The following is a 56,090-nucleotide window of genomic DNA, read 5'->3' on the forward strand; positions in this document are numbered from 1 at the left end:
GCATCATAATCATTCTGCGTGGCCATTTTCAGGCCCGTAGCACCATCACGTGCATCATCCAACACATAACCTTGCGGCTCAAAAAAGGCATACAGGTTGGCGACTAAATCAGGATTGTCTTCAATGATAAGGAGACGTGTCATAAACGATGAGTACCTTGAAAAATAGACCGACAAACTTAACAACATCCTGACATAGTTTTTTAGATACTGCGCTCGTTTTTGATTCATCAGGAATTGCGCATGTTTAACTATTCGTCATTTGTGCAGCTCAAGCCACGACACCGGACCTCGGCTGCGGCCCTGGGTTCCGCCAAAACCACACACATAGCACATCGGGTAGCGCTCACCTCGCACCTGTCCCTTCCTCTGCTGTTGACGTTGTTTGTTCCTGGCGTTGCGCCTGCCGCCGTGAGCGTCAATTTTACCGCAAGTGTTCATAACTTAATGGAGGAATAATGAACAAGTTTAATGCACTCTTAAAATACTCTGAGTATCAGATTAAAAAATTACGCTCTTATATTATAAGCGACAGGCGTTTTCATGCCGGACGACTTCAGAGAATTTACGGATCCCGTCCCGACTTGAAGCATCCGGTTACCCTGAATGAAAAAATATGTCACCGTATGATTTACGACCACAACCCACTTTATACCCTGTTAGCGGATAAATTAGCGGTTCGCGAGTACATTGATGCTCGTAGCCAACATATAAAAACCGTTCCGCTGCTTGGTATTTACAGAAACGTGAATGAAATAGACTTCAGTCAATTACCAGACAAATTCGTTCTGAAATGCAACCATGACAGCGGTAGTACTATCATCTGTCTGGATAAATATACATTTAACGTCCCCAGAGCCTTGCGCCAGTTAAATTCTGCGCTGAAGAAAAATATGTATTACCGCACCAGGGAGTGGCAGTACAAGCACATTCCCCCGGTGATACTCTGCGAAAGCTACATTGATTTATTTTCGCACGGAAAAAGAGAGATAACCCCGGAGATGCTAAGATTACATTGCTTCCATGGTTCCGTTGGTTTTATTGAAGCTGACTTCATGGACACCGATGGCAAAGAGTATATTAATGTTTTTGATCGTTACTGGCAGTTGCTGCCTTTCCAAATGGAGTACCCAAGTACACCCTATGAGGTCCCCGAACCCCAGGCGTTACATCAGGCAATAGCCTCCGCGCAGGAGCTGGCAAACGATGTTGATTACTGTCGGGTAGATCTCATGCTGCTGCGCGATACCATTTATTTTAGCGAAATTACGCTTAGTCCACGCAGGGGGAAACTGATTATTAATCCTGCTCAGTGGGATACTATCCTGGGTGAGATGTGGCGACTCCCCAGAGCCAACACGGAATTAAGTTAATATTTTGATGTGTGGAGCCTATGGGGTTCGCCGCGAAACGGGAAATATCATACGTTATGCCTGTTTGCCCGGCAGACAGGCAGTTTTGAGCGAGAGCAGATAAAAATGCCGAACAGTTATTACTGAACAACGGGTCGGTATCGTGGTTCAAAGAGTTATTAGCGGCATTCCGGGGACCGAATGAAGGGCCTAAACACGTCTGTGGCAAATCTACGAACCATGGTGAGTGGCAGCCTTGCGATATCCAGACTGATCTTATCGTGCCTGCTCTTTGCCACTGGCTTCTGATAACGCGCCCAGAGATGTATGCGGTGCCACGCCCTTAGCACATTTGCCAGTCGCCCCCAGCCGCAAACACCACAAAAAAGGTCCTCGATCGCGTTTCAGGACGCATCAACCGGGCCTTCGTGACCACAATGCATCTCTGTTTACTTACCGGAGATCGTTATGTTACGGCCCCTTTGTTGCTTTCTTTTTTCTCTTCTCTTTAGCGTCGCATCGTATGCCAACACGGCTTTTCGCCAGTTGAATATCCACGAGGCTAGCTCCCGCCCTCTCAATATCGCTATCTGGTATCCCACCGCAGCAACCGGCTCGCCGGAAAAGGTGGGTGACAATATTGCCTTTTACGGCACCTCTGCGCTGCGCGATGCGGCGCCGGAAGTGGGCGAGCATCCGCTGCTTCTGCTTTCTCACGGCTATGGCGGCAACTGGCGCAACCTGAACTGGCTGGCGACGGAAATGGCGGCTCAGGGCTATATTGTGGCGGCGGTCGATCATCCCGGCACGACAACATTTAACAAGCGGCCGCAGGATGCGAAGGAACTCTGGCGCCGCCCGCAGGATCTCCTACGGGCAATGATGAAAATTATCACTACCCCCTCCCTTGCCGGAAAAGTCGATACGCAGCGCATAGCCGCAGCCGGACACTCTCTCGGCGGCTGGACGGTACTTGAACTGGCGGGGGCGCGCTTTGACGCCGCTCGCTTTCAGCATGATTGCCGGACACATGCCAGGCTGTCCGCCTGCAAGTTAATTCAGACGCTGGGTATTGATGACGCTGGCGGGCGACTGGCAGCAAACGAAGGCGATCCGGCAATCAAAGCCGTTGTCTCACTCGATCTGGGCCTGGCCCGCGGATTCACGCCAGAATCACTTTCTCAGATTGCAGTGCCGGTGCTGATTATGGCGGCTCAGGCGGACAGCGATGAGCTACCCGCCAGGCTGGAGTCGGGCTACCTGGCGGAATATCTCCCTGCCGCGGTAAGACGGGTAGTGAATGTCGAAGGGGCCACACACTTTAGTTTTATGCAGCAGTGCAAACCGGGTGCGATGGCATTAATCGCGGAAAAAGAGCCGGGCGAAGAGATTGTCTGCCAGGATGGCGGCACCCGGAGCCGCGCCGCGATTCACCGTCAGCTCGCCCGGGATATCAGCGCCTTCCTCAATCAGGCCCTCGACTTTCAACCGCTGTCCGGCGGTAATCCGTCGGGGTCATACCGCTGATACGAAGAAACTCGCGATGAAAGTTTGATTTGGTGGCAAAACCCGCCTCCAGCATCACTTCCGTTACCGGCAGGGTGGTGTTGCGTAGAAGCTGCTGCGCATAGTCGATGCGCAAGCCGTTGATCCATTGTGAGACATTGCAGCCGCGCGTCAGGTTCACCGCTTTTGAAATCTGGCGCGCGGGGACCCCAGTTTTTCTCGCCAGCGCATTCAGCGTCAGGTCGGGATTCAGATACAAATTCTGCTTGTTTATCAACGTGTTGACCTGCTGATAAGTCGCGAGAAACGCGTCACTATTGTTCTCTGTACTCGCTTCGGCGGGCAAAACCGGCTCCGCGGCCGGGAGCAACGGACGGCTACTACCGACAATGGCAAAACAGACAAATGGCAGCAGAATAGCCTGCGAGATTGCGACCAGTTGCGGCGCCTGCCGGCCCTGATAAAAATGGAAATTGAGCGCGATGGCCAGATCGGTCAGTCCGGAAAAACAGAGGAAGACCCCCGCGATAAAAGCGAGCGATGACGTTGCAGCACTGTCGCTAAGTCGCCTGAAAATAAACGTATCGCTTCCCTGCAGCGCCGTTCGAATCAGGGCGCAACCGTAGCCGATATAGAGCAGCATCAGCACCACATCCGTGGTTTGCGGAGCAATAAGGTTCAGCGCCAGAGCCAGCGTCGGCGGTCCCACAAAAGCGGCAATTTTTTGCTGCAAGCGCTGTTCTGTAAAGCAGGCAAAGCAGTGCCAGGCCAACGGTGGCAGAGTGATCGCTATGACAGACTGCAACTGGCGCAGTTGAATAAGGTCAAACTGCCAGCGCAAGGCTGACATCAAGACCAGCAGCGAACAGCCCGCAATAAAAATCGCGCTGTTGCGATAGCCTGCGGGACGCTGCCGGCAAACCTTCAACAGTAAAATAAGCAAAATAGACAGGGTGTACCAGGGAAAGGGAATGGCCGGCATGGAATACCTGTACGCAAAGCATTTATCTCAGGGGAATGTTGTGCCATAAAAAGGCGTAAAAAGCATCACCAGGCAGAGAAATCTTTTAACGATTCAACACGTTCCCCCTTTTTTACCCCGTCCTGACTTATGCTGTCGTCATGGCTGCTCAACCTGAGAATCTGCGCGTTATCTCCCTCGGTGAACTCACCGCGCCAGGCAGACATCTGCCACTATTATCGGGTCGTTTAACAACACGCTCTGCAATGGCTCCTGATATTTCATCCGTCGCCTGAAGAATGGAGATTACCCGTATCCACGCTGGCGATAATGTTGAGCGCATACAGGGGCGCCGTTTCAGGCCCCCCTTGTTTATCCTGTGGCTAATCCTCATAAGCTGCGCTATGGAAGTCAATTTCCCACTGCAGCACCTCGCCGTAAAGCGCCGACAGCGCCTGCTTCTCACTGTCACTCATTACGCTGGCGCACCGATCCAGTTCACCCTTCAGCCAACTCGCCTGCTGGAAAAACGCCTCTTCAGCATGCATTTCCACCCAGCGGCGAATATCAGCATCGCTCTGGCGCTGTTCGCTCGCCCGTCGGCACCAGCAGTAGTACATCCATTCCGCCGCGAACATCATAGTCATTATCTGCTCATAGCTGCCCTGTCGGGCCATCCGCAGCATGCCGTCGCGAAAGCGCTGCACGCCGGGCAAATCGTCGGGATAATCCGCAGGATTGATCTGCCGTGCTGTCAACACCTGTTCAAACCATGCCATCTGCGTGTCGACCAGGGCATTCAGTACGCCGATTAGCCAGCGCTGCTGCTGAATATGCGGCGCCTTGCTGACCCCGAGGGCAAAAATGGCGATGGCCGTGGCGACAAAGTTGCCCTCAAACACCAGATAGCGGTCGAATACGGTTGTCGGCAGACGATCCTGTTCAATATCCACCACAAAACGGTGCCGCTGCATCACCTGCCAGACCTGCTGATGTTCGCGCAGCAGGCGATCGCTAAACGCTTCCATTATGCCTCCTCCAGCGCAGCCTGAGCGACCGACATAAAATGCTGTACTCGGGCCAGTTCAACATCGTTCCACCAGACGCCGTCAACCTTCATGGTGCTGGCCACAATGACCCCCTGAGTCCGTCCGAGGATCTGGCGGACGTTGGCCGGCGTCACCCCCGAGCCCACCAGCAACGGTAACGCTGTCGCCACGCGAATCTCATCAATTTCCGCCATCGTGGCGCTATCGCCGGTGCGCTGGCCGGTGGCAATCACCGCGTCGGCCTCGAAAAAGTCCACGTCGCGAGTCAGTTCCTGAATCGAACGATCGGCAACGATGGCATGGCTACCGTGCTTAACGTGGCTATCGGCGAAGACGCGAATATGTTCAGCACGCAGCATACTGCGATAGCGCAGCGCCTTAGCCGCCGCCCCTTCAATAAATCCTTCGTTGGCGATATAAGCATTGGCCCACTGATTGACGCGGACGAAATCGGCCCCGCCCGCCAGGGCGATAGCCATCGCCGGAATCGCAGCGTTAGCCAGGACGTTAATCCCCAGCGGTACACCAAAACGCTCGCGGACTTTCTCGGTAATCACCGCCATCAGCGCTGAGGTTTCATGACCGATATCTTCAGGTTTGGAAAAGGGAATATCGCCGTGGTTTTCAATAATCAGACCGTGAACGCCGCCAGAAACATAATTATCCGCATCGCGAAGCGCACGTTCAACAATATCAGAAACTGATTTCCCTCGGTATTTAGGCGCGCCGGGAAACGGATCGCAATGAATAACACCGATAACGGCTTTACTACGTGAAAAAATAGCTTGTATTGCATTCGTTTTTTCTGCTGAGATAGCAACCATCTTATCCATCCTGTTAAGGGAACACTATGCGTGTTTACGTTACCGGTAATATTACCGTAGATGAAACCTGGTCCATTCCGGATATACCGAAAAAAGGCTCGTCAATTCACGGCATTAAAGTTTCGCAGGATATCGGCGGTAAAGGCGCGAATCAGGCGATTATATTATCTCGCTGTGGAATAGAAACGCGTTTAATTGCCGCCACGGGAAATGACAGCAACGGAACCTGGATCCGCCAACGGATAAAAAATGAAGCGCTGACGCTACTACCCGACAGCCATTTTAACCAACATAGCGATACCTCGATTATTTTAAATAGCGCCGATGGCGACAATGCCATCATTACCACCACCGCCGCTGCCGATACATTCGGCCTTGATGATATTATGCCGCACCTGGCGAAGGCCGCCGCAGGCGATATTCTGCTACAGCAGGGCAATTTCTCCCTGGAGAAAACGCGGGCGCTATTCCAGTACGGCAAAACCCGCGGTATGACAACGGTCTTCAATCCCTCACCCGTTAATCCTGACTTTTGCCATCTGTGGCCGCTTATCGATATCGCGGTAGTCAATGAATCAGAGGCCGAGCTGCTGCAACCTTACGGCGTCAAAACCTTAGTCATTACCGAGGGCGCGGCAGGCGCCTGGCTTATCCGCGAGGGGCAGCGCCAGTTTTGCCCCGCCGTCCCCGCCGCAGCGCTGGATACCACCGGCGCGGGCGACACGTTCCTCGCCGTGATGCTGGCATCCGCTATCCTGCGCGGCGTGGCGCCCGATGGTCTGGCGTTGACGCATGCCAGTCGGGCTGCCGCCATTACCGTTAGCCGCCGGGGTACGCTCAGCGCGTTTCCCGACGCCCAGGAACTCGCCGCCCTGTTAGCCACGGGCGGCGCCCACTGACCTACTTGAACAGCGAACGGTAGCTATCCACGTTCGCTTTGGTCACCACCGTAGCCGGAACCAGAATGGTTTTCGGTACGGTTTTGCCGGAGGTGATGCTGTTCAGCGCCTTCAGGGCTTCAGCCCCCATCTTTTCCGGGTCCTGCTGCAGAACGGCGGTGACGTAGCCGCCGTCAATACCGGAAATCGCCTTCGCCGTCAGATCCCAGCCAAAGACTTTAATATCTTTCTGCCGCCCCTGGTTTTCCACGGCGGCGATAGCGCCCAGCAGAGCGGGTTCGCCAGTGGCATAGATCGCTGTCAGATCGGGGTTGCCGGTAATCAGGTTCTCCGCCGCGGTCATTGCTTTATCCTGTACGTTCTGCCCGTCGACGACATTGGCGATGGTAATTTTCGGATTGCTTTTCAGCGTCTCTTCAAACCCTTTCTGCCGCTGGTTCTGAATGGCCGAGTTCAGCGCGCCGACAATCCCCAGTCGCGCCTGGCCGCCCATCTCTTTCTGCACGTAATCAACAAAGTATTTTCCAATAATTCTGCCGCCCTCGATATTATCCACGCCAACCTGAGCCGCCTGAGGCCCGGCCGGTAATACGGCATCAATCGCAATCACGGGAATGTGAGCGGCGGCGGCTTCTTTTACCGCCGGCATAATTCCGTTAACGTCAATAGCGGCAACCAGAATGCCTTTAACACCTTGCTGAATATAGTTTTCAATCGCGTCGTTTTGTGCAACGGGATTATCGTTAGAGTTAAAAATCACTAAATCCTTACCACTGGCTTTTGCGGCATCCTGCGCGCCTTTATTCATCAGATTAAAAAACAGCGCCTGCTGATTGATTTGTACCAGCGCATAGGTTGGAGCCGCAGCGCTGGCGGCAGAAATAAAGCTCACAGATGCCAGCATTGTTGTTGCGACAGCAATAAAACGCAGTTTTCCGGTGTTAAATAACATCATCATTATCCTCGTCGGGAATCGTTGATAGCCAGCAGAGTTCCGCGCCGCATGCGAACGCAGAAGGATTATTTTTTTGGCGGGCAAATATCGTCTATATGGCCAGAACAATCATCGACCGTTCGGCGGATACCTGCTTAATTTCATTCCGGCAACCGGTCCGTGTCGGTGCGCGACTGGAATGAGTTAAACGGGGTTGGGAATGACTTCCCGGATGATGCGGTAAACTGCCTATACAATTCTCCGCCATTTAAAATTTGTCAAGCATTTATTTCGGGCCTCTGTGTGCAGAGAAATTGCTGTATCCACCGCGCTTAACTATGTTACAGATAGCCAATTCTGGCAGAAATGGCGCAGGAAATGAGTATAAAACGCGTATTACTATCCGACGTGGCAAAGCTGGCCGGCCTGTCGAAGGCTACCCTGTCGCGCTATATGAACAACAGTATCGTGCTGCCGCAGGACACCATCGACCGCATCGAAACGGCGATCCACGAACTGGACTATCGCGGTAATAGCCTCGCGCGCCGTCTGAGCAAAGGCGGCAGCGAAACCCTTGGCCTGGTGCTACCCGATATTACCAACCCCTTCTTTGCCGAACTGGCCGATGCCGCCGAAGAGGCCGCCTCGGCCAACGGCTACAGCCTCGTTCTGTGTATTACCCGCAATAACCCGGAAAAAGAGTGTCAGTTTATTCGCTGGCTGGATACCTGCCAGGTCGATGGGCTGTTGTTCACGACTAACCGCCCCGATAACGGCCTGCTGCGCAAAGAGATCCAGCGTCACGAGCGTATTGTGCTGCTGGATGAGGATATTCCCGGCAGCAAGGTGCCTAAAGTGTTTGCCGATAACGTCCAGGGTGGACGCATCGCCACCGAAAAACTGATCGCCGCCGGGCATCGCCATATCGCTTTCGTCGGCGGGCCGGACAAGCTGATGAGCGTCCGCGAACGCTACCAGGGCTTCTGCACCGCCATGGAGCAGGCCGGTCTGATCTGGCCCCCTGAATGGGTGATGTACGGCGACTATCAGCGCGAGTTCGGTCAACAGGCGCTGCAGTACCTGTTTAGCCAGTCGCAGCGCCCTACCGCCGTCTTTGCCGCCAGCGACTATCTGGTACTTGGCCTGCTTGACGGACTGCGCGCCCGCGGACTACAGGCGCCGGAGGCGCTGTCGTTAGTCGGATTTGATGACGCCAACTATGCCGATTTCACCCAACCGCGGATTTCCACTATCCGCCAGCCCGCCCGGGAACTGGGCCGCACCGCGGTAAACATCATGATGCGCCTGCTGAACAACGACAAAGATATCCCGGCAGAAACCCGCCTGCCGGTCGAATGGATTGGCCGCGACTCGATCAAGATTTGTTAAGCACGTCCCAAAATGGCGCAAAAGCGCCCGTTTTTGGCGCAAAAAACGTTCGACTTGCCAGCGCTTCACTATAATCAGTAAACCGGTTTACCGGGATGGAATCAAGAAACGTTATTTATTCCATAAGGTTAAGTAACAGGGCAGCGATGTGATTCCTGCCCTGGCACGGATGCTGCAATGTTCTTACTGGCGAACAAATATCTTACGTAGCGTTTGGTCAGACTGGATTGGTGAGTGCTCCGCTCCGCAGGTAAACCGGTTTACTAGAATGTGAACCGTGTCGGAGGGAGTATCTCCCGCAGGATGACGAACATTTTCCCGGCAATAGCGATGGGAGTTATCAGATGCAGCAGCCACAAACCCCCCCGCCAAGGGTGGAGATGATCAATATCACCAAGACCTACGGGTCGATACGTTCATTGCGCGGAGTCAACCTGGAGCTGGCCCCGGGCGAAGTGCTGGGCCTGGTCGGCGATAACGGCGCGGGGAAATCAACCCTGACCAAAGTGCTCTCCGGCGCGGTGATCCCCTCCAGCGGCACGATTCGTATCGATGGTGAACAGCAGCAGTTTGCTAATCCGGCCGATTCGCGCCGCTGTCATATCGAGATGGTGTATCAGGATCTGTCGCTGTGCGACACGGTTGACGTCGCCGGCAATCTGTTTATGGGCCGCGAGCCAATGAAATCGGTCCTTGGTATCCCCTTTCTCGATGAGGCCAGAATGCACGCCGATGCCCGGGAGATGCTAAAAGGGCTGGGAATTTCCATTCCCGATACCCGCCTGCTGGTGCGAAATCTTTCCGGCGGTCAGCGCCAGGCCATTGCCATCGCCCGCGCGGCGGCTTTTGACCCGAAAGTGCTGATCATGGACGAGCCCACCGCCGCGCTGGCCGTTGCGGAAGTCGAAGCGGTTCTGGAACTGATTCGTCGCGTTTCCGCACGCGGCGTGAGCGTGATTCTGATTACCCACCGCCTGCAGGACCTGTTCCTGGTCTGTGACCGGATCATGGTGATGTATGAAGGTACCAACGTCGCCGACCGGCGGGTGGCCGACACCAGCCTGAGCGATATCGTTAACCTGATTGTGGGCGAAAAATTCACCGCCCGCTCTGCGGCTGCACACTGAGGTAACAGGATGAGTATCATGAACTTAAGTAGCTCCCGCATGATCCAGCATTCGCTGCCCCGCCGCCTGCTGCATAACCACTCGGGCGTGGTGAGCATCGCGCTGTTTTTTGTCTTCTGCTGCGTGGTATTTTCACTGATCACCAGCAATTTTCTCACCGGTACCAACTGGCTGAATATCATCCGTCAGAGCGCCCCGCTGCTGATCGTCGCGACCGCCATGACTCTGGTGATTACCACCGGCGGCATCGATCTGTCGGTGGGCTCGACCCTCGCGCTGGTCGGCGCGTTGTCCGCTATCGCCCTGAACAACTGGGGGCTGTCGTGGCCGGTGGTCCTGCTCGGGGGGCTGCTGCTCGGCGGATTGGTGGGCGCCATCAACGGCTTCTTCATTGCCTATGAAGGCATACCGGCGTTTATCGTTACCCTCGCCACCCTGGCCGTTGTTCGCGGTATCGCGCTGCTGGTCACCCAGGGCTACTCGATTCCGGTTCCGGCTGACAGCCTGTTTACCTTTATCGGCCGCGCCTGGGTTGTCGGTATCCCCATGCCCGCGCTGATCGGCGTGATGATTCTGGTTATCGGGCATATCGTTCTCAACCATATGCGCTTTGGCCGCTACGTGACGGCTATCGGGGCGAATGCCGAAGGCGCGCGACGCAGCGGGATCAACACCAAAGCGGTCACCATGAAGGTCTATATCATCAGCGGAATGGCCGCCGCCCTGGCCGGTATGATCATCACCGCGCGCCTCGGCAGCGGTTCCTCTAACCAGGGCGAAGGCTTTGAGCTACAGGTTATCGCCGCGGTTGTGCTCGGCAGTACCAGCCTGTTTGGCGGCTTCGGCACCATTATCGGCACACTGCTCGGCGCGCTGTCGATTGCGGTGATTCAGAACGGGCTGATCCTGTCGCATATTTCGCCGTTCTACACCCAGATAGCCACCGGCACCATTATCCTGCTGGCTATCTGGCTGAACACCCGCATTCTCAACCCCGCTCGCGCGGCGGCAAAAGGATAGATAGCTGATGAAAGGATCAATTTTTCGCCATCCTACCCCGCTGCCGCTTGGCGTCAGCAGCGGTTATGTCATGACGGTGCTTGGCCCGCTGCCGGTTAGCGAAATGGGCGTGACCCTGATGCACGAGCATATTCTGCTGGATGCCTCCGGCAAATGGGTGCCGCCCTGCTGCTGTAGCGATCGTCATCTTGCCGAAATGCCGGTGAAGATGGAAAACCTCGGCGAACTGTCGCTGAACCCACTGATGAGCCGCGATAACTGCCAACTGTTTGACGTCGACGTGGCGATTGAAGAGCTGACCAAATATCGCGCCCTTGGCGGGGAGACGGTGGTCGATCCGACCAATATCGGCATTGGCCGCGATCCCAAAGCGCTGGCGCGCATCGCGCGTCTGACCGGCCTGAACATTATTATGGGTACCGGTCTGTATCTGGAACCGTCGCACCCCGAGTGGGTAAAAACCAGCAGCGTCGAACAGCTGGCCGAACGGCTGATTTACGATCTGGGCGGCGCAGAGGAGAAACCGGAAGTGCTCGCCGGGCTTATCGGCGAAATTGGTATCTCAAGCCGCTTTACGCCGGATGAAGAGAAGTCCCTGCGCGCCGCGGGGCGGGCCAGCGCCGCGACCGGCGTGCCGATCGAGGTCCATCTGCCGGGCTGGGAGCGGCTCGGTCACCGGGTGCTGGATATTCTCGAACAGGAAGGCGCCGATCTACGCCATACCGTGCTGTGCCATATGAATCCCAGCTTTGCCGATAAGCGCTACCAGCGTGAACTGGCGCAGCGCGGGGCATTTCTCGAATACGACATGATCGGCATGAGCTATTACTACGCCGACGAATCGGCGCAGTCGCCCTCCGACGAGGAGAACGCCCGCGCCATTCGCGAGCTGATTGACGACGGCTATATCCAGCAGATTTTGCTGTCGCAGGACATCTTCCTGAAAACCATGCTCACCCGCTACGGCGGCCACGGTTACGGCTACATACTCAAGCATTTTGTTCCTCGTCTGCGGCGCCACGGCGTCAGCGGAGAACAGCTTGAAACCTTGATGATTGGCAATCCCCAACGGGTCTTTGGCGGATAAAAAGGAAAGACATCATGCAGAAAAAAATCTTACTGGTCGGTGAATCCTGGACCAGCACATCAACACATGTTAAAGGCTTCGATCAGTTTGCCACCGCCACCTGGCATACCGGCGCAACGGATTTCCTCGCCGCGCTTGCGGACAGTCAGTACGCCATTACCTACATGCCCGCCCACGCGGCGGCGACGGACTTCCCGCTGACCCAGGACGCGCTGCGGCAGTGGGACGCAATTATTCTCTCGGATATCGGCGCCAATACGCTGCTGCTGCATCCGGATACCTGGCTGAAAAGCCGTCGTACCGCCAACCGTCTGACGCTTATCCATGACTACGTTGCCGCTGGCGGCGCGCTGATGATGATTGGCGGCTATTACAGCTTCCAGGGAATTAACGGCGGCGCGCGCTATCGCCATACCGCCGTCGAGAAGGTTCTGCCGGTCCGCTGCCTGGCATGGGACGATCGTATTGAAACCCCGGAAGGTTGCTATGCCGAAGTGACGGAATCTCACGCCCTGTTTAACGATATTCCCGGCGAATGGCCGTGGCTGCTGGGCTACAACGAAGTGGAAATGCATCCGCAAGGCAAACTGCTGGCGACGATCGCCGGTACCGGCCATCCGCTGCTGGCCATTCGCGAATATCAACAGGGGCGCTCGCTGGTATGGACCAGCGATATGTCGGCGCACTGGCTGCCGGAAGAGTTTAGCAACTGGCCCGGCTATCGCCAGCTGTGGATTAACTGCCTTGACTGGCTGACGGAACGTCGCTGATGACCACCACCCTTGAACTGGCCCGGCAACTGCTGGGCTTTAACACCATCAATCCGCCGGGTAGCGAAGCTGATTGCATGCGCTTCTTTGCCGGCTGGCTTGCAGATAGCGGCTTTGAGGTTTCGCTGTCCTCGTTCGGCGAGGGGCGCAGTAATCTGATAGCCAGGCTGCGCGGGGCGACGGCCGGTAAACCGCTGGTCTTTACCGGCCATCTGGATACCGTGCCGCTCGGTAATGCGCAGTGGCAATACGATCCTTTCGGCTCGCAGATAGAGGACGGGCGTCTTTACGGCCGCGGATCCAGCGATATGAAAGCGGCGGTGGCGGCATTTGCCGTTGCCTGCGTTGAGCACCGGGAAGCCATTATGGCCGGGCGCGGCGCGGTATTGCTGATTACCGGCGGGGAAGAGACCGGCTGCGACGGCGCACGGGCGTTGATTGAATCCGCTTCCCTGCCGGAAACGGGCGCGCTGATCGTCGGCGAGCCTACCGCCAATTACCCGGTTATCGGCCATAAAGGCGCGCTGTGGTTACGCTGCGAAACCCGCGGGAAAACCGCCCATGGCGCGATGCCTGAACTGGGGATAAATGCTATCTATCTGGCGGCGGATGCGCTGGGTAAGATTCAACATTTTTCACCGGGCGCGCCGCATCCGCTGATGAAGCAGCCCACCCTTAACGTCGGTCGGATCGAAGGCGGGTTAAATATTAATTCCGTGCCGGACCGCACGCGTTTTGATGTCGATATCCGTAGCGCGCCCAATTTACAGCACGCCACCATCCGCCAGCGCCTGACCACGCTGCTTGGCGAGAACGTCACGATATCGACGCTGGTCGATCTGCCCGCGGTATTGAGCGAAGCGGATCACGCATGGATAAAGCAGGTTTATCAGCGCTGCCAGCCGCTGCACGATCGGCCGCTCGAACCGCGCGTGGTGCCCTACTTTACCGATGCCTCGCTGCTGCTACCGGCGCTGGGTAATCCGCCCTGTATTATTCTCGGCCCCGGCGAGCCCTCTATGGCTCATCAAACCGACGAATACTGCCTGCTCAGCCGACTGCAGGAGGCTGAACAGCTATACGGAGACCTTATCCGCGACTGGATGGCGTAAATGACCTGCTGAGAATGCGAAGAAATAGTGACAACGTCACTTATAACTGACGCCCTGCGGCCAAAGCTCTGCGGGGTTGTCAGCGATTAGCGTTTGAATATAATCGCGAAATATCAGAGGATAACGGCCTCGCACCCGGAATGTACCCTCACCAGCAAGGAGGCATGACTATGCCCTTAAGACTCAGCCCCGTACGCGTTTGTCTCCTCTCTTTACTCCTTTCCGCCTGCTCGGCCCCCCCCTTCTGCGCCGGATAGCGCTGAAAACGCTAAATTATCGGCAGAAGTGGATAAGATGTTTCGCGATTATCCGATAGGTTCAGATACTTCACCGCAGGCCAACGTCGCACGCTATCTGACGCAGGTTCAGAAGGCTATCTCCGCTAAAATAGACCAGCCGCAGTCGTATCAGGGACAACGATGCTCCGTACGCTTAGCGCTACAGCGTGACGGGACGGTGGATAACGCCACCGTCGAGAACGGCGACCCGGCGTTGTGTGCGCAGATAGTGTCCGCGCTGAAAGGAGCCAAAATCCCGCCAGCGCCGGATGAAAAAACCTATCAGACATTCAGCAATGCCGTTATCGACTTCAAACTATAACCGGTCTTTTCTGCCGGCTATCGCAGGGGCCATTCGGCCCCTGTATGATTTCAGAACTCCACGTGTCCGCCGAAATGATAGCGTCGTCCTTCCAGCATCGCCTTCTGCCTGTAAGCGGTGGTGTAAAGCGGATTAACATCAAACAGATGGCGAGCGATCGTTGCGATGGGTCACGTAGATTTCATCGCGTGCGGCGTTATAGCGCACGGCGACCGAATTAATCAAATACACCTTTAGAGAAAAGCCACTTACTCCCATCAATATTTATATGTAGCCTGTAGGCATAGCAGAAACGCTATTGTGTAATAAAAAATTGCGCAATAAAAAAGAGTGCCCATGCGTATTACACGTTTAACAGTCGCGGAGAAAGAATGATTTTAATTTTTACGATGTTTATATTTTCCCTCACCCTGTCATTTTCCCCAGGCCCGGTAAATATGCTGATTATATCGTCGGGGGCGATTCATGGATTCAGAAAAACGTTGCCGTTGATCTCAGGCGCGACCACCGGTTTTACTTTACTGCTGATCGTCGTTTGTTTTGGCTTGTACGCCGCAATTGAACAATATCCTCTGTTCTTCAAATATCTCAACGCTGCCGGCGCACTGTTTATACTGTATCTGGGGTATAAGATAGCGTCATCTCAACCTGATTTAGCATTGCAAAAAACCGAAACGCCGGGTTTTATTCAGGGATTTTTAATGCAATGGTTTAACCCGAAGGCCTGGACGGCCTGCGCATCAGGCGCGGCGTTATTTTCCGACCCGACCACCAACACGACGGTCGCCGTCTTTATCATGATTTATTTTGTCGTCTGCTATCTCTCACTGGCTTCATGGGCGGTTATCGGCGACAAAGTTTCAATACTGCTCAGAAGCAGACAACGCATCCGTACTTTTAACCTGTTGATGGGCGGATCGCTGATCGTTACGGCGGGCTACCTGCTCTGTTTGCCACTTCTCAATCATTCATAATTGATGAGACGCAAAAGCATTATAAATGTCATTAATCAATTTATAGGCAATGCTGCTGGTCGATATATTCGCAGGCCATATTGCGTATACCTTCAGCGGTTCTAATGACCAGTCGGGGAGCACTTCCTGCATTTCTCCACGCCTGACATCCCCCTCACTGAGATAGCGAGGGGGAGCCGCCAGCCCAGCTTGTTGCTTCGCAAGCGCATAGGCGGCTTCAACATTATCAACCCACACCGCTGGCGTATACTTGACTAGCACCACCTCGCCATTTTTATGCCTGAACTCCCGGCTATTCTGCCTCATCGTCAGGCCAATCCAGGGCAGATGTGATAAGTCATCAGGATGGTTGATGGGTTTATAATGACTGAGCAACCCCTTTGATGCGACCAGTTGCCGGGGCAGGACAAACAGATGCCGGGCTTTGAGAGAACTATCCGGCAGTTCCCCAATCCGAAATGCGACATCAATACTCTCGCCAATAATATCTTTACGCGTGTCGCTATAAGAAATGTTCAGGCGCACATCCGGATATTGTTGTATGAAAACCGCGAGGTGGCGCGTAAAGGCGCTATTAATAAAAACGGCGGGGACAGAAATATGCAGCTTATTAGCCGTAGATATAGAACGCTGCTTAAATTCAATCACCCCCTTCTCATAAAGTTCCAGCATAGATTTGGCCGTCTCCAGCAAACCGACGCCATCGTGAGTCAGAGAGAGTTTTCGCGTATTTCTATATAGCAGAGCGCTACCCAGATTTTTTTCCAGTTTCGCCAGATGGCTGCTCGCCGTGGCGGTCGTCAGCCCTAAAGCGTCTGCGCCACCGGAGATTGAGCCCGCCTCGACAATTTTTGCGAACACAATCAGGTAGCGGATGTCATCAATCATTTACATTCCTTTGGTCACTCATAGACGTTGAGCCAGAGAGCCAAGCGCTGAAGGCCAGGCCGGCAAACATCGCGCCCGGCGGCAAAAAAACAGGCCGCTAAGGGCTTTGCTTATCTCGGTACCGCGCCCGTGCGCCACACCCGCAGGCCGAAAACGTTGATATACAGCCCGGCCATAATCAGCACGGCGCCCAGCAGCTGCAGGCCGTTCAGCGTTTCGCCGAGCAACAGCGCGGCGCTGGCCATACCAACGACCGGCACCAGCAACGACAGCGGCGCCACTCGCCAGGTTTCATAGCGCCCGAGCAGCGATCCCCAGATGCCATAGCCGACAATCGTGGCAACGAACGCCAGATACAGCAGCGAAAATACGGTCAGCATATCAATATGAATCAGGCTCGCCGCCATCGCCTGCGGGCCATCGATAGCCCATGACGCCAGCATAAACGGCAGCACGGGAATCAACGCGCTCCACACCACCAGCGACATAATCTGCGGCTTCTCGGCGCGGGACATGATCTTCTTATTAAAGATATTCCCGCAGGCCCAGCTCAGCGCCGCCGCCAGGGTCAGCATAAATCCGACCACCGGGACATGCTGGCCGCCGAGGCTGGCTTCCACCAGCACCAGAATGCCAAAAATAGCCAGCGCAATCCCGGCCAGCTGTTTTCCCTGCAGGCGTTCACCGAAGGCAAAGGCGCCAAGAATAATGGTGAAGAATGCCTGAGCCTGAAGCACCAAAGAGGCCAGGCCGGCGGGCATCCCAAGATTAATTGCGCAGAATAAAAAGGCAAACTGACCAAAGCTGATGGTCAGGCCATAGCCGAGCAGCAGACGCAGCGGGATTTCAGGACGGGCAACAAACAGCAGCGCCGGGAAAGCCACCAGTAAGAAGCGCAGCCCCGCCAGCATCAGCGGCGGCATATTGTGAAGCCCGACCTTAATCACCACAAAATTCAGTCCCCACACTACCACCACCAGCAGCGCCAGCAGCCCGTCTTTACGTGTCATACCCTGCCTCTGTTGTTATAAGAATTTTTGTGAACAAAATCAAAGTACCCAAAAAAGCGCCCGGCGGATAGATCATTATTTTTGGCAGGGTGTGAAAGCACGCGATAGCACGGGGTTGCGCTATACAAGCTCCTGATAGAATGATATTTCTGAGCAGAACACGCTAAAAAACATTTCATCAGGCAAAGAATATGACACCGACCATCAGACGCTCGACCATCGCGTTGCTGGCGTCCTCGCTGCTGTTGACTATCGGCCGTGGCGCAACGCTGCCCTTTATGACAATCTTCCTCACCCGTCAGTACCAGCTTGAGGTGGATAACATTGGCTATGCGCTCTCCATCGCCCTCACCGTCGGCGTCGTCTTTAGCATGGGGTTTGGCATTCTGGCCGATAAGTTTGATAAAAAACGCTATATGATTATCGCCGTGCTGGCCTTTATCTGCGGCTTCATCGCCATTCCGCTGGTCAATAGCGTGACGCTGGTGGTGGTGTTCTTTGCCCTGATCAACTGCGCCTATTCCGTCTTCTCTACCGTGCTGAAAGCCTGGTTTGCCGAGGTTCTGGCGCCGGAAAAGAAGGCGCGGATCTTCTCCCTCAACTATACCTTTCTGAATATCGGCTGGACCGTCGGCCCGCCCATCGGCACACTGCTGGTGATGCACAGCATCAACCTGCCTTTCTGGCTGGCGGCGGCCTGCGCCGCGCTGCCGCTGGTGGCTATTCAGCTCTTCGTTCAGCGTTCCCCGGCGGCGGTTGCCCAGGAGAACGCCACCCGCTGGTCGCCTTCAGTGCTGCTGCGTGACCGGGCGCTGATGTGGTTTACGCTTTCCGCCCTGCTGGCCTCGTTCGTCGGCGGTTCATTCGCCTCCTGTATTGCGCAGTATGTGCTGGTGGTCGGCGATAGCGATTTCGCCGAAAAGGTGGTGGCGGTGGTGCTTCCGGTTAACGCCGCCGTGGTGGTGGCGCTACAGTACGCCGTCGGCCGTCGGTTGAGCGCCAGCAATATTCGTCCGCTGATGACTTTTGGGACGGTCTGTTTCGTCCTCGGGCTGGGGGGATTTATTCTTTCCGGCAACAGCCTGCTGCTATGGGGGATATCTGCCGCCGTGTTTACCCTTGGCGAGGTTATCTACGCGCCGGGCGAGTATATGCTGATTGATAACATCGCCCCCGCCGGCATGAAGGCGAGCTACTTTTCCGCCCAGTCGCTGGGCTGGCTGGGCGCCGCCTTCAACCCGATGATTAGCGGATCTATCCTGACCCATATGCCGCACTGGTCGCTGTTTGTGGTGCTGATGCTCGCGATTATCGTTGCCTGGCTGATGATCTTGCGTGGAATGAAAGTTCGCCCGTGGCGCAATGGCTGTTCGTTCGTCAGCGCCTGAACCCAGGCGTCATGCGGCTGTCGGGTTAATGTCGTGTAACTGTCGGCTGCGGATCGTGGTGCCCGACAGTGCCCGGAACCACACTCCATCTCAGGTTTTCACCCGGAGATAAATATGATGAACAGCAGTAATCAGGTTAAACAATTACGTCTGCAGCGCGCCTGGTCCCAGGAGCAGTTGGCCGAACTTGCCGGCCTCAGCGTGCGGACCATTCAGCGCATTGAGAACGGCGATCGCCCGGGGCTGGAAACCCTGAGCGCCCTTGCCGCAGTTTTTGAAGTGAACGTGGGCGAAATAACCGGTGACGCCCCGGCAGGCCACGAGCAGTCTCTCGATTTACGTATCGAAGAGGCAAAAGCGCGCGTGCATCAGGAGAGTCGCTTTTTCCGCTCCTTGTCGACCGCCGTGGTGGTGTGCGTGTTGCTGGTTTTACTCAACCGGTTTACCTCTCCGGGCCACTACTGGTCTGCGTGGGTCGCCGGGATCTGGGGGGCATTGCTGCTGGTGAGAGGCTTGCGCTTGTTTGTTTTCGGCGAATGGATCCGCAACTGGCGTCAGACACGGTTGCAGCGGCTGCTGCGCAAATAGATTTGCCCCCGCCGTCGTCCCCCGCTTGCGCTGACGCTAAGCGGGGCTACGGATGGCTACGGATGGCTACGCAGGCAGACTCCGGCTAGTCACCCCGCAGAGCTTTCACGCCTCGGGGCGATGATGCGCCGGCTATCTGAGATAGCTTCGCGCCGGGCGACGTTGGCCGGTTTTCTTTTGCGCTGGGGACTTTCGCCGTTGGGCGAGATTGACCGTCGGGAATCACCGCAATAGGGACCGCGCCGCCTGCCGTAAGCGTCGGCTTTACCGCCATGATCCGCTCAACGTAGCTGGTCTGCGCCTGGCCTTCAGGGAGAAAGCCGCGGCGGAAGTTGCCGCTGTAGTAGCAGGAAAACGCCGCCAGCTGCGCCTGTTGCGGGGAAAACTTGACCGACGCGCGGCGCAGGCATTCATTAAAAATACCGGCAGCGGCGCGGGCGTTATGACAAGGATCGAAGACGGTTTCATAATCCAGTCCGTATTTGTCGAGATTGTGCCGGTTCACCTGACCCAGCCCTAGCGAAAAATTCCAGCCTGCCTGTGCCAGATACTGCGCGGTAGCGACAGCTTCTTCCTTATGGCGCGGCTGACGCGCCAGCCGCCCGCCCACCACGCCAATGGCATAAGGATTAAACGACGATTCCACTTTCATTAAACGTTCCAGCACCTGGGGAGCGACGTCTGGCGCGCACTGATTAGCCAAAACAGCCAAATCCAACACTCTGACCTCCTGTCTCGCGGGGGTTATTCCGGCTCATTTTTATTGATAAATTTCACCGAGGATTTTTTAGCAATCCCCGTCAGGACGTTAATAATGTCCTGATAGTTGGTGGCAAGGAACACGTTGTCACCGGCGCAATAATTGCGCCACAAATTAAGGGCATTGGTAGTTTCAGAATTATTAACCGTAAAAATAAAAAAGATATCGGCCACCTGAGTCGGGGTTCCCTGCGGGTAACGGAGTAGTCCCTCCCTGACTCGCCGGCAAAGATCGTACGTTTTAAATAGCCGCTCGGTCATCGCATAGGGTCCACTGGTCGTGCTGCCGGAATCAATACCATCGGATATCACGATAATTGCTTTTCTGGGATTGGTGCCTTTGGCAACTACCGGTAGGGATCGTAGCAGGCCAGAGGTCACATGAGTGGGTGAGCCATTAACAATCCTCATGTTATTAAACTCATCAATAACACTAATATCGTTTGTTAGCTCTATAAGATAGGACTTAGGTTTTGCTGTCTTATCCTTCAGGAGATTGACCATCTCGAAACTAAAATCCATTGCGTCAAATGCAGAATAACAATCCAGATCAAAAGGCCGCATCGACCGCGATCCAATCATATGTTTAAAGGTGATAACCGCCTGTTCTGAAAACATATATCCATCGGCAAACATCCCATCATAATCCAGGGTTTCATTATTCGTGATTGCATAATTCGCGCCGTCTCTCAGCATTAAATCATGAGCCGCTACACGCGATTCAAGAAACTCATCATAGTTATCAAACAACCTTGAACGCGGATCGGCATCACAGCTGTACACATCTCTACCCACGCTGCTGCCATAACTCGCATTTTTTACGCACCATCCTTTCGTAATCATATTATCCATACTATTACCGGTAGCCGGACCAATCACATCTTGATAATAGCTATATAATGAACGGTCATAACTATAAGACTGAGCCTTCTCAGCAGGAGTATTAGAATTATTGATATGGAATTTATTATACCAGAAATCAAGATCGACTTTTTGATACTGTGGCTTTAGCTTTCCTACAAAAGAGCAACCCACGCTTACCCCACCCGCAATATTTTCGCCCGGCAGGATAACTGGCACACCAATACTGAATGGAATAATGCTTACCGTATTACTCACCGAATCATCATTTAATATATCACTGATGAAATCCGTCACAACCTTACGGAGCAAGGTAATTCTTGTCATCCCCGGCTCTGATGAGAGTTCTTGCATTGAACCCGAAAAATCCAGTACCAGAGCGTAATCAGTCGGGAATCTGACGACTTCAAACGTTTTTCTGACCACTCCCGCGCCGCTGTCGGCACGAATATCCACCGCGGAGTCAAAACCGACCTCTTGCTGCGCGCCGATTATTGGCCGCATGCTGGCTTTACCGCTGGCGGTATAGTCCACGGAGTCAAGTTTGCCGGTTTCCGTGGTGCTGTAGTTCACCTCTACCGCTACGGCCAGATCGTTTTTCGCGATCGTCGCATCCGGCACATAGTAGGAAAGGTAGTTATGCACCAGCGTAATATTCTCCGCCTTATCCGCGGCGGTGGTGTTGCGGTTGTCGAGAATCGCCACCGCCAGCACGCCTTGATTAAGGCCATCTGCCAGCCTGGCGCGACTGCTTTGTAAATTAGCGCCATCATAGGCCACCGAATAAAACATCATTATCAGCGGAAACATAATGGCAAACATCACGGTTATCGCGCCGTACTCCTGACGCAAAAGACGCACGATAAACCGTAAAAACCGGCTTCGCATAATTTTCACCTCGCCCATAAGGAACGGTATTAACGCGGGATCACCGCATTGCTGATGGCAATATCGCCGATCTGTATTCCGGCGCTATTCAACGCGCGTTTAAATAAACTCTCGCCGCCCGGCAGACACATCGTCACCTGATAAACCGGCAGCCAGCGCCCTTTCGTATCCCACGGCGACAGCGCCGCAATCTGCGCGCTGGTTATCGCAACCCGGCTGCGGCAGATCCCGGTCCCCCGGGAGAAGGACTGAGTATTCAACAGGTTTTTTTGCGCTTTGCTGCCGCTGGATTGAAAGAAGGCGGCTTCCACCACCAGCTGATAGCGGCTGCCTGCCAGACGGCTCTCCTCCAGCAGAACACCGGCCAGATCGTAGAGATCGCTGACCTCCTGCTGACTTAGCTCCTCTCTTTCGCCATAGAAGACGGACCTTTCGCGTACCACGCTGGCCAGCGAATGGGTGACCCGCTCGAGGTAACTTTTGTTCAGAAAGACGGCGCTGAAATCCACCAGCAGCGCGCACAGCACAAAAAAGACGACGAAGTACAGACCGGCCTCAATCGCGACTGACCCTCGATCGTCGCGTAATGCGCGTTTTATCTTGCCCATCGTGTTATTCATTATTTTCTGCCTCACGCTGAAATTCCTGTACCAGTAAAATCCTGCGGCTCAGTTCCTGGATGACGCTTTGCGAAGGAAAGAAGAAAAACAGCGGCTGATAATCAGTGGTCACTTTGTAAAATGCCAGCGGCTTATTATGCGCATCCGTGGTGGTGCAAGTGTGGTTAATCACCGCGGAGATACTGTCACACCAGCTAACCGAAAGCTGGACATGTACTTCACGGGAAATGAGCGGCCAGTCGGCCATGCGCTTATTGATTTCGGCATTAAAATATTGCTGATAATTGTCTGGCACTCTGGTGATCGCCGCTATATGGCCCGACTCGGCGATAATCAGATCGAGCGCCGAGGAAATAAAGACCACCCGGCACATCTCGGCAATAAAAAGTATCGAAATAATAAAAGGAATAAACACCATGGAAAATTCCATAGCAGCAACGCCATGTTCAGCGCATAAATAATGCCGCAGACCGTTTTTTATCTTTTTAAACATACATTCACCAATGGTTATACCCACAGCTGTAGCCAGTACCCGCAGCTGATGGCCAGCGCATATGGCACCGTTGCGCGTTCCTCGCGGGCGAAGAAATAAAAACAGAGCAGGCTGACAATGGCGACGGGAATACCCGCGATGGCTGTCAGCAGCAAAAAATTGCCGGTCTCCGGTACTGACAACGCCACCGCCAGCGCGCACACCAGCTTAATGTCCCCGGCGCCCATCAGCTTCGCCATCACGGCGATAAAACCCAGCGCCAGCAGTATGCCGGGGAGAATGAACGCCGGATAAGGCATATGCGTAAATCCTGCGAGACAGGAGAGCAGCAGTATCAGCAGCGTGGCGCGGTTAGGTATCCGCCGCCAGCGGATATCCATATAGCAAATATAGATAAGCACTCCGCTGATACCGGCAGTCAATAGCCATGCGATATTCACAATAATCCCTTATTCTCCACGCATCATAAAAATGCGGTGTTAAAAAGAACCGTGTTTATTCAGGCGAGAGATTCTCTGGCTGCGTCAGTTCATTATTTTCAGGGTCCGGCAGCGTACATGCCTGGAGCCAGGAAAAATAGCTGGTCACGCTCTCGATGATTCTGCTGTCGCGATCGTAAAGCACCGGAGCCAGCGCAATGGCATCGCTAAGCATATCGGCAGCCGTTAATTCAACCGCCTGCAGCAGCAGAAGCGAGAAAATATCTTGCGGGATCGGCGTCTCTTTCTGCAAATGGCTACACAGCGAATGTAGCCACTGGTGATACCAGTTCAGACGCTGCTGAATTAATTCTGCCCTGTTATCCAGGACCGGCGACACGGAAATAAAACCACAGCTCATGTCTGCCGAGCATAATCTGACGGCGAAGGACATCGTTAACGGATCATTCATAATAATATTCCTGTGGCGGCGGCAGATCGGGCTGCGCATGGCAGATCTCAGCGATGGCTGCCGCCAACTGGCGCAACAGCCAGAACAGTTGCCCGAGGGGCTCCTGTGCGGAGGCCACGACGGTCAGACATAGCGGAAAACGCTGCGTAGCGACCTGCCAGAGCAGGATATTGTCCCTCTCGCCCTCGACGGTGATGGCTTTCTGCTCTCCGGCCGCGATTTCATTTAGCATCGCGGCGCCAACCCCCAGCAGAGAGCTGGTCATCGCCGCGATTTTATGTAACCGCCCGGGGTCCTCTTCTTTGAGAACGGCCGCGACCTCATAACCATCGGCGGTCGCCACCAGCAGCTCCCCCATCACAGGATAATTCTGGGCAAACTCCAGCAGCAGTTGCTGAATCTGCTGACTGAGTTCAGTCGACAGGGTACCGGCATCTTCAATCGCAAACGGAAGTATGCTTGTCATCAGGAATAAACCTCTTCATTTCTGGCACGCTCAAGCTGGCAAAACAGCACCTTCAGCAGAAATAAGACCCTTTCCGGGCTGCGTGCATCCAGCGTCGCGACGGGAAGAGTTAGCCCCTCCTCCCGCAGCAAGCGCTGGTATTGTTCAAGATCAGGTAAGGGGGACAAATCACACTTAACGATGCCCAGCAGCACGATCGCATTTCCCGCCAACGGGCCGGTTTTCAGCGCCCGCAGCCAACTGCGAGTCTCTGCCAGCGGGTCTGGCCGGTGATTATCGGCCAGCAGCAGAATACCGACGCTGCCGCGTTCCAGGATATCGCGCATAAACGTGAAGCGCTCCTGCCCCGGAGTGCCGTAAAGCCGCATCCGGTTTTGCCCGCCAGGAATAGTCAGCTCGCCGTAGTCAAAACCGACGGTGGTGGTGTCTTTCTCTGCGTCGCCGCGGTCCGATGCCAGCACGTCCGTTGACACGACGTTGATTTCACTGACGCTACGGATAGCCGTGGTCTTACCCGAGCCGCTGCGTCCTACCAGGATCACCTTATAGTCTTTCATCATCCCGAACCTTATGTCCTCCGCCCGCGCTACGCGGGCGGGGTTACTTATAAAATGACGATGGCCTCTTCGACGTCCGTCACTTTGCGTCTGGCCAGCGCCAGATTTCCATTGCGACGATCGAGAATGGTATACACGAATACCCCATCCACAGCCCTCACCGGTCGGAGTATGTGGTACTGTTTGCCCAGCGTAATCAGGATGTCTTCCACTTCATCTCCGGTCGCCATTAATTTCAGCATCTTGATATTGGCGCGCAGAACATCAGTAATGGCCGCGGCGGCAATTTCAATATCCAGACCGGCAGAGCCCACGCCGTGTAACAGCATGCCATTACGGGCATCGACCAGCGCCGCCCCCAGCGCGCCATCAAGGTTAACCAGTCCATCCAGTAACTTTTCCATTTCAGCCATTATTTTCTCCTGTAAATTCATTCTGTTGTGATTAATCAGTGACTTTTAAGTCATGAAGAACTTCTTTAACATTTGCCAGCAGAATATTGTCGATAGAGAGTCCTTCGACCTTCAGTTTTAATATCTGGCACCAGGGCTTCATGCCCGGCGTATAGCAGCTGACGACCGCATGAACCTCGGAGGTCAAACAGAGTTCTTCATTGATAGTCGCATGCAGCGTGTATTTATCGCCGACGCGGAAACGTTCGGTTCCCGGCAACGCAAACTCGTGAATAATAATGGGCGAATATTCCCGCAGCGCGGCAATCTCAGCGTGTGATTTTTCCCAGTTCAGCACGCCAGGAATAATACTTTCCGTCGTTTCCCAGGGCCGGGGCAATGACATATCCGGCCTGTTGCGATAGCCGCGTAATACGCCATCCGCGCCGATCATCAGATGCGTGACGCCCGCCGGCACCTGCACCAGCAGATCGTTGTATTCATAAATTTTCATAATGTTTATTTCCGTATAAAAACAGACCCGGCGGTTCAGCCGTAATAAATATCAAACACCAGTCGTTCCCCTGGAACCTTACCCGCGGCGAGACGGAATACCTTCGCTTTTGCCAGTGAGTGGGTAAATTCAAACTCAATTAAAACAGCATCCGTTTGATTTTGATAAAACGTCAATTTATTGATGTTGGGGTATTCCCTGGGAATATCGTCAGCCGCACGCAGCAACGCCTGCCCTAGTCTGACATTCTGTAATTCAAAAATACGCTTATTTTTATCCGCGCTGGGAAGTTCGCGGAAATTAATCGCATGCTGCGACTCCAGCGTCATGCGGAAATATCCGGGGTGGCGTCCGGAGCGAACCGCAGAAACGTCTTTCAGACCGCTGGTTAACGACAAAGACGCTTTTTCCACCAGCCCTGCCGACTTCGCCGTCGGCTGATTATCCAGGAGCCGGGTTATTTCATCCTGAGTGGAGACCGATGTGCGTTCAGCGGCCGCCGTTTTGAGCGGTGGCGGTGCGACTCCGGTCTGGGCCCCCGATTTCACCGCTGGCGCCGCGCTTTTCGCTATCGACACCGGAGCCGGGGCCGACAACGCTGCGGACCGCACGCGCGGGCGCGGATTCACTTTCGCCAGCGCTTCCATCAACCCGTCGCTACGGTCGGCCATCTTTTCCTGCTGCAGGATGCTTTCCGCACCGTTAAAGTCCTGGAGCTTCACCAGCACGTAGACGAGGTTATGCAGCACTTTCTGGCTCGCATGCCCCCTGCCGTAGAGAGAAAAAAGATAGTCTCTGGCGGTGGCGTAATCGTTTTGCATAATGGCCAGCATCGCCAGGTTATTAATCACGATATCGTCATCGACAAAGCGCTGCCTCGCGCTATTAAACGCGCGGGCCGCCCCGGTAAAATCGCCATCTTGCGCCAGCAGGATCCCCTGCATATTCCAGGCCTCGCCGCTTTGGGGGTTCTGCCTGAGCACGCCGGCAACCATCGCCTGCGCTTCGCTATAATTGCCGAGCTCCATCAGGTTTTTACTTGCCAGTAATAATGCCCGTTCATCGGGATTGTTGGCGATGAGCGGCTGCAGATACTGGCGGGAAGAGTCGAAATCCTCCGCCAGATAGTAGTATTCCGCCAGCTGGTAGCGGGTATCCTTATCCTCTTTACGGCTGAGCTTTTCACGGTAGAGCTTGATCAAGCCGTTATAGTTATTGACCTTACTGAGAATATATTCACGCTGACTATCATTGAGTTCACCGCCGCCGGTTTGGCTCTGGCAGCCGCCCAACGCCAGCAGCGCGAGAAACGCCGTAAGAGAGATTATTTTGACCACATTGACACCATCCCTATAATGCCTGGCCCCGCAACGATGACCAACAGCGGAAACATAATGAAAGCGATCATCGGCAACGTCATTTTTGCTGACAGGCTGGCCACCTTCTCTTCGGTGCTCAGCAGCTGCAGTTCGCGCATCTCTTTAGAAAGGTCGATCAACACCTGATATATTGACGAGCCATATTTAATACTTTGCTGCAAAGTCGAACACAGCATTCTGACTTCTGTCCCCGGAACCTCCTCATAGAGTTGTTCCAGCGCGGCGTTAATCCCGTTCACCTCTGTTTTGAGCATCGCCCTGTCGAACAGCGTGGCGATATTGGGATTAATGGCATAGGTATTGTCGGCGATATAACGCAACGCTTTTTCAATGGTCATCCCGGATTGCACGCAGACAGCCAGCATATCGATAACGAATGGCAGGTCGTCAGAAATCCTTTTCATGTTTTTTTTAATGGTCATTTCCTTTACCAGATTCGGTAACAGAATAACCACCACCACGCAGGCCAGTACGCAAAGAAATAACATCTCACGGGAAAATGTATAAATCCCGGTCGCATCCACGAATACCAGCAGTAGCGTCGCGATAACGATGATTAACGTTTTAGCGACAATGTTTTTATCCAGCATCGCGGTCCACGAGACCAGACGACTGGTTTTCCTCATGATTCGCTCAACCGGCGTTGTATTATCCTGTGGGATAAAAGCGTACTGCTTGCTACTCTGCTCCAGCAGGTGATAAATACGCTGCCGACGTCGCTTCAATAACCAGATCCGGGTTAATCCCCCGGCACCTGAGACCAGCAGGATTAGCGCAAGAATATAAAACATATGTCACCTATATTTTATTCATCATCATCCAGACAATCAGCAGCCCCAGCAGAATGCTGCAAATAGCGTAATAGAGCATCATCTGGCCCGTCGGATGGTGCAGTAAAATGTCAAAATTGGCCGGCGACTGAAATTTCAGAAAGAAGAAGAAAAAAATGGGGATAGCCGTCAGTATCTTAATCGACATGCGGACTTCCGATGTCATGGCGTATTTTTTCTTCTCCAGCACCCGGGCGTTGGAGATAAGCGTTCCCAGACGCGACATCACCTCTTTGACCTGCCCCCCGCCTTTCATGTTGAGCTGTACGGTAATGATGAAAAAGTAGTATTCACTAAACGGCAGGCGTCGCCACGAGGCCAAAAATACGCTTTCCGCATCTTCACCGATTTCCAGGCGCTGCGATATCTGTCTGAATTCATCGCCCAGCACACCGTCAATCTTTTGCCCGCACTGCTCAATCCCCTGAATAACCGAGTTACCGGCGCGGATCGAGCTGTTAATAATATTCAGCGCTTCCGAAAACTGAGCATCAAATTCCAGACGCATCTTTTTCTTACTGTTGAGATACAGGCCGTAGAGGGTCAGCACAAAGCATGCGGGATGGATAATCAGCGGACTCAGGTTCAGGTAATTCTGGTTTACGTAGAAGCTTGCGGCCTGGACCAGTAGCAGGATCAGCCCGTGGCGCAAGACGGTAGCGCGCTGCTTGCCCAGTAAATGAAGACGCATATTGTCCATCAAGCGTGATAACCACCCGCCCAGCGGATTACGCAGCAGTCGCCTTGTCAGCTCCACCCGGTTACGGGCAGCTTCCGCCTGCTGTAAACGCCGCATGCGCTTCTGCTGGCGATACCACAGCCCCAGCTGAATGCAGCCTGCCAGCAGCAGAAAGCTAAAAATGATCATCATCATGGCATCCGGTTCCCGAACAGTTGTTTTAAAGGTTCAAGCAGGCCATGCACCAGCGCCTGGCGGTACACCGCCGAACGCTGGAGCAGCCCAAAACAGGTATACGTCCCCTGAATCTTGCCGTACTCATTGCGATCCGCTTCGGCGCCGAAGCTAAAGATGTCCTGCAGAATAATGTTGTCTCCTTCCATGCCCATCACTTCGGCGATGTTGATCACCTTGCGCGAGCCGTCCGGCAGGCGCGACACCTGCACGATGATGTTGACCGCCGAGGCGATGTTGCGGCGTATGGCCGCCAACGGCAGCGACGCGCTGGACATCATGATCATGCTCTCCAGACGCGCCAGCGCGTCGCGCGGCGAGTTGGCATGCAGCGTCGACATTGAACCATCATGGCCGGTGTTCATGGCCTGCAGCATCTCAAAAGCCTCCTCGCCACGACACTCGCCGACGATTATCCTGTCGGGACGCATACGCAGCGCGTTGACCACCAGATGGCGCATATTCACCACTCCCTGGTTTTCCGACCCGGCCATTCGCGTCTCCAGGCGAACCACGTGCGGCTGCTGTAGCCGCAGTTCGGCGGCATCTTCCAGGGTAAGTACCCGCTCATCTTCATTGATGTATTGCGACATCGCGTTAAGCAGCGTGGTTTTCCCCGAGCCCGTCCCCCCGGAGACAATAATGTTGACCCGACAGCGGCTGGCGATGACCAGAAAATTGGCCATCATTTCATTCATGCTGCCGTACTCCACCAGGTCGGCCAGTGATTTCTTGCCCTTGCCAAACTTACGGATGGAGATCGACGCGCCATCCAGCGCCACCGGTGAAATCACCACGTTGAGACGGCTGCCGTCCGGCATCCTGGCGTCCACCAGCGGCTGGGAATCATCGACCCGGCGCCCCACTCGCGAAACCAGCCGTCTGGCGATATCGGTGAGCTGAACGTCGTTGAGGAAGCGTTTATCGACCTGTTCAAGTTTGCCGAAACGCTCGACAAAAATGCGATCCGGGCCGTTCACCAAAATATCGCTGATGGTGTCGTCTTCCATTAATTCCCGTAGCGGGCCGTAGCCGGTTATCTCATCGGTAACCAGCTCGCACAGATCGTGACTGGCGCGGGAGGATAAATATCTGCCGCTGCTGTTCACCTGCCGCGTGATCACCTCGCTGATTTCCCGAAACAGCGCATCGCGATCGTGACGCAACGCATCAACCCGTTCTAAATCAACGCTCTTCAGCACCAGCTCACGAAAATAGAGCAGGGATTCAAAGCTCTCCGTATCCATCGCTGTCGTCATCCTTAAAAGTTATGTTCCCACCGCGTGACGAAATCCGCCATCCGCTACGACTTACGGTCGGGGCGTAATGAGAAAAACGATGGAAATAATCTTCTCTTTGCCGTCTCCTGCTCAGATTTACCCAGCAGGCTTTGGGCGGCAAAACGCCACAGCGGTGTTGCCGACAACGGTTGGTTTTGCTTAACGTTCCACGGGTTAATCACCGCCAGCGGGTAACCCAGGTACTCCTCAATATCGTCATTGCGCAGCTCATCGCCGTGCGCAGGGTGATTCTCATTGAGGCAGATGAAGACCCGCAGCTCTTTGCCGCCGCGCGACAGGTCGACGCGCTGCTTCTCATCCAGCAAATACTTAGCCACCCGCAGGGCGCTCAGATCGCGGTTAATCACCAGAATCAAGGTGCTGGATTGCGTAAAGACGGTCTCAAGATGCTCGTAGGGTTGGGCATAGACGCCGTGATCGAACATCACCAGATTGAACGCATTGAAGTGGCTATCGCCATAGGTCCAGGCCGCATCCAGGGGCTCTATGCGCGCGGACTGCTGAGGCCCCATCGGCGTAATCGCCCCGTCTCTGGGCAGAGTACGGGAGGTCATTAAATCAAGATCCCGGCTGCCGCTGGCGCCCTGCACCAGCAGCGAGGGGATCGAGGTCTGCATACCGATGGCCTGAAACAGCTGCCAGGCCACGGTTGTGGTACCCACGCCGCCTTTGCAGCCCAGCAGACTGATTTTCATCATGCTGCGCGTCGCCAGGGCGCTGTCAGGCTGCTGGAGCTGCCCGGCCAGCTGCGCCAGCTGGGACTGAATATGCAGATAGCAGACGCCGGCGCTCATCAGCGCCTGGGCGAAAGCTATTGAGTCATTGCGACCGAGAAAGACCTGACGCGCGCTGGCGGGAATCAGCAATGTGGCCGTTTCACAGATCAAGGTGACATCATTACAGTTGCCGATATCAATAATTACCGTCGCGGCGCCGCGCAAAATGCTGTCATCCTGCAAGGCAAAAAAATCAAGCGGGTGACCAATAACGTTATTAAAGTTATTAATTAATAACAAACTGCTAATGTCAGAAAGTATCTCTTTATCAGGGGAGATAATAATTATCGACTGCGCGCCCCCCTTTTTCACCTTCTGCGCGACTTCCGGCTCGCTTTTCTTTTTAGAATCCGAAAACAACTTCATCTTTCACTCCAGAAATATGTCAATGATGCGAGGTCGTTAGCGGGCAAAGCCGCCCTGTTCAAGAAAGCGTCCGGCATCACTATTTAAACGCTCTTCGCGCATTTTCTGGTCAACGCCGACGTTAAAGAACAGCTTCTCAACCGAGCTGCGGCGAAAGGATGGAAGCGACATCTTGCGGGCCGCCGCTTCGGCCTGTGGTTTCACCAGATTCACCGTGGCGAATACCACCAGTTCGCTTTTGCTTCTTTCGGTCATCGAGCTACGGGCCAATGCCCCCAGCACCGGAATATCGCCAATAAACGGCACTTTGGTGAGCGACTCCCTGTCGGCCTCGCTTAATAAGCCGCCGATAACAAAGCTGTCGCCATCCGCCAGCTCGATGGTTGAGCTGGAGCGCCGGGTACGCATGGTCGGGATCTGGTAGTCGTTATAGGCATACGAACCGGTGACGCTGCTTAATTCATTGGAGACAAACAGGCGTATCTTCTGGCGTTTTTCCACCTTGGCGGTAATATTCAGGCGAATACCGTACTCTTTATACTGCACGGTGACCGAGTCCTGGTCTTTCACCATAATCGGAATTTCGCCGCCTACCAGGAAGCTGGCGGACTCTCCGGAAAGTACGGTGAGATTAGGCTGGGCCAGCACCCGGGCAATCGAGTCATTTTTTACCGCGTTAATCAGGGTGCTGATATTTCCGGCATCAAACCCACGGCGAAACCCCAGCAGATTAAAGACCCCAGGGCTGTTGGTGGTGATACCGTTATTTCCGCCGCCGTTGATAATGCTATCCAGTGTCAGGCTGCTCCACTCGATGCCCAGGTTATCGGTAAACTCTTTGCTCACCTCCACCACGGTCAGTTTAACGTTGACCTGGTTCGAGGACGGGAGCTGTAAGCGGTTAATGACGTTGTCATAGACTTTGGCGATCGCAAAACGGGTGTTTTCACTGCTGGCGTTGCTGCCGTTACTTTTACTGCCGCCATCGCCGGAGCCCACCAGACTGCCGACCAGCTGATAGACCCCGTCGCGGCTCTCTTCATCGGGCACCGTGCCGCTCAGGATCCACGTGGCTTTATCGGCATTCTGGAAGCGTTTCACCTCCACCGTACTGCCGGGGTATTCACGCGCCACGCGCTGGCGAATGTCGCTCAGAAAAGGGTCAACATCCACGCTGAGATTCATCAGGATTTTCGCCTGCGGGCCATAGACCACCAGCTCAGTGCTGCCCAGCTTGCGGGCATACAGCACGATATTTTTATCGTTGACGATTTTGTAATCGGCAACGGCCGGGTCTGACACAAACACCGTATTAACGGCGCTAGCGAAGCGCAGCGTTTTCGATTGCCCGGGTTTGAGATTAACGACTTCCGCCCTGGCCCCCAGAGAAAACACGCAAAACACCAGCAGCACAAACAGCCTTTTAATGCAGAACAAACGTTGAGTCATCTTTTAAAATATCCCTGTATCCGGGGTTCCATGGTGTTATAAGCCACCTGAGGTCAGGTGGCGATTTAGCCTCGAAGCTCGTTAATTTCTGAGGTGAGCTTTGCTGGAACGGGAGGTAGATTAAAAATCACGTCGTCGCTGACCGGCCATGCCGCCTCCGGCGAGGGCAGCGCAATGGTCGATTTCCCTTCCGGAGAGGTGGTGGCCGGAAACAGGAGAATATTCGCCAGCTCGCCGCCCAGCCCCTTCAGCATTTTGACCTCGCGATCCTGCAGCTCGACCACCAGCTGGCTACCCTTTTCCACCACGTTGACGCCGTTAGTGACCACCGTTTTTGCCGGGCGAATCGCCAGTACCCGCTTATTGCCCATCAGCGGTTTCAGGCGGTTATAAAGCTGATTTTTCTCACGGGACTGTTCGGCGCCGACTTCCAGCGTATCTTCATGTTTGGGGTATATCCGACGATAGGAGAGATAAATATCCACGCCCTGCCCGGCTTTGATGTTATTTAATAAATAGTTGTCTGACTTGTTTAGCTCAAAGGTATAGAGAATATTCCCCGGCCGTAAAAACAGGGTCAGGTATTCATCGCTGCCCGGCGCCACCATTAAACCCGGCAAAATCCATGAATTCGCCGGCACCGCGCTTTTTAACGCCCAGTTATCCAGGTTTTTACCGACGAGATTAAACTGCGCATCGGTACTGCCGACATCAACCGTAACGGTTTTAATCTGAAAGTCCCCGGCCCGTAGTATCGTTCTGGCGTCTAAATCACGGGTGGCTACCACCACGCTTATCGTCTGCTGCGGTTTTTTTTCTGGCTGGCTGGCCTGCAAAGGGGCAGCCGTGCGGGATTGATTAAAATAGAAAAACAGCCCCAGAATACCGACAACGATCATCACCACATAAACCAGCAGACCGCCTCTTTTCATATTCATTGTTATCCACTTTGTTCTGCCAGAAATTCTGAAATCATCTCTGAATACAGGCATCACATCCTATGATGCCCGTGTCATTATTAGATATTCCAATAATTATTATTGGACAAGGCCGGTAATCTTCGTTGTGACCGCCGTGAACACAGAAGTCAGTGTTGTCTGAACGGAGCCACCTGAACCAAACACCACAGAAACAACGGCGGCCACACCTGCGATGACAATCGCGTACTCAACGGCGGTGACGCCTTTTTCATTGTTTTTGAAATCATAAATGCATCCAGCAACACAGCTATAGGCAGCCAGATATTTATCATAAACACGGTTTAGCATTATTAGTTCCCTTATTAACCATCATTCAATATTTAAATTTATAGATCTCCCGAAACATATTCACAAAAAGAATCCATCCTTCGGTGCTGATATTTCCCGGGCAGCAGCAGAATAGCCTGATAATTCTGCTGCCAGCTAATATTTATAATCGATCGATTTCATTCTGGTTAATAGTCCAAAGCTATCACTTAACATATAACGATCGTTTTGACCGATCGTTTGGAGAAAAAACAGCCTCAGAAAAGCGGACTAATTGCTTATAAATCAGGCATTATTTGACGGTATTTATTACCCTGACGCGGCAGCAGACAGGGTTTATTTTTAGCGGGCTATTTCATAATAAAAAAACAACTCAACAACCATTACATTCGATAAAAATCAACATTTAGTATTTAGCGCTGGTTTCGCCATTAAATTCGCAGCTTAAACTGCCCGTGAGCCAATGAAGAAGTGTTTTATCGCTTACAATATATGGCGGATATCGATGCCGACCACACATATAAATAACAAATAATTAAAATAAGGAAAAATCCTAAATTTACACCCGGGAATTAGCGTCCAGATCGCTGCAATTAACCCCAAACGCGGCGCAATAACAGCGCCGTCATTAGCGGCGTCGGCTGATAAATAGCAGATAGATAAGCAGACTGAACGACTGACAATGAAATATGCTGGATTTTATTCTTGTTGCAGAATAAAAGACGAACAGAGGTCTGTTCATTATGGGACGAAGCCAGTCACTGGCGCTCGGGCTTTGCCACAAGACGGCAAAGCCCTGAGAAACGCAGCGCGTTAAATTGTCACCATGCCGCGCACCCCTTCGGCTTCCATCTCCGCCCCGTTACCCTGCTGAATAATCGTTCCCCGCGACATCACCAGATAGCGATCGGCTAGCGCTGCGGCAAAGTCATAGAACTGCTCAACCAGCAGAATGGCCATATCGCCACGGTTCGCCAGTTGGCGGATCACTTCACCAATCTCTTTGATGACCGATGGCTGGATACCTTCCGTCGGCTCGTCGAGGATCAGCAGTTGCGGCCGACTGGCCAGCGCGCGACCAATCGCCAGCTGCTGCTGCTGACCGCCGGAGAGATCGCCGCCGCGCCGCTGTTTCATGGTTTTCAGCACCGGAAACAGCTGATAAATCTCCTCCGGTACCTGCCCGGCGTCCCTGGCCGGGAATCGCGACAGCCCCATCAGCAGGTTCTCTTCCACCGTCAGGCGAGGAAAGATTTCACGTCCCTGCGGCACATAGGCGATGCCAGCCTGCACCCGCTGGTGCGGTTTACGCTGGGTAATCGGTTTGTCCTGCCAGATGACTTCGCCGCTGCGCGCCGGGATAAGCCCCATCAGACACTTCAGTAAGGTAGTTTTACCCACGCCATTGCGCCCCAGCAGACAGGTAACCTCACCTTGCCGGGCCGCAAAGTCGACCCCGCGCAGAATGTGGCTGCCGCCATAATATTGATGTAACTGGTTAACCTGTAGCATTCGCTCTCCTTAACGACCGAGATACACTTCAATCACCTGCTCATTCGCCTGCACCTCGCGCAGCGAGCCCTCCGCCAGCACCTGGCCCTGATGCAACACCGTGACCCGGTCAGCGATAGTTTCGACAAACCCCATATCGTGCTCCACCACCATCAGGGAATGTTGCCCGGCGAGGGTACGAAACAGCTCGGCGGTGTACTCGGTTTCAGCATCGGTCATCCCGGCGGCGGGCTCATCCAGCAGCAACAGATGCGGCTCCTGGACCAGCAGCATGCCAATCTCGAGAAACTGTTTTTGTCCGTGCGAAAGCAGCCCTGCCGGACGCGCGCGTTCGCCATCAAGACGCAGCAGGCGCAGAATGTCGCTGATGCGGTCCTCCTGCTCGCCGTTCAGCCGCGCCCGCAGGCTGGCCCAGACCGACTTATCGCCTTTCAGCGCCAGCTCAAGGTTTTCGGCGACGGTCAGCGCCTCAAACACCGTCGGTTTCTGAAACTTACGGCCGATCCCCTGGCGGGCGATAGCGATAGGGTCAAGTCCGAGCAGGTCGATCGACTGGTCATACCGCGCCCTGCCGCTCTGTGGCCGGGTTTTGCCGGTAATCACATCCATCAGCGTCGTTTTTCCGGCGCCGTTCGGCCCGATAATGCAGCGCAGTTCGCCCACGCCAATCTGCAGCGAGAGATCCGTCAGCGCCTGAAAGCCATCAAAATTGACGTTGATGTTCTCCAGCTCAAGCACCGGGTCGGTCTGCTCGCGAAAGCGGTCCGTGGGCTGCTGGCGGGTAAAAAGGCCTTCATCCGGTTGCATCAGCGGTCTCCTTTACGTAGCAGGCCAATCACCCCGCGAGGTAAAAACAGGGTCACGATGATAAATATCAGGCCAAGAAACAGTTGCCAGTATTCCGGCATAGTGACGGTGAACAGGCTTTTCGCGCCGTTCACCAGCCCGGCGCCAAGCACCGGGCCAATTAAGGTGCCGCGCCCGCCAAGCGCGACCCAAATAGCCGCTTCAATAGAGTTGGTCGGTGACATTTCGCTGGGGTTAATAATCCCCACCTGAGGCACGTACAGCGCGCCCGCCAGGCCACACAGCACCGCCGAGAGCGTCCATACCAGCAGCTTAAATCCGCGCGGATCGTATCCGCAGAACATCAGCCGGTTTTCCGCATCACGCACCGCCGTCAGGATCCGGCCGAATTTGCTCTGCGCCAGCAGATAGCCGATTCCTAAGGTCAGCAGCAGCAGTAAAACCGTGACCATAAACAGCGCGGCCCGCGTGCTGGTCGCGGTCACGGAATAACCCAGCAGCGTGGTGAATCCGGTAAAACCGTTGTTGCCGCCAAAACCGGTCTCGTTGCGGAAAAAGAGCAGCATGCCGGCGTAGGTCAACGCCTGGGTCATGATTGAGAAGTAGACACCTTTGATTTTAGAGCGGAAAGCAAACCAGCCGAAGACCAACGCCAGCAGGCCCGGAACCAGCACCACCAACAGCATCGCCCAGGCAAAATGCTGGGTTCCCCACCAGAACCACGGCAGCTCGCTCCATGACAGAAAAGACATGAACGCCGGCAGGCCGTCGCCCGCCGCCTGACGCATCAGATACATGCCCATCGCATAGCCGCCGAGGGCGAAAAAGATGCCGTGGCCCAGCGACAGCATACCGGCGTAGCCCCAGACCAGATCCAGCGCCACGGCGACAATGGCGTAACAGAGGATTTTACCGGTCAGGGTCAGCAGCCAGGTGGAGACCGCCAGCGGATGCGACTGCGGCAGCAGCGCTAAAAAGGGCATGCTCAGCAGCCCGAGCACCAGCAATCCGCCGAGCCACTGCAGCGGTCGCGGCGCTTTGCGCGCCAGCGTCAAAGTAATAGGTTGGCTCATCAGTCAATTACCCTCCCTTTCAAGGCAAACAGCCCCTGCGGACGTTTCTGAATAAACAGAATGATCAGCACCAGAATCAGGATCTTACCCAGCACCGCCCCGAGCTGCGGTTCGAGGATTTTGTTGAAGATCCCCAGGCCAAAAGCCGCCACCACGCTCCCCGCCAGCTGGCCGACGCCGCCAAGCACCACCACCAGGAATGAATCGATGATATAGCCCTGACCCAGCTCCGGGCCGACGTTACCCAGCTGCGACAGCGCCACGCCCCCCAGTCCGGCGATACCCGAACCGAGACCAAACGCCAGCATATCCACTCGCCCGGTCGGCACACCGCAGCAGGCGGCCATCGCCCGGTTTTGGGTCACCGCCCGCACGTTCATGCCTAAGCGCGTTTTATTGAGAATTAACCAGGTGAAGAACAGCACCAGCAGCACAAAGCCGAGCACCGCCAGGCGGTTCCACGGCAGGATCAGGTTCGGCAGAACCTGCAAGCCGCCAGAGAGCCAGGCCGGGTTGGCCACTTCCAGGTTCTGGGCGCCGAACAGCATGCGCACCAGTTGGATCAGCATCAGGCTAATCCCCCAGGTGGCCAGCAGCGTCTCCAGCGGGCGACCATAGAGATGACGAATGATGGTGCGTTCCAGCGCCATGCCGATGCCGCCGGTTATCAGGAAGGCGACCGGCAGCGCGATCAGCGGATAAAAAGCCAGCCACTGCGGCGCCAGTTGAGCCAGCGCCTGCTGCACCAGCCAGCAACTGTAGGCGCCAATCATCAGCATCTCGCCATGCGCCATATTGATGACGCCCAGTAACCCGTAGGTGATGGCCAGCCCCAGCGCCGCCAGCAGCAAAACCGACCCCAGCGACAGCCCCATAAACGCCTGGCCGAGAATATCGCCGAGCAGCAGACGCTGTTTAATCTGGCTCAGGCTGTTTGCCGCCGCATCGCGCACGCGAGCGTCTGGCTCATGTTGCAGATCGGTATATGGAATCAGCAGGGCCTGGGTATCCGGATCCACGGAGTGGCCGAGCCGTTCAACGGCGGCCAGCCGACTGGCGCTGTCGGGGCTGGCAAGCTGCAAACGGGCCAGCGCAATTTCCAGCTGCGCTTTAACGCCTTCATCAGTTTCAACCGCCAGCCGTTGTTGCAACAGCCCGGCCATTTCCGCCGTCGCTTCCCGCTGCAACGTTCTGGCGGCAGCGGCCCTTTCCGTGACACTGTCACTGACCAGCAGATGCGTAGCCAGCGCCCCGGCGACCAGGTTACGCAGGCGATTGGTGAGGCGAACCGGTTTTATCGCCCCTTGTGGCGTGGGCGTAGCCCCCAGCGCCTGCTGCTGGCTGAAGGCGTGGCCGCTCTCGTCCGCCACCAGGGTTTCCGCTTTCAACGCCCGCAGCAGCGGTAGCCGCTGTGCGTCCGGCGCGGCGGCCCACTGTTCCAGCAGGCGCGCCTGCTGGGTGCGGTTGGCCGCCACAAAATCATCCGCATCCGCTGCCTGCGCCTGCCACGGCGCGATCATCACCAGTAGCGCGAGGTAATACCCCACTATGCGCCATGTGCTCATGAGTATCTCCTTGGGTCATTTCCCCGTTAACGCTAACGAGGGTAGCGCGGGAGTCCGGGACATCCCCGGCGGCGCTGGCGCTGACCGGGGCTACAGATGTCGCCCCGGCAAAACGTTCGCGCCCGCGTGAGAGGCGCTTAATTCGCGGCGGTTTTTACCGGATGATCGGGTTTCTTATCGTTGCCAGCGATCCACGGGCTCCACGGCTGAGCGCGTACCGGCTTATCGGTCTGCCAGACGACATTGAACTGACCGTTGCTTTCGATTTCGCCAATCATCACCGGTTTGTGCAGATGGTGATTGGTCGCATCCATGGTCAGAGTAAAGCCTGATGGCGCGTTGAAGGTCTGGCCAGCCATCGCTGCCCGTACCTTATCGACATTGGTGGTCCCCGCTTTGGTGACCGCCTGGGCCCACATGTGCAGCCCAACCCAGGTGGCTTCCATCGGATCGTTAGTCACCACGGTATCGGCGTTTGGCAGCTTATGGGCTTTGGCATAGGCGCGGTAATCCGCCACAAACTGTTTGTTGGTCGGGTTATCGAGCGACTCAAAGTAGTTCCACGCCGCCAGGTTCCCCACCAGCGGTTTGGTATCAATCCCGCGCAGTTCCTCTTCACCGACCGAGAAGGCCACCACCGGCACATCGGTCGCTTTCAGACCCTGGTTTGCCAGCTCTTTATAAAACGGGACGTTGGAGTCGCCGTTGATGGTTGACACCACCGCCGTTTTGCCGCCGGCGGAGAATTTCTTGATATTGGCGACGATAGTCTGGTAATCGCTGTAACCGAACGGGGTATAGACCTCTTCGATGTCTTTATCCTGGATCCCTTTTGCATGCAGGAAGGCGCGCAGAATTTTGTTGGTGGTACGCGGGTAGACGTAATCGGTGCCCAGCAGGAAGAAGCGTTTCGCCCCGCCGCCATCTTCGCTCAGCAGATATTCCACCGCCGGGATCGCCTGCTGATTCGGCGCTGCGCCGGTATAGAAGACGTTTGGCGACATCTCTTCGCCTTCGTACTGCACCGGATAGAACAGCAGACCGTTGAGCTCTTCAAAAACCGGCAGCACCGATTTGCGCGACACCGATGTCCAGCAGCCAAAGACCGCCGCCACTTTGTCCTGGGTCAGCAGCTGGCGGGCTTTTTCCGCGAACAGCGGCCAGTTTGAGGCGGGATCGACCACCACCGGCTCGAGCTTTTTCCCCAGCACGCCGCCTTTGGCGTTAATGTCGTCAATCGCCATCAGCGCCACGTCTTTCAACGGCGTTTCGGAAATCGCCATGGTCCCGGAGAGCGAATGCATAATCCCGACTTTAATCGTGTCGGCGGCATAAACCTGGAAAGAGTAGCCCATAAGAACGGTAGAGGCGGAGAGTGCAAAAGCTTTTAATAATGTTCGACGCTGCATGATTCACTCCTGAAAATCGCAAAAACGAAAATGAATAAACGACTAGCCGGAAGTGATAAGGCAAAAACGGTGCCAGGTTATCTGGCGGCGGGAAAGCGCGCGGCGGCGCGGCGGGCGTAAAACGGACCGGCAGCGTTGCCTCAAAACGGTGCAACGCTGCGCGATGAAGGGCGGTTACCAGACCTGAGCGGCGATCCCGGTGACCAGGCGAACTTTATCCCACTGCTGGGCTTCCGTCAGCGCGTTCCCCTCTTCGGTTGAGGCGAAGCCACACTGCGGGCTGAGGCAAATCTGCTGCAGCGCGACATACTGCGCGGCCTCCTGCAGACGGGCTTTCACTCCTTGCGGGTTTTCCAGCTCGCCGTTTTTGGTGGTGATTAATCCCAGTACCACCTGCTGCTTGCCCGGACGGATAAAGCGCAGCGGGGCGAAATCGCCGGAGCGGTCATTATCGTACTCAAGGAAGAACGCATCGACGTTGACGCCGCCAAACAGCACCTCAGCGACCGGCTCATAGCCGCCTTCGGAAATCCAGGTGGAACGGAAGTTACCGCGACATACGTGCAGGCCGATGGTCAAATCGTCCGGTTTGCCTTCCAGAGCCTGGTTCAGAACGCGGGCATAAATACGCGCCAGTTCATCCGGGTCCTCGCCGCGATCGCGTACCTGCTGACGCTGTTCATCGGAGCACAGATAGGCCCAGACGGTATCGTCAAGCTGCAGATAGCGGCAGCCGGCATCATAGAAGGCGCGGATGGCATCGCGCCAGGTGGTCGCCAGATCGTCGAAGTAGTCGGCGAGGTCCGGGTAAACCGTGGCGTCGATATCTTTACGCCCGCCGCGGAAATGGAGCACGCTTGGGCTTGGAATGGTCATCTTCGGCTGCGCTTCACCGCTGACGCTTTTCAGATAACGAAAATCTTCCAGCATCGGATGATCGCCAAACGCCAGTTTGCCGATGACCCGAACGCCGTGGGCTTTGGTCTGCACGCCGTTGAACTGGATCCCTTTGTCAGCATCGTAGCGTTCAACGCCTTCTAACCCATCGAAGAAATCGAAGTGCCACCATGCGCGGCGAAATTCGCCATCGGTCACCACGTGCAGCCCGCAATCGCACTGCTGCTGAACCAACTGGCGAATGGCATCATTTTCAATCTGGCGCAATTGCTGCGCATCTATGGCGCCTTCGGCAAGCTGCTGACGCGCGACTTTTATTGCATCCGGACGTAAAAAACTGCCGACGATATCTGCGCGGAACGGGGCCTGTTGACGTTGCATGGTGTCTCCTTAGCGGTAAGCACAATTAGTTGCCTGCCGTGATAGTTCATTATTTGAATTTTAGACTTCTGGATGGCTATATGTCCAGATACTGTCATGCACTGCCGTCAGCGGCAAACGAGAAAATTTCATCGGACATGAAATAAATTCATTTTGCAGCCGGCTGCCGGCAGGAAACCGGCCGCGAAAGTCAGTCGGCGAAAGGCAGCCCCTCGTCCTGCCAGCCGGTGAGGCCGCCGAGCATCATTTTGACCGGACGCCCGAGTTCAGCCAGCTTGAGAGCGGCAATATCCGCGCCGTTGCAGTGTGGGCCGGCGCAATAGACGACGAACAGCGTCTCAGCTGGCCACGCGCTCATTCGGGCGCTATCGATCAGGCGATGCGGCAAATGCAGCGCCCCGGGCAGATGCCGCCGGGCAAAGGTCTCCGCGCTGCCGACGACGTGCAGCAGGACAAAATCGCCCGCCCCGCCGCGCATGGCGCTGTAAACATCCGCGCAGTCGGTTTCGAAACTCAGTTTATGCCGGAACCAGGCGGCAGCGTCGGCGGAGGTGGCTGGGGGGAAAGCGGTTACAACACTCATGGCGTATTCTCCTTGTCTGTGGTACCACTAATTTAATGAATCCCCCCACCGAACCTCTGCCGCCAACTATGACAGAAAACGTTGAAATCCTGACAAATCCTTCCCTGAGCTTGTCGCGCCACCGGGTGGTTGTGCTGGCCTATGATGGCCTGTGCACCTTTGAGTTTGGGATCGCGGTGGAGATCTTTGGTCTTCCTCGCCCGGAGATGGGCGAGCGCTGGTACCAGTTCGCGGTCGCCGCCGTCGATGACGGTGAGCTGCGGGCTACCGGCGGGATCCGTCTGATGACCGACGGCGGGATGAATTTGCTTCACGACGCGCAGACTATCGTGGTCCCCGGCTGGCGCGGGATCGATGCGCCGGTCCCGGCGGCGCTGTGCGATGCCTTAACCGCCGCCCATGCCCGCGGTTGCCGGATTATCTCAATCTGCTCCGGCGTCTTTGTCCTCGCGGCGGCCGGGTTGCTCAATGGCCGCAGGGCGACAACGCACTGGCGATATACGGAAACTCTGCGCCAGCGCTTCCCGTCGATCGACGTGGTTGCCGATGTGCTGTACGTGGGTTCTGACGGCATCATGACCTCCGCAGGCAGCGCCGCTGGCATCGACCTGTGTCTGCACCTCGTGCGCGAGGATTACGGCATTGACGCCGCCAATACCGTGGCCAGGCGGCTGGTTGTCTCTCCGCACCGCGACGGCGCGCAGGCGCAGCAAGTGGTCCGCCCCGTCGCCCAGGCGCGGGAAAGCCAGCGCCTGGGGCTGGTGTTTGATTATCTGCATCAGCATCTCGCCGCCAGCCATACCGTGGCGTCGCTGGCCCGGCAGGCGGGAATGAGTCCCCGCACGTTTTTACGCCGTTTTCAGGCGGCGACCGGCAAAACCCCTGCTCGCTGGCTGCTGGATGAGCGGTTGCAGCGCGCGCAGCAGCATCTGACCCATAGCCGCATCAGCATCGATAAAATCGCCGAACTTAGCGGGTTCGCCGATGCCGGTACTCTGCGTCACCATTTTCGTCAGCAGTTCGCTATCAGCCCGTCGGCATACCGGAAGAAGTTTTCCGCCGCTGCGGTTGTAAAATCGTAACAGGCTCATCATTCACCGCACGCTTGATTTCACGCGGAAAAGGTTTTTCTTGTTAATTATTTGTTTAAGTTGACCAGGTTATTCTTTATGCAACAACCGTACACTATGTTTAATAAGGATCGCTTAGCGCACACTCATCAATAAATAATGGAGGTTAATCATGCTGGGAAATATGCATGTATTCATGGCAGTACTGGGAACAATTCTGTTCTTTGGTTTTCTTGCCGCGTATCTAAGCCACAAATGGGATGACTGATGAACGACGATAATCCCCACCCGTAACCGCCCCCTGCTGCTGACTGCACCAGGGGGCGTTCTGCTTTTGGCTTCCCGATCATCGTGTTAACTGGTTTCTGCCGTTTAGCCTGCATTCCTGATTGCAACCAACCGTTGCTGACCAGCCTTACGCACCCCGCACATCGTTTAACTCCGGACATTTATTTTTCCGCCCGCGTTGCCGCCAACTTTCGACATCTGTATCTGGCGATACAAAACAGGCTCTTAAGGATTCATGTTATGCAACGAATTGAATATCTGTCAGAAAATCCTTAAGGATGCTGTAATACAGAGCTATCCCGGCCAGAAGACACATAAAAAACGCCAGCACAGTTATCCAGGTTCTCATCTGTGACTTTCTGTTGCTCTGGATGCTCGTGAACGGCTTTAAATTGCGTGTAAAGGTAGTAATACATCGCAGAGCTTGCCGCAAGACAACTGACAAAGAACAATGCGCCGCCTATTTTTTTCACAACACGACCCCTTTATCGTTTTCTGTAAAATACCCGATAAAAGGTAAATATTGCTTCAACCTTCGCCTGACATTGGTTAACCAAAAGTAAACGGACAACAAGCCCACAGCACAGGTGCTGTAAACAGGTTCACCGCCGGGACTCGACTCTTGCTCGCAACTGTGCTCTGACCGGGGAAAGCGCTCAGGCCTCTTGTTTTCATTTGTATTACGACGATGTGACAGGGGTGCTGATGCAGGTGCCTCTCGCGAACACCCCTGTCATATCGACGGAAAGCAAAAACGACGCTGAACGACGTGTTGTAAGATACTGATTTATAATTTTTACTGGAGGCTAGAGGTGCGAGCGATATTTACGTCTGAATCGATAGTCCATTACTAAAGTGATAGCAACTACACTGCCAATCCACAGCAGGCCAAGGCCTAATTCAACGACACTCATAGTTTTTAACACCCATACAATTAATACGGCTGCAAATATTAGACATCGCAAGGATGTCCTACGCAAACGTTTTCGTTGCTTTTTTATGACAAAAATATTAATTGAATATTAATTGCGCTGACACTGTTCATCATTATAGCAGCCTATTTTTTGAACAAAAAAATTCTTCTGTCCATGATTCGATGGCGACACAGTATGTGAAGTTTCTACGCCGGGTGGTTTCAGTCTACGGTCGGCAAAGTCTGCCCTGTTGGTCCGCGAAAGCAGCTTGCCAAAGAAGAGCGGGAACCGCGGCAGCACCCGGCGGCATGGCGCACGGCCGTCGCTGAGTCTTCCGATCTGCTGCTGCCCCTGTGTCTGTGCATGACGATGGCTGGCCCTACCCGGGCGAATATAGATGGTGGCGTGACTGGCCGTAATGATGGCGCATTTTGCCTGTAGCATTCCGGTTTAACTGAATATGATGCTAGCTTTAGCGCTGTAAAATATTTACTGCAGGAACCTGAGTATGGCACGTAACCGCACCTTCTCTCTCAATATCGGCTGGAGAACGCTGCTCAAAGACGCCGGGCTGACGCCTGAAGACATACTGCGCAGGGCTGGCTTGCCAGATGATACGTTTTCAAGGACCGAGCGCGGTCTTGATACTGATGAATATATTCGTTTGTGGCATGCCCTTGAAGCCGGGATGAATCATCCCGCGTTCCCCCTTCCCCTTGTCGACAAAGTTTCTGCGGAAGTGTTTGATCCACCGCTTTTCGCTGCGCTGTGCAGCACGAATATGATGCAGGCGGTCCAGCGGTTGGCCCGATATAAGCAGCTCATTGCCCCTATGGTGCTGGAAACGGCCGTTGATCATAACGGCATTCTGACGGTTTCACCGCGCTGGTTATCCGCCGCGGACATCCCCGTCTCTCTACAGATCGCAGAACTGGCGTTTTTACTGCGGCTGGTACGCCTTGCAACACGCGAACCGGTCAGGGCATTAAACGTCCTGCTCCCGCAGCCTCCCATGGCTGCGCAGGCGGGCCACTTTACCCACTTCTTCGGTACAGCCATCTCACACGGCGAAAAGCCGGCTATCCGCTTTGCCGCCACGGATGCTCTGCGGCCTTTTTTGACGGTAAATGAAGGGATGTGGCAGGTCTTTGAACCTGAGCTGCGACGCCGTCTCAGCCAGCTGGATGCAACGGCGTCAACCGCTGAACGCGTGCATGCGGTACTTCTGGAGCTGTTGCCGGGTAACGAAGCCACCCTTGAAAAAACCGCAGAGCGCCTGGGGATGAGTAAACGCACACTGCAGCGCAGGCTTGAGGATGAGGGGGAGAATTTCCGCGCCCTCATCAACACCTGCCGCGAAAATCTGGCCCGCCACTATCTGTGCAACACCCGTCTGCCCGGTTATGAAATCGCATTCTTACTTGGTTTTGAAGACCCCAATTCATTTTATCGCGCCTTTATGACCTGGACAGGCCAGACCCCTGAAACGGTCCGGGCAGTCAGGCACCCTGATTAAAAGAGAACGTCATGACAAGCTCTGAAAAACATCGCGTTGTATTACTTGCAGGCGCCTCGGGCCTGGTAGGCGGGAAGCTGCTGCAGCTTCTGCTGAATGACCCGGGAGTGTCCTGCATCCACGCCCTGAGCCGTAAACCACTCAGCGTCAGCAATCCCAAATTGCAGGTCCATGTGGTTGATTTTACATCCCTGCCACAGCTTCCTCCTGCCGATGAGGCCTACCTTGCACTGGGCACAACAATAAAAATTGCAGGCAGTAAAGAGGCGTTCCGGGCGGTGGATTTTGACGCTAATCTGGCCGTTGCGCAGGCAGCGATACGGGCTGGGGTCAGCCGTATCGGGCTGGTCAGCGCTGGCGGAGCGAATGCAAGGTCATCAATGTTTTATACCCGGGTTAAGGGAGAGCTGGAGGAGGCGCTCAGAGCCTTGCCGTTAACCACGCTGGTCATTGCACGCCCCTCTTTGTTGCTTGACTCTCGTTCCGGGCTGGGACAGCCAGTTCGCCTCGGTGAAATTATTTCCATACCAATAGCCCGGCTGTTGTCTCCCGTCCTTCCCGGGGCTTACAAACCCGTAAGGGCTCTGGCTGTTGCCCGGGCGCTGGCGCAAAAGGTCCCCGTCAGTAAGGGGGTTGTTGTTCTGTCTTCTGACCAGTTGATCAAACCGGGAAGCGGGTCAGCGTGACGATGGCGGCGTGAGCGCGCTGGGGGCTGATGTGGTGATCGCCGGCGATATACTGCCATGGGCGCGCGGTATCTGATGTCAGCACTTTCCATGTTGTTACGTGTGGCGCCTTTAGCAAGCGTTCTGGCGCGTAACACAAGATAGATAAGGCATCGGTTCAGGCAAACTGGACGCCGTTCATTGATTGAGGTGCCTATGTTTACTCAGGAAAAGAAAACCGCGCTGGTCACCGGCGCTTCGTCCGGTATGGGTAAGGCCATTGCCCGTCGTCTGATTCAGGATGGCTATCAGGTGTACGCTGCAGCCCGTCATGTCGAAAAAATGACGGATCTGGTCAGTCTTGGCGCACAGTCGCTGCGGATGGATATTTCTGTCGATGAGGAGATGGTGTCCGGCGTGGCCACCATTCTGGCCCAGACCGGCGGTGTTGATGTACTGGTTAACAATGCCGGTTTTGGCCTCTATGGCCCCGTAGAAGAGATCGGTCTTGACGAAGCGCGCTATCAGTTTGAGGTTAATCTGTTCGGTGCCGCGCGGCTCACGCAGTTGCTGCTCCCGGCAATGAGGGCCAGACGCTCCGGGCATATTGTCAATATCACCTCCATGGGGGAAAGATGTACAGCATTCTGGGGGCCTGGTACCACGCAACTAAACACGCGCTGGAAGGGTGGTCAGACTGCCTCAGGCTGGAAGTCGCCGAGTTCGGGATCAAGGTCGTTATTGTTGAACCGGGGATAATAGAGACCGGCTTCGGCGATGCCGCCAGCGACAGTATTGTCAAACGTTCGGCCAACGGGCCTTATGGTCGCCAGGTGAAAATGGTGGCCAGGTCGATAAAAAAAACGTACGGACAAGGTACAGGCAGCGATCCGGAGGTCATTGCGGAAGTGGTGTCCCGCGCTGTTTATAGCCGTAACCCGCGTACGCGGTATGCAGCGGGTAAGTTTGCCAGGCTGCTTATCCGCATGCGCGTCTGGCTGGGCGACCGTATATTCGACCGCATTATTCTCAGTCAGACCCGCTGACAGGTAAACAGAGGAATGACATTTAACACATGATCATGGCTATCCCCTATCCCCTCTTCGCCAACGCCGGTTGAGCAGCATAATTTGCAATACTGGCGTTTACGACACCGGCTCCGCTTGATGTTGTCCATCAGCGACGTGTACATAAGCGAGGCTTCCCGGATGATGGCGGGAAGTTATTCTTCTTCTTTACCTTCTCTGGTGCTAGCATTCTATGGCTTTCTTTTTACAAGGACTTTGAAATGAGTATCATTTATGTGGTTGTTCTGACTTATATAAAACCGCTAGAAGACGTTGACTCGCAATTACCAGACCATGTCGAGTGGCTGAAGAAAGGTTATTCCGATGGTGTATTTTTAACCTCCGGAAGGCGCATTCCGCGTAATGGCGGCGTTATTCTCGCCAAATGTGACAGCCTTGAATCTCTGGAAGCCCGCCTTAGCCAGGATCCATTCCAAAAATTCAATATTGCTAAAGCGGAAATTATTCCCTTTGAAGCCACGATGAAAGCTACGTTACTGGAAAATATTTTTTGAGTTTATTGCGGCTCAGTCGCTTATATTGAGCCGCCCGCATAGAACCGCTTCTCGTCCTGAAAGCCCCCCGTCATACCCGCGTTTCTCACGCCACCGACCGCAGCCAATATCTTCGCCCGCGCTTTCAGCCTGGTGGGTTATTTTGCTCCACCAGCGCCAGGAACGAACACCCTCCCTTTTTATGCCGGGACAGACAAGCCATCCTCGCACTCACCGACTTCGTCAGGGAACTGTTCGGACCAGAAACATCTGGAAACACCTGGATTTTTCCTGGATGATGGATAGCGTGCAAAGTCGCACACAGCAATCATGTCATGAAGTATTTTCCCCTTGAGTGTGCCTGCTCAAGGGGATTTTTTATCGATGCATTGCACCGGGATGAAATAGCCTGCAACCGATGGATGCGACGCACTGATTAAATCACTCTGCGGATCCACTCGTTCGTTCATCAGGATGTACTGATGCCGCTTGACGCGCGTGTTGATCAGTTAATTCTTAGTGAAATTAACTTTTGCAGGCCACTATCTGAATATTTTTAGCCTCAACAACCTCGCCACTGGCCGAGACAAATGCTCCGTATACTGCTTCGCCACTTGCTTTATCAACTAAAGAAATATGGGGATCATCATGCAGTATATTTTTATGCCCCCATGCCATCAGGGAAAAAAGGATCGGTGCGAGGCTGCGCCCTTTTGCCGTGAGAACGTACTCGTAGCGTTCCCGTGTACCTTCCTCTTGATAAGGGATTTTGCAAAGCAGGCCGAGGTCTGTCATTTTTTTTAACCGGTTCGCCAGGGTCTGCTTCGTTATCTTCGTATGGCAACGTATCGTTTCAAAGCGAGTAACACCATAGAAAGCCTCTCTTAGAATCAACAAAACCCATTGATCGCCAAGCAGTTCTGCGGCTGCCGCGAGCCCGCACAGCTCAGGCAGCAAATACGGCAGTGAATTATCTTTTGACATCTCTTGTTTTACCTTTTAACCTGAGTATGATTTTAAGACCTAGATAATCATGGAGAATACAATGCCTTTCGTCAATGTGCAAACCATTAAAGGAATTATGAGTCCGGAGCAAAAAAATGAGCTGTTACGTCGCATGACCGATCTGATCGTGGAAATTGAAGGCCGCGGCGATCCTGAATTTCGCCGCTCGGTCTGGGTGAGGATTGATGAATATGAACCTGAGCAGTGGAGTCTGGGGGGAATACAACCCACATCTGAAATGATTGCGGCAAAATTCTCATCGCCACGGCAATCCTGATCCGCCGCGTTCGTCGTTTAATTACCACGACGACACCAGGTTAAGGGAATAAAGTGTGGCCCGCCAGCGGACAGCATGCATGTCCGCTTCCAACCCGCCGGCCCTGAACACTGGCTGTTTTACGCCAGGGCGGACGTTACCGGGACATCGCCATGAATCCGGTAGCGGGAAAGTCAGCCGCCCGGAAACAATACGCGAACCACGCCGGTTGATAAAAACCCATTATTTAACCATAACATCTTGTTTAAGCATGAAATATTCAACCAAACTTTCATGCTTAAACAAGCATCCCACCACAGCCATTATCCACCTGGCATGACGGAAAGCGTGGTTAAGTCGCCACAGAGGTTTTCAGCTGCTGTCGGGCAAATCACCGTCATTTTTTTTCTCCACCCAGTTTCCGTTGCTGTCTCTCTCAACCTCAACGAACTCGCCTGTTGGCGAAGGTGAGCCGCCTTCATCCTCCCACTCGCTTAAGGATTGCTGCCACTCTTCCTGCGTCATAACTTTTCCTGTGACAGAATTCCGTAAATAAATCATCGTCATCCCCCGTAATATAATCACCGTCATCACTACTATTATAGGTGAAATCCGCCATTATCCATTTTGTCCGGTGCGGCGAAAGAATACATTATTCTTCCGCAGGCAGAATCCAGGGCCTTATAAAGTTCCATCACTGCGTTTCAGCCCTGCCTGATCCTGCATTTTTGCCATAAAAAAGCCCCGCATTTGCGGGGCCTCAGAATAAGCACTGTATTACTAGTCAAAAACACCATTAATAATGGCTGTGACAATGGCGGTACTTAATGCGACCAGCACCAAATCATCGCCAACCGCACGCCATTCATATCCAGGATAATAGGGCAAATCATGAATCATGGATGCCGGGAGCGTTTTCTTCGCAATCCCCGGAGGCAATGGCTTGCCGCGGACTAAATTTTTAGCGATACCGGGAGGGAGCGCCTGATAGCCAACCAGGCCATAATTTACGGCCAGGGAGCGCGCCCGCGAGAAGCTGATATCGGAGTCGACATGGTCTGGTTTTCCATAGTTCTTGCGGTTGCCATGATCCTCATCGGACTTCCCATTTCCCTGGTTGCTATGGTCTCCGCCGTTGCCATGATTACCGCTGTTTCCGTGGTTACCACCGCCATTGCCATGCCCACCACCATTTCCGTTTCCTGGGTTTGCATAAACCGGTGCCGCAAGGACAGCAAGAGATATAACCGCCGCAAGTGCAGTTTTGAAAGTGCGACGCTTAAACATGATGATCGTTCCTTAAGATTAAGTTGACACTTTAAACATATGCCAAAGAAATACCCTTCACAATTTCATGTTTTCCTATTTTTGGAATATTCCCCGAGTGACTGAATGGGTGAAAAAAACAGAGGCCCTCGCCGGCGAAAATCGCCCGCCATGGCGCATCATTCACATCGCGACTTCAGACGATGAACCGGGCATCGTCGGCGTTTTCGAAAGGGTTGAGGAGATCCCTGGATGAATGTTAATTTATGCCCAAACCCATCCCGGCGACTTATCACTCTATGATCGTAGCAACGACTTCACGACTTTTTATTCGTTCCTTTAAGGAACAAGATGCCCTGCCGCTGCTGGAATACCTGTCTTCACCGCGCGTCCCCTGTTTTGAGGATGAAAAGCTCGATTCACTTGCGCAAGCAAGGGAAGAGGTCATGAAAAGAGCCAGCGATGCAAACCAGTTTGCCGTATGCCTCAAGGAAACGGATCAACTCATCGGGCATTTGTTTGCCGATAACCGCGCAGAACCGGACCACAATACCTGGTCCGTGGGTTGGCATTTTAATCAGCGCTATGAGGGTCAGGGCTTTGCGACGGAAGCGGTTTCCGCGCTTTTTCACTACCTGTTTACAACAAGAGAAGCCCGGCGCTTATATGCCTATGTTGAGGACTATAACCAGACCTCTCAGAGACTCTGTGAACGCCTGCATATGCGTCGGGAAGGGTGTTTTAAAGAGTTTGTTTCGTTTGTGACCGCCAGCGGCGAAGAACAATATGACGATACCTACATCTATGCCCTGCTGAAAAAAGAGTGGCTACTGGCCATTTAAAGCCGAGCGTCGCAGCGGTATTCACGGCTTGCGCATTGCCGTCAGGTTAAAGCCTGACGGCGGTTTTAGCGCGAGGAAAAAGGGTATTTGACAAAAGCGCCGTTGCTCTGGTTCCAGAATGAGCCGCTTGATCGCGATCACGAGATTATTCCGTCGCCGGGTTATTCCTTTGACTGCGGACTTTGAGGAAAATATGCAGTAATCCCATGGCTCCGTGGGCCCAGAAATAAGTTTCAATGAATACGGTCAGGAATTTATGCAGGCCCAGTACCTCATGCGCCAGCGACGAGGATGGACCAAACGCCGTATTCAGTACAAACCACAACCCGCCGCACAAAGCAACGCCCAACAGCGCCACAACACCAAGCCCCTGAATCAATGCCGCCACTCCCCCGGCATGCGCTTCGGGAAGACGCAATGAAATGAGCGTCTTGAGATCGGTAGCAATGCCGCGAAAATCGAGCTTCAGCCAGGCAAAATAGTAATCAAAACCACGCTGCATCAGCATCCAGATGAGCATCGTAATACCCAACACAATCAATGAAAATCCACAGATAATGTGCAGCCACGTCACCCATCCTGTCAGGGTAACATCGCCGAAGGCTTCGCTTTCAGTCAGTTGAGAGTTGATAATCTGGAATAAAACCAATAGCGCCACGCTGATATGTAGCGCACGAAAAAAAGGGGTGTCCCGGTGAGGGAGAGCATGACATAACGGGTCTTTCATTTTCATCATTTAACCATTTTGTTGATGGCAACGTTGCTTTCCTCAGTATCGTTGCGCTTAATTAACGAAACCTTAAAGCCACACGGAAACGGTCAATTTATTGCCCTGCAGAATCAGCAGGACGTTCGGGTATTTTGTGTCGAATACCGGGAAACCACGCGGGTCAACGCTCCCGTACGGCATTGAATATTTACCCGGGAATAATTCATAGTATATTGGGACTATCCTCTCTTTTCAGGTCTCCCTCATGTCTTACTCCATCGGTGAATTTGCCCGGCTTTGCGGGATCAACCCCACCACGCTTCGCGCATGGCAGCGTCGATATGGTCTGCTCAAACCGCAACGGACCGAGGGGGGACACCGTCTGTACAGTGATGATGATGTTCAACAGGCGCTCAACATTCTCGACTGGGTGCAAAAAGGCGTTCCCGTCAGCCAGATAAAGCCCCTGCTGGATAACCCCGTCGCCAGGCAGACGAACCACTGGTCAAGCCTGCAGGAAAGTATGCTGCAGCGATTGAAAGAGGGAAAAATCGACGCCCTGCGCCAGTTGATCTACGATGCAGGCCGCGAGTCCCCTCGCCAGGAACTGGTTGCTAAAGTGTTGCGTCCGCTGCGTGGTAAGCTGTCTGCCCGCCTCCCGACGGTGATGACGCTGCGCGAGATTCTTGATGGGATCATTATCGCCTATACCTCGTTTTGCCTCGAAGGCGACAAAAAAGCGCCGGGAGATAGCGTGCTGATAGCCGGCTGGCACCTCTCCGACCCTGGCGAAATCTGGCTGGAGGCCCTCGCCCGTACCGGCCAGGGCCATCGCATCGATCTCCTTCCTCTCCCGCCGGCGGCTCTGGCTCCCGAGATTTTTCCGCAACGAAACTGGCTGCTGGTCACCTCCGGAAAACTCACCGCGGCCCGCCAGGAGCAGATCGCATGCTGGCGGCGGCAGGTCAACACCCTCGACGTTATCTCCCTCTCCTGCGCGGATATCTCGCCGGACACGGCCCGCGACACACGCCAAAAAGAGTGACTTCCGGGGCTTTTCCACATCGCATGACGGAAAAGCCCTGGAGAAAACCGACGAATATAACCTGATGAATTAAATAGATAATAATAAATATCTTCACCAATACTTGGACAAATATTAGTTATTGTGTAAGTTTTAAGTACGCGAAGACGTCGCATGGCCCGGCAACAACCGGTCCACCCCGTTCTTCCTGCAACGAATGCAATAAGAGGATGGCAGCATGAACAGGCAACCCGCGGTCGGTATCAGCGCATGTTTAACCGGCTCAGCCGTACGATTTGACGGTGGACATAAGCGTATGGGCTTTGTGATGGACGAACTGGCGAATTGGGTCACCTTTCAACCCGTCTGCCCGGAGATGGCTATCGGCCTGCCCGTTCCTCGCCCGGCCCTGCGTCTGGTGCAAACCCGCGAAGGAACCATCCAGATGCATTTTAGCCAAACGCCTCACGACGATGTAACGGAGAAAATGGCCGGATTTACCGCGGCATTTCTCCCCAGCGTCGACGCCCTTTCTGGCTTTGTTGTCTGTGCTAAATCGCCCAGCTGCGGTATGGAGCGCGTACGGCTGTATGACGAAAAAGGCAACCGCGGACGCAAAGAGGGGGTGGGGATCTTCACGCAGAAATTGCTGATGCACTACCCGTGGCTGCCCGTGGAAGAGGATGGTCGCCTGCACGACCCGGTGTTGCGGGAAAACTTTGTCGAACGCGTCTTCGCGCTACACCAGCTAAATACCCTGCGCGCGCAGGGGCTCAGCCGTCGCGCGCTACTGGACTTCCATAGCCGGTACAAGCTGCAGCTGCTGGCGCATGATCAGGCAGGCTATCGCGAAATTGGGCCTTTCGTTGCCTCCCTTCACCAGTGGGAGGATCTGGATGCCTTCTTTGTCACTTACCGCGCTAAGCTGATGGCTATTCTGCAGCAACCCGCTTCGCGGAAAAACCATACTAACGTGCTGATGCATATCCAGGGTTACTTCCGCGATCGGCTCAATAGCCGCCAGCGCGGGGAACTTCGCGAGGTGATCCTTAACTATCGCGCCGGTTTACTGCCGATACTCGCGCCGATCACCTTACTGAAACACTACCTGGCCGAATTCCCGGATAGCTACCTGCTGACGCAAAACTACTTTAACCCCTATCCCCAGGATTTAGGGCTGCGCCTGGGCCTCCTCTGAGGAGATAAAACGGGCCCGCCGTAGCGAGCCCGTCACTGACATCGCTTTTCCCGCTATTATCTGAACGGTGAATTCAGCGCAACTTCGGCATCAGGTTCATGCGTAATGCGGTTTCGCAGATCGCGACGGAAAACCTCTATCGCCCAGAACCAGAAAATATGCCCGACCAGTTCCGAAATATATTCATCGGCGGGAATATGAAGCAGAGAAGGCGTCAGACCTAATAAAGGGAAAGAGATCCAGTGAACGGCGATGGTGGCGACAATACCCGCCCATGCCCCTTGCCATAATTTCACTTTGGGGAACACTTCCGCCACCAGGCAATAGCCAATGGCAAAGACCAGCGAGAAAATAATATGCGTGACCATCACCGGATTGATGATGTGTTCCGAAAAGGTATAAACGGTGTGAGTCGGATCAATCCCAAGGTAATCACGTAAAAAAAGATAAGGCGGGTTAAATTCATCCCTGCCTCCGGAGAAAGTACGGGGCGGTAACGGAACTTCAGCCCCCCACTTCACAAATGCCGACATCAGACCCGCAACGATCCCAACCCCTAATGCCACGCCATAACGTCGGCGCCCGGGTTCCGTTTGTGCAAAAAAATCCTTGATAGCCATTAATTACCACCTGATTATTTTTCGAATGAATACATTAGCTATGTTTAATATTACTCATGGTATGGCATATTGATCGCGATCACACTTTTGTCTATGAGAACAATTTTTATTCAGATCCCTTTGCCTGTCGTGTCAATGAGTTAGCTGCTGACGGCATACCTTTCCCCCGCTGGAAATCACCGCATCGCAGAATAAGGGATTTGTTTTCGTTCTGTCGCTGGCGAGTCAGGCGTTAATGTCGCGCTTGCTGGAGATCTTTTTTAATCCGGATCCCCCACCTCTGCTCAGTAGCATTTTATGCTGGTTTAAAAACTATAACCCGCGAGAGCCGTCGCACCACCCCCACGAAAAACAGAGCTTTTATTCTTCCAGGTGCGCAATTAATACGCAAAGTGCAGAATAAAAGAAAATAGCGGTGACAAATGCGGAAATAGCGGCAAAAAAAAACCGCCAGATAGCTGGCGGTGAATAAATGCTTGCATGGATAGATTGTGTTTTGCATTTTACGCAGAGGCAATGTCCATCTCCTTCTACGCCTGACCGTACGCTAGCATAGTTATCTTCAATAAAAGTTAAACCGCAATCCGCTTAGAGTTTATCCACCAGCGCTTTGAGCTCGGCAATCAGCGGCTCGCGGTGAGACTCTCCCTCACGCGGCCAGGTTGACTGACGGACGACCAGGCGGGTGGGTAGCAGTTCGCAAATAGGCACCTGCGGCGCCGCCATCTGCTGGGTCAGCAGTTCCACCGC

The 56,090-nt window shown here is 54.4% G+C and carries 61 protein-coding genes and 2 pseudogenes (2 of these 63 cut by a window edge); 24 read left to right on the forward strand and 39 right to left on the reverse strand.

Annotated features, from left to right (window positions below; genetic code table 11):
- Window positions 1–143, reverse strand: partial view of a response regulator transcription factor gene (locus FNY10_RS08125; RefSeq protein ID WP_142255887.1) — the 5' portion only. It extends 553 nt beyond the left edge of the window; the window shows 143 of its 696 coding nt (coding positions 1–143); the start codon lies at window positions 141–143; its stop codon lies beyond the left edge, outside the window.
- A gap of 99 nt (window positions 144–242) precedes the next feature.
- Between FNY10_RS08125 and FNY10_RS08130 the strand changes: the two genes are divergently transcribed.
- The 3 genes from FNY10_RS08130 (at window position 243) to FNY10_RS08140 (ending at window position 2,878) form a co-directional block, all read left to right on the forward strand.
- Window positions 243–458 (forward strand): hypothetical protein, encoded by a 216-nt coding sequence (locus tag FNY10_RS08130; RefSeq protein ID WP_160704933.1) that lies wholly within the window; start codon window positions 243–245, stop codon window positions 456–458.
- Window positions 458–1,372: an ATP-grasp fold amidoligase family protein gene (locus FNY10_RS08135; protein WP_160704932.1), complete on the forward strand. Its 915-nt coding sequence runs from the start codon at window positions 458–460 to the stop codon at window positions 1,370–1,372. Before FNY10_RS08130 ends, FNY10_RS08135 begins: the two co-directional genes overlap by 1 nt.
- A gap of 447 nt (window positions 1,373–1,819) precedes the next feature.
- Window positions 1,820–2,878 carry an alpha/beta hydrolase family protein gene (locus FNY10_RS08140; protein ID WP_131050284.1) on the forward strand — a complete coding sequence of 353 codons (1,059 nt, stop codon included), beginning with the start codon at window positions 1,820–1,822 and terminating at the stop codon, window positions 2,876–2,878.
- Here the strand turns inward: FNY10_RS08140 and FNY10_RS08145 are convergent.
- The 3 genes from FNY10_RS08145 to FNY10_RS08155 all read right to left on the reverse strand — a co-directional run bounded on the left by FNY10_RS08145 (window position 2,817) and on the right by FNY10_RS08155 (window position 5,691).
- Window positions 2,817–3,839, reverse strand: coding sequence for a helix-turn-helix domain-containing protein (locus FNY10_RS08145; protein ID WP_160704931.1), 1,023 nt, complete (start codon window positions 3,837–3,839; stop codon window positions 2,817–2,819). The two genes, FNY10_RS08140 and FNY10_RS08145, sit on opposite strands and share 62 nt — an antisense overlap.
- Window positions 3,840–4,201: 362 nt before the next feature.
- Window positions 4,202–4,846, reverse strand: a complete 645-nt coding sequence (locus FNY10_RS08150; protein WP_141964567.1) for a TenA family protein — start codon at window positions 4,844–4,846, stop codon at window positions 4,202–4,204.
- The gene (locus tag FNY10_RS08155; protein WP_160704930.1) at window positions 4,846–5,691 is read right to left on the reverse strand and encodes a BtpA/SgcQ family protein; all 846 of its coding nucleotides are present in this window, start codon (window positions 5,689–5,691) and stop codon (window positions 4,846–4,848) included. The genes FNY10_RS08150 and FNY10_RS08155 overlap by 1 nt, the downstream gene beginning before the upstream one ends.
- Before the next feature lie 26 nt (window positions 5,692–5,717).
- Here FNY10_RS08155 and FNY10_RS08160 point away from each other — a divergent pair, with 26 nt between their 5' ends.
- Window positions 5,718–6,590, forward strand: coding sequence for a ribokinase (locus tag FNY10_RS08160; RefSeq protein WP_160704929.1), 873 nt, complete (start codon window positions 5,718–5,720; stop codon window positions 6,588–6,590).
- A 1-nt stretch (window position 6,591) separates the two neighbouring features.
- On the opposite strand, the gene FNY10_RS08165 is transcribed toward FNY10_RS08160, so the two are convergent.
- On the reverse strand, window positions 6,592–7,545 hold the full coding sequence (locus tag FNY10_RS08165; RefSeq protein WP_131050279.1) for a substrate-binding domain-containing protein: 954 nt from the start codon (window positions 7,543–7,545) through the stop codon (window positions 6,592–6,594).
- A gap of 345 nt (window positions 7,546–7,890) precedes the next feature.
- Here FNY10_RS08165 and FNY10_RS08170 point away from each other — a divergent pair, with 345 nt between their 5' ends.
- The 8 genes and pseudogenes from FNY10_RS08170 to FNY10_RS08205 all read left to right on the forward strand — a co-directional run bounded on the left by FNY10_RS08170 (window position 7,891) and on the right by FNY10_RS08205 (window position 15,603).
- On the forward strand, window positions 7,891–8,913 hold the full coding sequence (locus tag FNY10_RS08170; protein ID WP_131050278.1) for a LacI family DNA-binding transcriptional regulator: 1,023 nt from the start codon (window positions 7,891–7,893) through the stop codon (window positions 8,911–8,913).
- A 380-nt stretch (window positions 8,914–9,293) separates the two neighbouring features.
- A complete protein-coding gene (locus tag FNY10_RS08175; RefSeq protein ID WP_160704928.1) occupies window positions 9,294–10,040 on the forward strand; it encodes an ATP-binding cassette domain-containing protein in 747 nt (248 codons plus the stop codon).
- Between the two features lie 18 nt (window positions 10,041–10,058).
- The gene (locus FNY10_RS08180; RefSeq protein ID WP_160704927.1) at window positions 10,059–11,060 is read left to right on the forward strand and encodes an ABC transporter permease; all 1,002 of its coding nucleotides are present in this window, start codon (window positions 10,059–10,061) and stop codon (window positions 11,058–11,060) included.
- A 7-nt stretch (window positions 11,061–11,067) separates the two neighbouring features.
- Window positions 11,068–12,147 (forward strand): phosphotriesterase-related protein, encoded by a 1,080-nt coding sequence (locus FNY10_RS08185; RefSeq protein WP_160704926.1) that lies wholly within the window; start codon window positions 11,068–11,070, stop codon window positions 12,145–12,147.
- A 14-nt stretch (window positions 12,148–12,161) separates the two neighbouring features.
- On the forward strand, window positions 12,162–12,917 hold the full coding sequence (locus tag FNY10_RS08190) for a glutamine amidotransferase (protein ID WP_160704925.1): 756 nt from the start codon (window positions 12,162–12,164) through the stop codon (window positions 12,915–12,917).
- Window positions 12,917–14,029 carry a M20 family metallopeptidase gene (locus FNY10_RS08195; protein ID WP_131050274.1) on the forward strand — a complete coding sequence of 371 codons (1,113 nt, stop codon included), beginning with the start codon at window positions 12,917–12,919 and terminating at the stop codon, window positions 14,027–14,029. Before FNY10_RS08190 ends, FNY10_RS08195 begins: the two co-directional genes overlap by 1 nt.
- 170 nt (window positions 14,030–14,199) lie before the next feature.
- A pseudogene (gene tolA / locus FNY10_RS08200) lies at window positions 14,200–14,629 on the forward strand (cell envelope integrity protein TolA).
- 371 nt (window positions 14,630–15,000) lie between these two features.
- The gene (locus tag FNY10_RS08205) at window positions 15,001–15,603 is read left to right on the forward strand and encodes a LysE family translocator (RefSeq protein ID WP_141964563.1); all 603 of its coding nucleotides are present in this window, start codon (window positions 15,001–15,003) and stop codon (window positions 15,601–15,603) included.
- Here FNY10_RS08205 and FNY10_RS08210 read toward each other — a convergent pair.
- Both FNY10_RS08210 and eamA read right to left on the reverse strand, forming a co-directional pair.
- Window positions 15,598–16,491: a LysR family transcriptional regulator gene (locus FNY10_RS08210; protein ID WP_141964562.1), complete on the reverse strand. Its 894-nt coding sequence runs from the start codon at window positions 16,489–16,491 to the stop codon at window positions 15,598–15,600. The two genes, FNY10_RS08205 and FNY10_RS08210, sit on opposite strands and share 6 nt — an antisense overlap.
- A 110-nt stretch (window positions 16,492–16,601) precedes the next feature.
- The gene (gene eamA / locus FNY10_RS08215; protein WP_131050270.1) at window positions 16,602–17,501 is read right to left on the reverse strand and encodes an O-acetylserine/cysteine exporter; all 900 of its coding nucleotides are present in this window, start codon (window positions 17,499–17,501) and stop codon (window positions 16,602–16,604) included.
- Window positions 17,502–17,692: 191 nt separating this feature from the next.
- Between eamA and ydeE the strand changes: the two genes are divergently transcribed.
- Window positions 17,693–18,889, forward strand: coding sequence for an efflux MFS transporter YdeE (ydeE, locus tag FNY10_RS08220; protein WP_160704924.1), 1,197 nt, complete (start codon window positions 17,693–17,695; stop codon window positions 18,887–18,889).
- A gap of 117 nt (window positions 18,890–19,006) precedes the next feature.
- Window positions 19,007–19,477, forward strand: coding sequence for a helix-turn-helix domain-containing protein (locus tag FNY10_RS08225; RefSeq protein WP_100683838.1), 471 nt, complete (start codon window positions 19,007–19,009; stop codon window positions 19,475–19,477).
- Between the two features lie 85 nt (window positions 19,478–19,562).
- Here the strand turns inward: FNY10_RS08225 and FNY10_RS08230 are convergent, their stop codons facing one another.
- The 25 genes from FNY10_RS08230 to FNY10_RS08350 form a co-directional block, all read right to left on the reverse strand.
- Window positions 19,563–20,198: a lytic transglycosylase domain-containing protein gene (locus FNY10_RS08230; RefSeq protein ID WP_100683774.1), complete on the reverse strand. Its 636-nt coding sequence runs from the start codon at window positions 20,196–20,198 to the stop codon at window positions 19,563–19,565.
- Between the two features lie 23 nt (window positions 20,199–20,221).
- Window positions 20,222–21,985 (reverse strand): TadE/TadG family type IV pilus assembly protein, encoded by a 1,764-nt coding sequence (locus FNY10_RS08235; RefSeq protein WP_160704923.1) that lies wholly within the window; start codon window positions 21,983–21,985, stop codon window positions 20,222–20,224.
- A 29-nt stretch (window positions 21,986–22,014) separates the two neighbouring features.
- Window positions 22,015–22,605, reverse strand: a complete 591-nt coding sequence (gene tadF, locus FNY10_RS08240) for a tight adherence pilus pseudopilin TadF (protein ID WP_131050266.1) — start codon at window positions 22,603–22,605, stop codon at window positions 22,015–22,017.
- Window positions 22,598–23,023 (reverse strand): hypothetical protein, encoded by a 426-nt coding sequence (locus tag FNY10_RS08245; RefSeq protein ID WP_160704922.1) that lies wholly within the window; start codon window positions 23,021–23,023, stop codon window positions 22,598–22,600. The genes tadF and FNY10_RS08245 overlap by 8 nt, the downstream gene beginning before the upstream one ends.
- A gap of 89 nt (window positions 23,024–23,112) precedes the next feature.
- Window positions 23,113–23,538 (reverse strand): A24 family peptidase, encoded by a 426-nt coding sequence (locus FNY10_RS08250; RefSeq protein WP_100683778.1) that lies wholly within the window; start codon window positions 23,536–23,538, stop codon window positions 23,113–23,115.
- A 55-nt stretch (window positions 23,539–23,593) separates the two neighbouring features.
- Entirely contained in the window at window positions 23,594–23,989 is a 396-nt protein-coding gene (locus tag FNY10_RS08255; RefSeq protein ID WP_100683779.1) for a hypothetical protein, read from the reverse strand.
- Complete coding sequence (locus FNY10_RS08260) at window positions 23,982–24,455, reverse strand: roadblock/LC7 domain-containing protein (protein WP_100683780.1); 474 nt, start codon at window positions 24,453–24,455, stop codon at window positions 23,982–23,984. Before FNY10_RS08260 ends, FNY10_RS08255 begins: the two co-directional genes overlap by 8 nt.
- Window positions 24,455–25,015 carry a GTP-binding protein gene (locus FNY10_RS08265; protein WP_224742550.1) on the reverse strand — a complete coding sequence of 187 codons (561 nt, stop codon included), beginning with the start codon at window positions 25,013–25,015 and terminating at the stop codon, window positions 24,455–24,457. Before FNY10_RS08265 ends, FNY10_RS08260 begins: the two co-directional genes overlap by 1 nt.
- 44 nt (window positions 25,016–25,059) lie before the next feature.
- Window positions 25,060–25,425 (reverse strand): roadblock/LC7 domain-containing protein, encoded by a 366-nt coding sequence (locus FNY10_RS08270; protein WP_100683782.1) that lies wholly within the window; start codon window positions 25,423–25,425, stop codon window positions 25,060–25,062.
- Window positions 25,426–25,456: 31 nt separating this feature from the next.
- The gene (locus tag FNY10_RS08275; protein WP_100683783.1) at window positions 25,457–25,918 is read right to left on the reverse strand and encodes a hypothetical protein; all 462 of its coding nucleotides are present in this window, start codon (window positions 25,916–25,918) and stop codon (window positions 25,457–25,459) included.
- 35 nt (window positions 25,919–25,953) lie between these two features.
- Window positions 25,954–27,255 (reverse strand): tetratricopeptide repeat protein, encoded by a 1,302-nt coding sequence (locus FNY10_RS08280; protein WP_160704921.1) that lies wholly within the window; start codon window positions 27,253–27,255, stop codon window positions 25,954–25,956.
- Window positions 27,243–28,088, reverse strand: a complete 846-nt coding sequence (locus FNY10_RS08285) for a type II secretion system F family protein (protein WP_160704920.1) — start codon at window positions 28,086–28,088, stop codon at window positions 27,243–27,245. Before FNY10_RS08285 ends, FNY10_RS08280 begins: the two co-directional genes overlap by 13 nt.
- Window positions 28,089–28,095: 7 nt before the next feature.
- Window positions 28,096–29,001: a type II secretion system F family protein gene (locus tag FNY10_RS08290; protein WP_160704919.1), complete on the reverse strand. Its 906-nt coding sequence runs from the start codon at window positions 28,999–29,001 to the stop codon at window positions 28,096–28,098.
- Window positions 28,998–30,287 (reverse strand): CpaF family protein, encoded by a 1,290-nt coding sequence (locus tag FNY10_RS08295; RefSeq protein ID WP_100683787.1) that lies wholly within the window; start codon window positions 30,285–30,287, stop codon window positions 28,998–29,000. Before FNY10_RS08295 ends, FNY10_RS08290 begins: the two co-directional genes overlap by 4 nt.
- Window positions 30,288–30,343: 56 nt before the next feature.
- On the reverse strand, window positions 30,344–31,483 hold the full coding sequence (locus FNY10_RS08300; protein WP_160704918.1) for a hypothetical protein: 1,140 nt from the start codon (window positions 31,481–31,483) through the stop codon (window positions 30,344–30,346).
- Window positions 31,484–31,519: 36 nt separating this feature from the next.
- Entirely contained in the window at window positions 31,520–32,932 is a 1,413-nt protein-coding gene (locus FNY10_RS08305; protein ID WP_100683789.1) for a type II and III secretion system protein family protein, read from the reverse strand.
- 65 nt (window positions 32,933–32,997) lie between these two features.
- Window positions 32,998–33,870, reverse strand: a complete 873-nt coding sequence (locus tag FNY10_RS08310; RefSeq protein WP_100683790.1) for a hypothetical protein — start codon at window positions 33,868–33,870, stop codon at window positions 32,998–33,000.
- A gap of 99 nt (window positions 33,871–33,969) precedes the next feature.
- Window positions 33,970–34,200, reverse strand: coding sequence for a Flp family type IVb pilin (locus tag FNY10_RS08315; protein ID WP_160704917.1), 231 nt, complete (start codon window positions 34,198–34,200; stop codon window positions 33,970–33,972).
- Window positions 34,201–34,992: 792 nt separating this feature from the next.
- Entirely contained in the window at window positions 34,993–35,691 is a 699-nt protein-coding gene (gene urtE / locus FNY10_RS08320) for an urea ABC transporter ATP-binding subunit UrtE (RefSeq protein WP_141964554.1), read from the reverse strand.
- A 9-nt stretch (window positions 35,692–35,700) separates the two neighbouring features.
- The gene (urtD, locus tag FNY10_RS08325; protein WP_100683793.1) at window positions 35,701–36,498 is read right to left on the reverse strand and encodes an urea ABC transporter ATP-binding protein UrtD; all 798 of its coding nucleotides are present in this window, start codon (window positions 36,496–36,498) and stop codon (window positions 35,701–35,703) included.
- A complete protein-coding gene (urtC, locus tag FNY10_RS08330; RefSeq protein WP_100683794.1) occupies window positions 36,498–37,571 on the reverse strand; it encodes an urea ABC transporter permease subunit UrtC in 1,074 nt (357 codons plus the stop codon). The genes urtD and urtC overlap by 1 nt, the downstream gene beginning before the upstream one ends.
- Window positions 37,571–39,136 (reverse strand): urea ABC transporter permease subunit UrtB, encoded by a 1,566-nt coding sequence (urtB, locus tag FNY10_RS08335; RefSeq protein ID WP_141964553.1) that lies wholly within the window; start codon window positions 39,134–39,136, stop codon window positions 37,571–37,573. Before urtB ends, urtC begins: the two co-directional genes overlap by 1 nt.
- A gap of 137 nt (window positions 39,137–39,273) precedes the next feature.
- On the reverse strand, window positions 39,274–40,545 hold the full coding sequence (urtA, locus tag FNY10_RS08340; RefSeq protein WP_100683796.1) for an urea ABC transporter substrate-binding protein: 1,272 nt from the start codon (window positions 40,543–40,545) through the stop codon (window positions 39,274–39,276).
- A gap of 174 nt (window positions 40,546–40,719) precedes the next feature.
- Window positions 40,720–41,823 (reverse strand): cobalamin-independent methionine synthase II family protein, encoded by a 1,104-nt coding sequence (locus FNY10_RS08345; RefSeq protein WP_100683797.1) that lies wholly within the window; start codon window positions 41,821–41,823, stop codon window positions 40,720–40,722.
- Window positions 41,824–42,013: 190 nt separating this feature from the next.
- Window positions 42,014–42,406 (reverse strand): rhodanese-like domain-containing protein, encoded by a 393-nt coding sequence (locus FNY10_RS08350; RefSeq protein ID WP_160704916.1) that lies wholly within the window; start codon window positions 42,404–42,406, stop codon window positions 42,014–42,016.
- Between the two features lie 68 nt (window positions 42,407–42,474).
- On the opposite strand from FNY10_RS08350, the gene ftrA reads away from it, so the two are divergent.
- Together ftrA and mgtS are read left to right on the forward strand one after the other, a co-directional pair.
- Window positions 42,475–43,488, forward strand: a complete 1,014-nt coding sequence (gene ftrA / locus FNY10_RS08355; protein ID WP_160704915.1) for a transcriptional regulator FtrA — start codon at window positions 42,475–42,477, stop codon at window positions 43,486–43,488.
- Window positions 43,489–43,648: 160 nt separating this feature from the next.
- Window positions 43,649–43,744 (forward strand): protein MgtS, encoded by a 96-nt coding sequence (gene mgtS / locus FNY10_RS08360; protein WP_004102377.1) that lies wholly within the window; start codon window positions 43,649–43,651, stop codon window positions 43,742–43,744.
- Between the two features lie 292 nt (window positions 43,745–44,036).
- Here the strand turns inward: mgtS and FNY10_RS08365 are convergent, their stop codons facing one another.
- Entirely contained in the window at window positions 44,037–44,237 is a 201-nt protein-coding gene (locus tag FNY10_RS08365; RefSeq protein WP_131050250.1) for a hypothetical protein, read from the reverse strand.
- A 949-nt stretch (window positions 44,238–45,186) separates the two neighbouring features.
- On the opposite strand from FNY10_RS08365, the gene FNY10_RS08370 reads away from it, so the two are divergent.
- From FNY10_RS08370 to FNY10_RS08385, 4 genes and pseudogenes are all read left to right on the forward strand, one after another.
- A complete protein-coding gene (locus FNY10_RS08370) occupies window positions 45,187–46,194 on the forward strand; it encodes an AraC family transcriptional regulator (protein WP_160704914.1) in 1,008 nt (335 codons plus the stop codon).
- An 11-nt stretch (window positions 46,195–46,205) separates the two neighbouring features.
- Window positions 46,206–46,880 (forward strand): NAD(P)H-binding protein, encoded by a 675-nt coding sequence (locus tag FNY10_RS08375; RefSeq protein WP_131050248.1) that lies wholly within the window; start codon window positions 46,206–46,208, stop codon window positions 46,878–46,880.
- A gap of 195 nt (window positions 46,881–47,075) precedes the next feature.
- Window positions 47,076–47,905 (forward strand): annotated as a pseudogene (locus FNY10_RS08380) (oxidoreductase).
- A gap of 242 nt (window positions 47,906–48,147) precedes the next feature.
- The gene (locus FNY10_RS08385; protein ID WP_100683800.1) at window positions 48,148–48,441 is read left to right on the forward strand and encodes a YciI family protein; all 294 of its coding nucleotides are present in this window, start codon (window positions 48,148–48,150) and stop codon (window positions 48,439–48,441) included.
- A gap of 504 nt (window positions 48,442–48,945) precedes the next feature.
- Here FNY10_RS08385 and FNY10_RS08390 read toward each other — a convergent pair.
- A complete protein-coding gene (locus FNY10_RS08390; protein WP_131050246.1) occupies window positions 48,946–49,404 on the reverse strand; it encodes a winged helix-turn-helix transcriptional regulator in 459 nt (152 codons plus the stop codon).
- Window positions 49,405–49,465: 61 nt separating this feature from the next.
- Between FNY10_RS08390 and FNY10_RS08395 the strand changes: the two genes are divergently transcribed.
- Window positions 49,466–49,702 carry a tautomerase family protein gene (locus FNY10_RS08395; RefSeq protein WP_100683802.1) on the forward strand — a complete coding sequence of 79 codons (237 nt, stop codon included), beginning with the start codon at window positions 49,466–49,468 and terminating at the stop codon, window positions 49,700–49,702.
- Between the two features lie 351 nt (window positions 49,703–50,053).
- Here the strand turns inward: FNY10_RS08395 and FNY10_RS08400 are convergent, their stop codons facing one another.
- Window positions 50,054–50,206, reverse strand: coding sequence for a hypothetical protein (locus FNY10_RS08400; RefSeq protein ID WP_160704913.1), 153 nt, complete (start codon window positions 50,204–50,206; stop codon window positions 50,054–50,056).
- 255 nt (window positions 50,207–50,461) lie between these two features.
- Window positions 50,462–50,968, reverse strand: coding sequence for an anti-virulence regulator CigR family protein (locus FNY10_RS08405; RefSeq protein WP_160704912.1), 507 nt, complete (start codon window positions 50,966–50,968; stop codon window positions 50,462–50,464).
- Between the two features lie 278 nt (window positions 50,969–51,246).
- Between FNY10_RS08405 and FNY10_RS08410 the strand changes: the two genes are divergently transcribed.
- Window positions 51,247–51,789, forward strand: a complete 543-nt coding sequence (locus FNY10_RS08410) for a GNAT family N-acetyltransferase (protein ID WP_160704961.1) — start codon at window positions 51,247–51,249, stop codon at window positions 51,787–51,789.
- A 145-nt stretch (window positions 51,790–51,934) separates the two neighbouring features.
- On the opposite strand, the gene FNY10_RS08415 is transcribed toward FNY10_RS08410, so the two are convergent.
- A complete protein-coding gene (locus tag FNY10_RS08415; protein WP_160704960.1) occupies window positions 51,935–52,516 on the reverse strand; it encodes a cytochrome b/b6 domain-containing protein in 582 nt (193 codons plus the stop codon).
- 247 nt (window positions 52,517–52,763) lie between these two features.
- Here FNY10_RS08415 and FNY10_RS08420 point away from each other — a divergent pair, with 247 nt between their 5' ends.
- Entirely contained in the window at window positions 52,764–53,543 is a 780-nt protein-coding gene (locus FNY10_RS08420; RefSeq protein ID WP_100683805.1) for a MerR family transcriptional regulator, read from the forward strand.
- 217 nt (window positions 53,544–53,760) lie between these two features.
- Window positions 53,761–54,720: a DUF523 and DUF1722 domain-containing protein gene (locus FNY10_RS08425; protein ID WP_160704911.1), complete on the forward strand. Its 960-nt coding sequence runs from the start codon at window positions 53,761–53,763 to the stop codon at window positions 54,718–54,720.
- A 56-nt stretch (window positions 54,721–54,776) separates the two neighbouring features.
- Here FNY10_RS08425 and FNY10_RS08430 read toward each other — a convergent pair whose 3' ends face one another.
- Together FNY10_RS08430 and FNY10_RS08435 are read right to left on the reverse strand one after the other, a co-directional pair.
- Window positions 54,777–55,340, reverse strand: a complete 564-nt coding sequence (locus tag FNY10_RS08430) for a YagU family protein (protein WP_131050241.1) — start codon at window positions 55,338–55,340, stop codon at window positions 54,777–54,779.
- Window positions 55,341–55,928: 588 nt separating this feature from the next.
- Window positions 55,929–56,090: the end of a LacI family DNA-binding transcriptional regulator gene (locus FNY10_RS08435; protein ID WP_160704910.1), read on the reverse strand. It continues 903 nt past the right edge of the window; only the last 162 of its 1,065 coding nucleotides appear in the window; its start codon lies beyond the right edge, outside the window; it ends in the stop codon at window positions 55,929–55,931.

Source organism: Klebsiella sp. Lac1 (assembly GCF_009825425.1).
GTDB classification, from domain to species: domain Bacteria; phylum Pseudomonadota; class Gammaproteobacteria; order Enterobacterales; family Enterobacteriaceae; genus Klebsiella; species Klebsiella electrica.

Coding starts and splice junctions, on each gene's coding strand:
- FNY10_RS08130 (WP_160704933.1), top strand. CDS start 243: ATGTTTAACTATTCGTCATTTGTGCAGCTCAAGCCACGACACCGGACC.
- FNY10_RS08135 (WP_160704932.1), top strand. CDS start 458: ATGAACAAGTTTAATGCACTCTTAAAATACTCTGAGTATCAGATTAAA.
- FNY10_RS08140 (WP_131050284.1), top strand. CDS start 1,820: ATGTTACGGCCCCTTTGTTGCTTTCTTTTTTCTCTTCTCTTTAGCGTC.
- FNY10_RS08145 (WP_160704931.1), bottom strand. CDS start 3,839: ATGCCGGCCATTCCCTTTCCCTGGTACACCCTGTCTATTTTGCTTATT.
- FNY10_RS08150 (WP_141964567.1), bottom strand. CDS start 4,846: ATGGAAGCGTTTAGCGATCGCCTGCTGCGCGAACATCAGCAGGTCTGG.
- FNY10_RS08155 (WP_160704930.1), bottom strand. CDS start 5,691: ATGGTTGCTATCTCAGCAGAAAAAACGAATGCAATACAAGCTATTTTT.
- FNY10_RS08160 (WP_160704929.1), top strand. CDS start 5,718: ATGCGTGTTTACGTTACCGGTAATATTACCGTAGATGAAACCTGGTCC.
- FNY10_RS08165 (WP_131050279.1), bottom strand. CDS start 7,545: ATGATGTTATTTAACACCGGAAAACTGCGTTTTATTGCTGTCGCAACA.
- FNY10_RS08170 (WP_131050278.1), top strand. CDS start 7,891: ATGGCGCAGGAAATGAGTATAAAACGCGTATTACTATCCGACGTGGCA.
- FNY10_RS08175 (WP_160704928.1), top strand. CDS start 9,294: ATGATCAATATCACCAAGACCTACGGGTCGATACGTTCATTGCGCGGA.
- FNY10_RS08180 (WP_160704927.1), top strand. CDS start 10,059: ATGAACTTAAGTAGCTCCCGCATGATCCAGCATTCGCTGCCCCGCCGC.
- FNY10_RS08185 (WP_160704926.1), top strand. CDS start 11,068: ATGAAAGGATCAATTTTTCGCCATCCTACCCCGCTGCCGCTTGGCGTC.
- FNY10_RS08190 (WP_160704925.1), top strand. CDS start 12,162: ATGCAGAAAAAAATCTTACTGGTCGGTGAATCCTGGACCAGCACATCA.
- FNY10_RS08195 (WP_131050274.1), top strand. CDS start 12,917: ATGACCACCACCCTTGAACTGGCCCGGCAACTGCTGGGCTTTAACACC.
- FNY10_RS08205 (WP_141964563.1), top strand. CDS start 15,001: ATGATTTTAATTTTTACGATGTTTATATTTTCCCTCACCCTGTCATTT.
- FNY10_RS08210 (WP_141964562.1), bottom strand. CDS start 16,491: ATGATTGATGACATCCGCTACCTGATTGTGTTCGCAAAAATTGTCGAG.
- eamA (WP_131050270.1), bottom strand. CDS start 17,501: ATGACACGTAAAGACGGGCTGCTGGCGCTGCTGGTGGTGGTAGTGTGG.
- ydeE (WP_160704924.1), top strand. CDS start 17,693: ATGACACCGACCATCAGACGCTCGACCATCGCGTTGCTGGCGTCCTCG.
- FNY10_RS08225 (WP_100683838.1), top strand. CDS start 19,007: ATGAACAGCAGTAATCAGGTTAAACAATTACGTCTGCAGCGCGCCTGG.
- FNY10_RS08235 (WP_160704923.1), bottom strand. CDS start 21,985: ATGCGAAGCCGGTTTTTACGGTTTATCGTGCGTCTTTTGCGTCAGGAG.
- tadF (WP_131050266.1), bottom strand. CDS start 22,605: ATGAATAACACGATGGGCAAGATAAAACGCGCATTACGCGACGATCGA.
- FNY10_RS08245 (WP_160704922.1), bottom strand. CDS start 23,023: ATGGTGTTTATTCCTTTTATTATTTCGATACTTTTTATTGCCGAGATG.
- FNY10_RS08255 (WP_100683779.1), bottom strand. CDS start 23,989: ATGAATGATCCGTTAACGATGTCCTTCGCCGTCAGATTATGCTCGGCA.
- FNY10_RS08260 (WP_100683780.1), bottom strand. CDS start 24,455: ATGACAAGCATACTTCCGTTTGCGATTGAAGATGCCGGTACCCTGTCG.
- FNY10_RS08265 (WP_224742550.1), bottom strand. CDS start 25,015: ATGATGAAAGACTATAAGGTGATCCTGGTAGGACGCAGCGGCTCGGGT.
- FNY10_RS08270 (WP_100683782.1), bottom strand. CDS start 25,425: ATGGCTGAAATGGAAAAGTTACTGGATGGACTGGTTAACCTTGATGGC.
- FNY10_RS08275 (WP_100683783.1), bottom strand. CDS start 25,918: ATGAAAATTTATGAATACAACGATCTGCTGGTGCAGGTGCCGGCGGGC.
- FNY10_RS08285 (WP_160704920.1), bottom strand. CDS start 28,088: ATGTTTTATATTCTTGCGCTAATCCTGCTGGTCTCAGGTGCCGGGGGA.
- FNY10_RS08290 (WP_160704919.1), bottom strand. CDS start 29,001: ATGATGATGATCATTTTTAGCTTTCTGCTGCTGGCAGGCTGCATTCAG.
- FNY10_RS08295 (WP_100683787.1), bottom strand. CDS start 30,287: ATGGATACGGAGAGCTTTGAATCCCTGCTCTATTTTCGTGAGCTGGTG.
- FNY10_RS08300 (WP_160704918.1), bottom strand. CDS start 31,483: ATGAAGTTGTTTTCGGATTCTAAAAAGAAAAGCGAGCCGGAAGTCGCG.
- FNY10_RS08305 (WP_100683789.1), bottom strand. CDS start 32,932: ATGACTCAACGTTTGTTCTGCATTAAAAGGCTGTTTGTGCTGCTGGTG.
- FNY10_RS08310 (WP_100683790.1), bottom strand. CDS start 33,870: ATGAATATGAAAAGAGGCGGTCTGCTGGTTTATGTGGTGATGATCGTT.
- FNY10_RS08315 (WP_160704917.1), bottom strand. CDS start 34,200: ATGCTAAACCGTGTTTATGATAAATATCTGGCTGCCTATAGCTGTGTT.
- urtE (WP_141964554.1), bottom strand. CDS start 35,691: ATGCTACAGGTTAACCAGTTACATCAATATTATGGCGGCAGCCACATT.
- urtD (WP_100683793.1), bottom strand. CDS start 36,498: ATGCAACCGGATGAAGGCCTTTTTACCCGCCAGCAGCCCACGGACCGC.
- urtC (WP_100683794.1), bottom strand. CDS start 37,571: ATGAGCCAACCTATTACTTTGACGCTGGCGCGCAAAGCGCCGCGACCG.
- urtB (WP_141964553.1), bottom strand. CDS start 39,136: ATGAGCACATGGCGCATAGTGGGGTATTACCTCGCGCTACTGGTGATG.
- urtA (WP_100683796.1), bottom strand. CDS start 40,545: ATGCAGCGTCGAACATTATTAAAAGCTTTTGCACTCTCCGCCTCTACC.
- FNY10_RS08345 (WP_100683797.1), bottom strand. CDS start 41,823: ATGCAACGTCAACAGGCCCCGTTCCGCGCAGATATCGTCGGCAGTTTT.
- FNY10_RS08350 (WP_160704916.1), bottom strand. CDS start 42,406: ATGAGTGTTGTAACCGCTTTCCCCCCAGCCACCTCCGCCGACGCTGCC.
- ftrA (WP_160704915.1), top strand. CDS start 42,475: ATGACAGAAAACGTTGAAATCCTGACAAATCCTTCCCTGAGCTTGTCG.
- mgtS (WP_004102377.1), top strand. CDS start 43,649: ATGCTGGGAAATATGCATGTATTCATGGCAGTACTGGGAACAATTCTG.
- FNY10_RS08370 (WP_160704914.1), top strand. CDS start 45,187: ATGGCACGTAACCGCACCTTCTCTCTCAATATCGGCTGGAGAACGCTG.
- FNY10_RS08375 (WP_131050248.1), top strand. CDS start 46,206: ATGACAAGCTCTGAAAAACATCGCGTTGTATTACTTGCAGGCGCCTCG.
- FNY10_RS08385 (WP_100683800.1), top strand. CDS start 48,148: ATGAGTATCATTTATGTGGTTGTTCTGACTTATATAAAACCGCTAGAA.
- FNY10_RS08390 (WP_131050246.1), bottom strand. CDS start 49,404: ATGTCAAAAGATAATTCACTGCCGTATTTGCTGCCTGAGCTGTGCGGG.
- FNY10_RS08395 (WP_100683802.1), top strand. CDS start 49,466: ATGCCTTTCGTCAATGTGCAAACCATTAAAGGAATTATGAGTCCGGAG.
- FNY10_RS08400 (WP_160704913.1), bottom strand. CDS start 50,206: ATGACGCAGGAAGAGTGGCAGCAATCCTTAAGCGAGTGGGAGGATGAA.
- FNY10_RS08405 (WP_160704912.1), bottom strand. CDS start 50,968: ATGTTTAAGCGTCGCACTTTCAAAACTGCACTTGCGGCGGTTATATCT.
- FNY10_RS08410 (WP_160704961.1), top strand. CDS start 51,247: ATGATCGTAGCAACGACTTCACGACTTTTTATTCGTTCCTTTAAGGAA.
- FNY10_RS08415 (WP_160704960.1), bottom strand. CDS start 52,516: ATGAAAGACCCGTTATGTCATGCTCTCCCTCACCGGGACACCCCTTTT.
- FNY10_RS08420 (WP_100683805.1), top strand. CDS start 52,764: ATGTCTTACTCCATCGGTGAATTTGCCCGGCTTTGCGGGATCAACCCC.
- FNY10_RS08425 (WP_160704911.1), top strand. CDS start 53,761: ATGAACAGGCAACCCGCGGTCGGTATCAGCGCATGTTTAACCGGCTCA.
- FNY10_RS08430 (WP_131050241.1), bottom strand. CDS start 55,340: ATGGCTATCAAGGATTTTTTTGCACAAACGGAACCCGGGCGCCGACGT.